The sequence below is a fragment of the Proteus sp. G2675 genome (genome assembly GCF_963886535.1).
Lineage (GTDB): Bacteria > Pseudomonadota > Gammaproteobacteria > Enterobacterales > Enterobacteriaceae > Proteus > Proteus mirabilis.
This window is the reverse complement of sequence record NZ_CAWPCB010000041.1, coordinates 1-57,671: the sequence shown is the minus strand read 5'-3', so window position 1 is coordinate 57,671 and position 57,671 is coordinate 1. Positions and strand designations below refer to the sequence as shown.

Annotated in this window: 42 protein-coding genes and 8 pseudogenes (1 of these 50 running past the window's edge); 22 read left to right on the top strand and 28 right to left on the bottom strand. The window is 39.8% G+C overall.

Going from position 1 to position 57,671, the window contains the following annotated elements; translation table 11 throughout:
- The 13 genes and pseudogenes from AACQ49_RS15710 to AACQ49_RS15650 form a co-directional block, all read left to right on the top strand.
- On the top strand, positions 1-5,371 hold the 3' portion of the coding sequence (locus AACQ49_RS15710; protein ID WP_046334513.1) for a type I polyketide synthase. The gene continues 3,845 nt to the left of window position 1, outside the view; only the last 5,371 of its 9,216 coding nucleotides appear in the window; its start codon lies off the left edge, out of view; the stop codon is at positions 5,369-5,371.
- The gene (locus AACQ49_RS15705; RefSeq protein WP_000801189.1) at positions 5,371-6,459 is read left to right on the top strand and encodes a Gfo/Idh/MocA family oxidoreductase; all 1,089 of its coding nucleotides are present in this window, start codon (positions 5,371-5,373) and stop codon (positions 6,457-6,459) included. The genes AACQ49_RS15710 and AACQ49_RS15705 overlap by 1 nt, the downstream gene beginning before the upstream one ends.
- On the top strand, positions 6,459-7,232 hold the full coding sequence (locus AACQ49_RS15700; protein WP_046334512.1) for a thioesterase II family protein: 774 nt from the start codon (positions 6,459-6,461) through the stop codon (positions 7,230-7,232). The genes AACQ49_RS15705 and AACQ49_RS15700 overlap by 1 nt, the downstream gene beginning before the upstream one ends.
- 18 nt (positions 7,233-7,250) lie before the next feature.
- Positions 7,251-9,017, top strand: coding sequence for an ABC transporter ATP-binding protein (locus AACQ49_RS15695; protein ID WP_001044024.1), 1,767 nt, complete (start codon positions 7,251-7,253; stop codon positions 9,015-9,017).
- The gene (locus tag AACQ49_RS15690; RefSeq protein WP_000588838.1) at positions 9,010-10,737 is read left to right on the top strand and encodes an ABC transporter ATP-binding protein; all 1,728 of its coding nucleotides are present in this window, start codon (positions 9,010-9,012) and stop codon (positions 10,735-10,737) included. The genes AACQ49_RS15695 and AACQ49_RS15690 overlap by 8 nt, the downstream gene beginning before the upstream one ends.
- 12 nt (positions 10,738-10,749) lie before the next feature.
- Positions 10,750-11,499 (top strand): 4'-phosphopantetheinyl transferase family protein, encoded by a 750-nt coding sequence (locus tag AACQ49_RS15685; protein WP_000071884.1) that lies wholly within the window; start codon positions 10,750-10,752, stop codon positions 11,497-11,499.
- A 169-nt stretch (positions 11,500-11,668) separates the two neighbouring features.
- Positions 11,669-11,812, top strand: coding sequence for a hypothetical protein (locus AACQ49_RS15680; RefSeq protein WP_000482925.1), 144 nt, complete (start codon positions 11,669-11,671; stop codon positions 11,810-11,812).
- 907 nt (positions 11,813-12,719) lie between these two features.
- The gene (locus AACQ49_RS15675; protein WP_000200567.1) at positions 12,720-12,908 is read left to right on the top strand and encodes an AlpA family transcriptional regulator; all 189 of its coding nucleotides are present in this window, start codon (positions 12,720-12,722) and stop codon (positions 12,906-12,908) included.
- A gap of 24 nt (positions 12,909-12,932) precedes the next feature.
- Positions 12,933-13,046, top strand: a pseudogene (locus AACQ49_RS15670) (DUF2857 domain-containing protein); the annotation flags it as partial.
- Positions 13,047-13,066: 20 nt separating this feature from the next.
- Positions 13,067-14,007 (top strand): annotated as a pseudogene (locus AACQ49_RS15665) (IS3 family transposase); the annotation flags it as partial.
- Between the two features lie 210 nt (positions 14,008-14,217).
- Positions 14,218-15,282, top strand: coding sequence for an IS110 family transposase (locus tag AACQ49_RS15660; RefSeq protein ID WP_004239726.1), 1,065 nt, complete (start codon positions 14,218-14,220; stop codon positions 15,280-15,282).
- A 12-nt stretch (positions 15,283-15,294) separates the two neighbouring features.
- Positions 15,295-15,510, top strand: a pseudogene (locus AACQ49_RS15655) (integrase core domain-containing protein); the annotation flags it as partial.
- Between the two features lie 12 nt (positions 15,511-15,522).
- Positions 15,523-15,678 (top strand): annotated as a pseudogene (locus AACQ49_RS15650) (ClbS/DfsB family four-helix bundle protein); the annotation flags it as partial.
- Between the two features lie 352 nt (positions 15,679-16,030).
- Here AACQ49_RS15650 and AACQ49_RS15645 read toward each other — a convergent pair.
- From AACQ49_RS15645 to AACQ49_RS15635, 3 genes and pseudogenes are all read right to left on the bottom strand, one after another.
- A pseudogene (locus AACQ49_RS15645) lies at positions 16,031-16,953 on the bottom strand (ArdC family protein).
- 447 nt (positions 16,954-17,400) lie between these two features.
- Positions 17,401-19,770, bottom strand: coding sequence for a TonB-dependent receptor plug domain-containing protein (locus AACQ49_RS15640; RefSeq protein ID WP_161779152.1), 2,370 nt, complete (start codon positions 19,768-19,770; stop codon positions 17,401-17,403).
- A gap of 10 nt (positions 19,771-19,780) precedes the next feature.
- Positions 19,781-21,862 carry a TonB-dependent receptor gene (locus AACQ49_RS15635; protein ID WP_001351060.1) on the bottom strand — a complete coding sequence of 694 codons (2,082 nt, stop codon included), beginning with the start codon at positions 21,860-21,862 and terminating at the stop codon, positions 19,781-19,783.
- 379 nt (positions 21,863-22,241) lie between these two features.
- On the opposite strand from AACQ49_RS15635, the pseudogene AACQ49_RS15630 reads away from it, so the two are divergent.
- Positions 22,242-22,517 (top strand): annotated as a pseudogene (locus AACQ49_RS15630) (DDE-type integrase/transposase/recombinase); the annotation flags it as partial.
- A 664-nt stretch (positions 22,518-23,181) separates the two neighbouring features.
- Here AACQ49_RS15630 and AACQ49_RS15625 read toward each other — a convergent pair.
- The 4 genes and pseudogenes from AACQ49_RS15625 to AACQ49_RS15610 form a co-directional block, all read right to left on the bottom strand.
- Positions 23,182-23,385: pseudogene (locus tag AACQ49_RS15625) on the bottom strand (DUF417 family protein); the annotation flags it as partial.
- Positions 23,324-23,527, bottom strand: a complete 204-nt coding sequence (locus AACQ49_RS15620) for a FimD/PapC N-terminal domain-containing protein (RefSeq protein ID WP_227814059.1) — start codon at positions 23,525-23,527, stop codon at positions 23,324-23,326. The gene AACQ49_RS15620 and the pseudogene AACQ49_RS15625, both read right to left, overlap by 62 nt.
- Before the next feature lie 98 nt (positions 23,528-23,625).
- Positions 23,626-24,195 carry a fimbria/pilus periplasmic chaperone gene (locus AACQ49_RS15615; RefSeq protein WP_230629692.1) on the bottom strand — a complete coding sequence of 190 codons (570 nt, stop codon included), beginning with the start codon at positions 24,193-24,195 and terminating at the stop codon, positions 23,626-23,628.
- Positions 24,196-24,423: 228 nt separating this feature from the next.
- Positions 24,424-24,834 carry a fimbrial protein gene (locus tag AACQ49_RS15610; RefSeq protein WP_046334506.1) on the bottom strand — a complete coding sequence of 137 codons (411 nt, stop codon included), beginning with the start codon at positions 24,832-24,834 and terminating at the stop codon, positions 24,424-24,426.
- A gap of 824 nt (positions 24,835-25,658) precedes the next feature.
- Between AACQ49_RS15610 and speFL (AACQ49_RS18470) the strand changes: the two genes are divergently transcribed.
- Together speFL (AACQ49_RS18470) and AACQ49_RS15605 are read left to right on the top strand one after the other, a co-directional pair.
- Positions 25,659-25,736: a leader peptide SpeFL gene (speFL, locus tag AACQ49_RS18470; RefSeq protein WP_223310125.1), complete on the top strand. Its 78-nt coding sequence runs from the start codon at positions 25,659-25,661 to the stop codon at positions 25,734-25,736.
- A 314-nt stretch (positions 25,737-26,050) separates the two neighbouring features.
- Complete coding sequence (locus tag AACQ49_RS15605) at positions 26,051-26,362, top strand: Orn/Lys/Arg decarboxylase N-terminal domain-containing protein (protein ID WP_046335354.1); 312 nt, start codon at positions 26,051-26,053, stop codon at positions 26,360-26,362.
- A gap of 14 nt (positions 26,363-26,376) precedes the next feature.
- On the opposite strand, the gene AACQ49_RS15600 is transcribed toward AACQ49_RS15605, so the two are convergent.
- From AACQ49_RS15600 to AACQ49_RS15575, 6 genes are all read right to left on the bottom strand, one after another.
- Positions 26,377-26,709 carry a hypothetical protein gene (locus AACQ49_RS15600; RefSeq protein WP_161779151.1) on the bottom strand — a complete coding sequence of 111 codons (333 nt, stop codon included), beginning with the start codon at positions 26,707-26,709 and terminating at the stop codon, positions 26,377-26,379.
- 445 nt (positions 26,710-27,154) lie between these two features.
- Positions 27,155-28,114: an Rpn family recombination-promoting nuclease/putative transposase gene (locus AACQ49_RS15595; protein ID WP_004245766.1), complete on the bottom strand. Its 960-nt coding sequence runs from the start codon at positions 28,112-28,114 to the stop codon at positions 27,155-27,157.
- Between the two features lie 20 nt (positions 28,115-28,134).
- Positions 28,135-28,602, bottom strand: a complete 468-nt coding sequence (locus AACQ49_RS15590) for an STY4534 family ICE replication protein (RefSeq protein ID WP_000202155.1) — start codon at positions 28,600-28,602, stop codon at positions 28,135-28,137.
- Positions 28,603-29,481: 879 nt separating this feature from the next.
- Positions 29,482-31,536 carry a DNA topoisomerase III gene (locus AACQ49_RS15585; RefSeq protein WP_161779150.1) on the bottom strand — a complete coding sequence of 685 codons (2,055 nt, stop codon included), beginning with the start codon at positions 31,534-31,536 and terminating at the stop codon, positions 29,482-29,484.
- Between the two features lie 9 nt (positions 31,537-31,545).
- Complete coding sequence (locus AACQ49_RS15580; RefSeq protein ID WP_161779149.1) at positions 31,546-32,082, bottom strand: hypothetical protein; 537 nt, start codon at positions 32,080-32,082, stop codon at positions 31,546-31,548.
- Between the two features lie 47 nt (positions 32,083-32,129).
- A complete protein-coding gene (locus AACQ49_RS15575) occupies positions 32,130-32,834 on the bottom strand; it encodes a PFL_4669 family integrating conjugative element protein (protein ID WP_000437242.1) in 705 nt (234 codons plus the stop codon).
- 283 nt (positions 32,835-33,117) lie between these two features.
- On the opposite strand from AACQ49_RS15575, the gene AACQ49_RS15570 reads away from it, so the two are divergent.
- Positions 33,118-33,636, top strand: a complete 519-nt coding sequence (locus AACQ49_RS15570) for a ClbS/DfsB family four-helix bundle protein (protein ID WP_000115888.1) — start codon at positions 33,118-33,120, stop codon at positions 33,634-33,636.
- Positions 33,637-33,885: 249 nt separating this feature from the next.
- On the opposite strand, the gene AACQ49_RS15565 is transcribed toward AACQ49_RS15570, so the two are convergent.
- From AACQ49_RS15565 to dnaB-PI, 5 genes are all read right to left on the bottom strand, one after another.
- Positions 33,886-35,181, bottom strand: coding sequence for an STY4528 family pathogenicity island replication protein (locus AACQ49_RS15565; protein WP_004245773.1), 1,296 nt, complete (start codon positions 35,179-35,181; stop codon positions 33,886-33,888).
- Between the two features lie 126 nt (positions 35,182-35,307).
- Positions 35,308-35,592, bottom strand: coding sequence for a ParE family toxin-like protein (locus AACQ49_RS15560; RefSeq protein WP_004239737.1), 285 nt, complete (start codon positions 35,590-35,592; stop codon positions 35,308-35,310).
- Positions 35,582-36,172: a DUF2857 domain-containing protein gene (locus AACQ49_RS15555; protein ID WP_000235333.1), complete on the bottom strand. Its 591-nt coding sequence runs from the start codon at positions 36,170-36,172 to the stop codon at positions 35,582-35,584. Before AACQ49_RS15555 ends, AACQ49_RS15560 begins: the two co-directional genes overlap by 11 nt.
- 524 nt (positions 36,173-36,696) lie before the next feature.
- Positions 36,697-38,346 (bottom strand): ParB family protein, encoded by a 1,650-nt coding sequence (locus tag AACQ49_RS15550; protein ID WP_046335350.1) that lies wholly within the window; start codon positions 38,344-38,346, stop codon positions 36,697-36,699.
- Positions 38,347-38,360: 14 nt separating this feature from the next.
- Positions 38,361-39,713 (bottom strand): SPI-7-type island replicative DNA helicase, encoded by a 1,353-nt coding sequence (dnaB-PI, locus tag AACQ49_RS15545; protein WP_046335349.1) that lies wholly within the window; start codon positions 39,711-39,713, stop codon positions 38,361-38,363.
- Positions 39,714-39,924: 211 nt separating this feature from the next.
- Here dnaB-PI and AACQ49_RS15540 point away from each other — a divergent pair, with 211 nt between their 5' ends.
- On the top strand, positions 39,925-40,356 hold the full coding sequence (locus AACQ49_RS15540) for a hypothetical protein (RefSeq protein ID WP_001095747.1): 432 nt from the start codon (positions 39,925-39,927) through the stop codon (positions 40,354-40,356).
- Positions 40,357-40,433: 77 nt separating this feature from the next.
- Here the strand turns inward: AACQ49_RS15540 and AACQ49_RS15535 are convergent, their stop codons facing one another.
- From AACQ49_RS15535 to AACQ49_RS15510, 6 genes and pseudogenes are all read right to left on the bottom strand, one after another.
- On the bottom strand, positions 40,434-41,306 hold the full coding sequence (locus tag AACQ49_RS15535; protein ID WP_000196965.1) for a ParA family protein: 873 nt from the start codon (positions 41,304-41,306) through the stop codon (positions 40,434-40,436).
- A gap of 468 nt (positions 41,307-41,774) precedes the next feature.
- Positions 41,775-42,023: an IS3 family transposase gene (locus AACQ49_RS15530; RefSeq protein ID WP_004247373.1), complete on the bottom strand. Its 249-nt coding sequence runs from the start codon at positions 42,021-42,023 to the stop codon at positions 41,775-41,777.
- A gap of 219 nt (positions 42,024-42,242) precedes the next feature.
- Complete coding sequence (locus AACQ49_RS15525) at positions 42,243-42,515, bottom strand: transposase (RefSeq protein ID WP_036905867.1); 273 nt, start codon at positions 42,513-42,515, stop codon at positions 42,243-42,245.
- A 226-nt stretch (positions 42,516-42,741) separates the two neighbouring features.
- Positions 42,742-43,011, bottom strand: a complete 270-nt coding sequence (locus tag AACQ49_RS15520) for a hypothetical protein (protein ID WP_004252392.1) — start codon at positions 43,009-43,011, stop codon at positions 42,742-42,744.
- A gap of 3 nt (positions 43,012-43,014) precedes the next feature.
- Positions 43,015-43,581, bottom strand: a complete 567-nt coding sequence (locus tag AACQ49_RS15515) for a hypothetical protein (RefSeq protein ID WP_004247372.1) — start codon at positions 43,579-43,581, stop codon at positions 43,015-43,017.
- 72 nt (positions 43,582-43,653) lie between these two features.
- Positions 43,654-44,383 (bottom strand): annotated as a pseudogene (locus AACQ49_RS15510) (TIGR03747 family integrating conjugative element membrane protein).
- A 358-nt stretch (positions 44,384-44,741) separates the two neighbouring features.
- Here AACQ49_RS15510 and speFL (AACQ49_RS15505) point away from each other — a divergent pair.
- The 4 genes from speFL (AACQ49_RS15505) to AACQ49_RS15490 all read left to right on the top strand — a co-directional run bounded on the left by speFL (AACQ49_RS15505) (position 44,742) and on the right by AACQ49_RS15490 (position 49,585).
- Positions 44,742-44,849, top strand: a complete 108-nt coding sequence (speFL, locus tag AACQ49_RS15505; RefSeq protein ID WP_107034653.1) for a leader peptide SpeFL — start codon at positions 44,742-44,744, stop codon at positions 44,847-44,849.
- A 374-nt stretch (positions 44,850-45,223) separates the two neighbouring features.
- Positions 45,224-47,386, top strand: a complete 2,163-nt coding sequence (speF, locus tag AACQ49_RS15500) for an ornithine decarboxylase SpeF (RefSeq protein ID WP_161779148.1) — start codon at positions 45,224-45,226, stop codon at positions 47,384-47,386.
- A gap of 63 nt (positions 47,387-47,449) precedes the next feature.
- Entirely contained in the window at positions 47,450-48,778 is a 1,329-nt protein-coding gene (gene potE, locus AACQ49_RS15495; protein ID WP_004247370.1) for a putrescine-ornithine antiporter, read from the top strand.
- A 129-nt stretch (positions 48,779-48,907) separates the two neighbouring features.
- Positions 48,908-49,585 carry a TetR/AcrR family transcriptional regulator gene (locus tag AACQ49_RS15490; protein WP_161779147.1) on the top strand — a complete coding sequence of 226 codons (678 nt, stop codon included), beginning with the start codon at positions 48,908-48,910 and terminating at the stop codon, positions 49,583-49,585.
- 267 nt (positions 49,586-49,852) lie between these two features.
- Here AACQ49_RS15490 and AACQ49_RS15485 read toward each other — a convergent pair whose 3' ends face one another.
- The 4 genes from AACQ49_RS15485 to AACQ49_RS15470 form a co-directional block, all read right to left on the bottom strand.
- Entirely contained in the window at positions 49,853-51,112 is a 1,260-nt protein-coding gene (locus tag AACQ49_RS15485) for an HlyD family type I secretion periplasmic adaptor subunit (protein ID WP_001985443.1), read from the bottom strand.
- 19 nt (positions 51,113-51,131) lie between these two features.
- Positions 51,132-53,294 carry a type I secretion system permease/ATPase gene (locus AACQ49_RS15480; protein WP_161779146.1) on the bottom strand — a complete coding sequence of 721 codons (2,163 nt, stop codon included), beginning with the start codon at positions 53,292-53,294 and terminating at the stop codon, positions 51,132-51,134.
- Positions 53,295-53,318: 24 nt separating this feature from the next.
- Complete coding sequence (locus tag AACQ49_RS15475; RefSeq protein WP_001985440.1) at positions 53,319-54,572, bottom strand: TolC family protein; 1,254 nt, start codon at positions 54,570-54,572, stop codon at positions 53,319-53,321.
- Between the two features lie 104 nt (positions 54,573-54,676).
- On the bottom strand, positions 54,677-57,671 hold a 2,995-nt coding region (locus AACQ49_RS15470), incomplete at its 5' end, for a beta strand repeat-containing protein (protein ID WP_237612828.1).

The following is a 57,671-nucleotide window of genomic DNA, read 5'->3' as shown; positions in this document are numbered from 1 at the left end:
GATACAACAAAGTTCACACTACCAATGGCAATTAACACCTTGTGTGGAACAAGATCTTATCAAGCCAACATTAATATTTAACCATCAACAAACATTGCCTTCTGAAATCACAGCTATTTTATCCGCTATTGGATGTCTTTCTGAACAGGGCGAAAATCAATTAATCGTTGCCAACCTTGCAGATCCTTTAATTATCGCCGAGCAGATCCGCCAAATATTACTGTCATCGTCTGATGGGTTTGTTGTTATCACGCAACAAGCCTGGGCATTAACTGCCATAGAAACGGTTAATCCAGCACAACGTAGTATTCGAAGTTTATTAAAAACTATTCAAAAAGAATATAGCTCAAGGTTAATTGCCATTGTTGATTTAGGTATAAATGCCTCATGGTCTGAATTAGTTCCTGCTTTTATACAAATAGAACAAGGTAATAATGAAATTATTGTTCGTAACCATTGCTGCTACTTACCACAATTAACCCCACTGCCCTCATCTTCTACGATCATAGCGCAGAACATCATGGTATCCCCGCGCTGGCATATTATTACTGGTGGTTTTGGAGGCTTAGGTCGAATTACAGCAAGTTGGTTAGTAAGGCAAGGTGCTAAACGTATCGCTATTTTGGCACCACGAGCTGATAGCAGCGCATTAGATTGGATGAATAACTTACAGAAATCTAACCAGCTAGAAATAAAATGGCTAACATGTGATTGTCGTGATAACGCTCAATGTCATGCAGCACTCACTCAGCTTGAAAATGAAGGTGGCATTGAGGGGCTTATACACAGTGCAGGTATTTTGGATGATGCACTTATGACACAACTCACCCCTAAGCGTATGTCTGACGTATTTTCTGTTAAAGCGATATCTGCCAAGCAATTTTGTGATGCTTTAGAAAAAACAGATGCCAGTTACCTTATTTTATACTCCTCTGCCGCTGCAACTATAGGCTCTGAAGGACAAGCAGCTCATTCCCTCGCTTGTGGATATTTAGATGGATTAGCTGAATATGCACGTCGCAATATCAAGGGATTAACCGTCATTTCTATCGCTTGGGGGGCATGGCAAAGTGTTGGCTTTGTGGCAGAAAAACAACTCCATGATAAATTACAACACAAAGGTATGAGTACGCTTACTACTGAGGAAGGACTGGCACATTTAGATGCTTGTCTGCTAGATAATACCTCTTGTCGCCTTGCAATGCGCTTAGCGACTCCACCTTTAATGACACAAAAAACGCCTTTATTTCATCAGACTAATCATAATGATCATTATGATAACCATGAAATTAATCACACTCGCCAGCTTTGTGAAACCCCAACTCAAACGGATCAAACAGAGCCGGTAAGCCCTAACAGGGTTGATTATCGCGTTGGTGATAACTTAGAACAGTGGCTAACAGCATGTATCAAACAACTGTTGCGTCTTGGTGATGAACATATTGATACTCACATTGAACTATTCCAATTAGGACTAGATTCTCTCTCTTTCCTCGATCTCAGTGCGGAAATTAAGAAACAGTTTGCGGTCAATATTGACGCTGAACAATCTTATGATGATATGACTATTGCTGGTTTAGCCTCAGTTATTCGAACCGCAGCACCTGAGAAATTTACTGTGACAGAAGCACTCCATAATCAAGACAACATTTCCCACACAATGGAGTCAGAACGATATGCCCCATTTCCATTAACACCAATTCAACACGCCTATTGGATCGGACGTAAAAACCTCTTTAACTACGGAGGCGTTGCTTGCCATGCAATTTTTGAATGGGATTGTCAACGCCATATATGGGAGCCGGCCTCACTTGAAAAAGCTTGGAATAAAGTTATTCAGCGTCATGATATGTTGAGAATGATCATAGATGATGATGGACAACAACGTATCTTAAAAGAAGTTCCTTATTTTCATTTTATTCAACATGACCTAACAAATTTAACCCAACAAGAGCAACAAGAGAGCCTAACACAGATAAGGGAAGCCCTTTCTTATCGGGTATTACCGACTGAGTCATGGCCATTATTTGAAGTTGAAATTTCTTGGCTAAATAACGATTGTTACAGATTACATATCAATCTAGATTTACTGCAGTTTGATACCATGAGCTTTAAAATTCTGTTTGATGATCTATTTAACGCCTATTCAGGACAAGAATTAATACCACAAACATTTACCTTCCGCGACTACTGCTTAAAAAATCAAACAAATCGTAACAGTGATGAGTGGAAAATGGCATGGTGTTACTGGCAGGATCTATTATCTGATTTACCTTCTGCCCCATATTTACCGATAAAGAATTCATCCATTACTGAACAACCTCGTTTTACGACTTTCCAACATCATGTTTCTATAGCGCAATGGGACAAATTAAAACAGAGGTGGAAAAAGCATGGTATTACACCATCAGCAGGGCTTTTAACACTTTTTGCTTTAGTTTTAGGTCGCTGGACAAAATACCCAGCCTTTACACTAAACTTAACTTTCTTTAATCGTCAACCATGGCACCCAGATGTTACACAACTTATTGGTGATTTTACCTCTGTACTCCCTATAGATATTTATCTAGATAACGACTGTACATTAAATGAGTCAATGGCAAAAATACAGCGCAGACTTTGGCAACATTTAAGTAAGTCCCAAGTAAATGGTGTAGAGATTTTACGTGAATGGGGACGCTATAAAGGGGATAGTAGCCAATCTCTGTTACCTATTGTATTTACTAGCATGTTAGGTATGACACTAGATGGTGACAATATTGATGAAGCATTAAATCAGCTTTTCGGCCAACCCGTATATAGCTTCGCGCAAACACCTCAAGTTTGGTTAGATCACCAAGTAATGGAAGGAAAAGAGGGGCTAACATTAAATTGGTTCTGCATGGATGACATCTTTGCTGACGGTTTATTAACAATGATGTTCTCTGATTATCAAAGCTTGATCACTCAATTATGCCAAGATGAAGATAATAATCAATCAGTTGATAAGATTATTGCGCAACTTCCTTCATATCAACATTTAGCAATAGATAATCACCTCCAATCACGCTATCAACAACTCGAGCAAACATTGGAAAATCATCCGCAAATCAAACGTGCTCATGCTATGGTAATGGTAAAAGACGATACGAAAGTAGAGCCTCCTCTACAATTACTGTTTGAAGCCTCTTCTGATATTCCACTATCCGTTATTAAACAGCCCAATTGGTTACCTAATTTACTTTCGCCATCAGCTTCACTCAGTGACATTATTGAAAAGAGTTGGCAACGATTTGAGGAACGAGCACGGTATGGCATATGTCACACACTGTATCGAAATGCTCTTTTTACCGAGCTAAACACACCAATCACCCTAGCTGAAATAGTGGCTCGTTTAAAAGCAAAGCCTCAGTATGAGAGGCTACTTAGTCAGTGGCTAGATTTATTATGCCTGCATCACTTATTAACCAAAGAGGGTGATCAGTTTTATGCCACAACACAGTTTATTAACTTATGTTTATCTGCCCCAGTATTTCAACAACCTGTTAATGATTGGGAATATGTACTTTGGGATTACCTTGAACAATCACTAACCCAACATGAATTACTCTTTAGTGGTAAGGTTTCTCCTCTTTCACTACTTTTTAATTCAGATGAAATTACCACAGCACTATACGCCAAACACCCTGCACTAAATTATTTAAATCAATGTGCAAAAGATATTGTTAGTGCAATGGTTGGTGCAACATCTTCACTCAATATTTTAGAAATAGGGGCAGGTACAGGAGCTACCACTCAAGGTATAGTCGCAGTACTTAAGAATACGCATTACTCATACACCTTTACTGATATATCACATTACTTCCTTGATAAAGCGCGAAAAAAATTCACTGCTGTAGGAGAAATGCGCTATCAACTCTTTGATATTAATGCACCAATACAATTTTCTCATCATCCAGATAATGGCTATGATCTGATCATTGCATCTAATGTATTACATGATGCATCACATATCGGCCACGCACTAAAACGGATTAGAAGCCTGTTAAAACCTCAAGGCTATTTATTATTTATCGAAGCAACCGAGTGTCAAAGTGCTATGCAAATGGCGACTGTTGGCTTTATTGAGGGATTAAGTGCATATCAAGATAAGCGTATATTGACGAATAAAGCGATGCTTGATAGTGAAAGTTGGCATGATATTTTAATCAATACTGGTTTTGAAACTATTGGTCAATGGCCCCAAACAGATTCCTCATCTTTGCGACAAACACTCTTTTTAGCCTCTCCCACTCGTGGAGGAAAACCTTATTTAGGTAAATTACGTGATTATTTATCTCATTCTCTTGATCAGAATATCGACTCTTTTGAGTTGTTCCAATGTGAAAATATTGAAGCAACCCTTAATGGCATAGCAACATCATCCGCTCAAGAGCTAAATGAACAGATACAACCTGTTGCAATACCTGATGTACCAACCAATATGATTAATGAAATCATTGCATTATGGTCTGAGTTATTAGGTCGTGAGGTCAATAGTACAAATGATTTCTTCCGTTCTGGAGGAGATAGTTTGATTGCAACCAAAATGATCAGCCAATTACATCAACGGGGATATCCAGCAACATTACAACAGATTTTTACCTATCCATGCTTAGCCGATTTTTGTGCTCATTTAGAGCAGGAAAAGCAATCTCAACGAGAGTACTCCTCTTTGATACCTCTAAGCGCTGTATCTGCTCCAAAACCTTACCACTACTTTATGGTACATGCTTCTGATGGTGATCCCGGTGTTTACCTACCTCTTGCTGAGTCGTTAAATAATACAGTGTGGGGATTAACAGTTACAGATGCTTCAAAACTAACTGATTTGGATACATTGTTATCATTACATTTATCTAGCATAAAAACAGCACAACAGACTGGCCCTTATATTCTTATTGGTTGGTCATATGGTGCTTTTATTGCCAGTTACCTTGCAGAACAACTCTCGCAACAAAATCATTCCGTATTATTAGTATTAATAGATCCCGTCTATCGACATGATTTTATTAAATTTTGTCATGATGACTCAGATAGTTCATCAGATGAAAATAAGCAGCTTGCATGCACTAAAAGACTTATGTCATTCCTACCTGAAAGTGACCTACCATTATCTGATGATATCGCCTGTTTATGGCTAGAAGCCACCAACCACCCAACAGAATGGACATCACCTGAAAAAGAGTGGTACCAACGATTACCGCCACATACCCAACATCACTATTTTTCAGGGGAGCACTGGTCAATACTGCAAGATCGCGCTACCAGCACACATCTGGCCGAAATCATTGATCAGTGGGTGCAACAAAAACTTTCTAATAACGGATATCCATCCGAAGGAGGTAATTAATGAAACCGGCAAAAAAAGTGGTGATTGTAGGCAGTAAATTTGGAGAGGTTTATCTCAATGCATTTATACAACCTCAAGACAAATGGCATCTTATTGGCCTTTTTTCCAAAGGTAGCACTCGTTCTCGAGAATTATCTAAAGCATTCGGTATTCCACTTTTTACTCGATTTGATCAACTACCTGAAAAAATAGATCTAGCTTGTATTGTTGTGCGATCAGCCATTGTTGGTGGCGAAGGTAGCCAACTTGCGCAAGCATTTTTACAACGGGGGATCTCGGTTGTACAGGAACATCCTGTACATCCTGATGAAATTACCAGACTACAATCATTAGCAGAAAAAATGCATTGCCACTATATCGTTAACAGCCTCTATCCACATAATAAAGCAGGACGTTTATGGATAGAAAACACACAGAAGATATATCAGCAAATACAACAACGACCAGTGTGGGGACAAATTATCACAAGCAGGCAATTAATTTATTCCGCCTTAGATATATATTGCCAAGCAATGAAATTACACCCTAATGATATTACAGTCACATTAGAAAAAGATAATACCCCGCTACAATTTCTACGACTATCCAACCCTACTGGTGATTTGCTTTTATGCCTACAAAAACATTTGTCATCTAACGATCCTGATCAGCATAGCCTCGTGATGCATCATATGATATTAGGCTGGCCAGCTGGTTATTTAACTCTCGCTGGAAGTTATGGGCCAGTAGAATGGAATAATGCGCTTTATATTCATCATCACCAAGATAGTAAAAAAGCCATGTATCAATCTCCTGCCACGATGGAGCTTGATGAACCACTGTTTCATTCATTTCATACTCCACCAAATAGTTGGCAGGATGTGATGGAATGTGAAGCACCAGAAGCTATTAATTACTTACTGGCAGAGATAGATAAATGCTGGCAATTACCTAATGATAAAAAACCAATGATTTTACAACCCCATTACCAATTAGCTTTATCTCAATTATGGATAAAAACATTGCAAACAGCAGGTAAAGCCATTGATGGCACAATTGCGCCATTTAAGCGAATGAACTTCACCAAAAGTAGTGGACGGAGAAAATAATGATAAAACAATCTCCCGAATATATTACTCCTTTAAATGAGCAAAATGTAAATAAATACAATGCTAACCTATTGGTTTGCCCATTTGCTGGTGCCAGTAATAGTGCATTTAACTCGTGGAGATCTACCGATATTTCAGGGTTAAATTGTCAATTAGTTAATTACTCTGGCCATGGTTGCAGATTTAAAGAACCAGCCTTTAATGATATTGGGTTATTAGCCAATGAATTAATAACAATAATAAAGAAATTTTATCCACCACGGCATAATTCATTATTACTTTGCGGTCACAGTATGGGGGCCCAAGTTGCCTTTGAAACTGCTATTCAATTAGAAAAAAATGGCTGGGAATTATCTGGACTAATATTATCAGGCTGCCAAGCTCCTCATATTCAAGCAAGGAGATTACTGAGTGATTTAAATGATGATGACTTTATTCAACAATTAATTGCCATTGGTGGATGTGATGCTGAATTAATCAAGCAGCCACAGTTGTTAAAACAGTTTATGCCATTATTACGTGCTGATTTCCTTGCTACCGAGCGTTATTTTTTTCAAAAAAGCACTAAACGGCTTTTTCATACCCCTGTTTTATTAATGTATGGTAGTCATGATAGTGAAGCTGATAAAAACGAAGTTGAAGCATGGCAAGATTGGATAGATAAGCATTGCACTATTAATTGCATCGCTGGAGATCACTTTTATCCAATTACACGCCCAAATACTTTTTGTCGTTTTATTATTGATTTTTATCACCAATTTATCAATGATTAAATTGATTAGGTAATATATATGAATAAAACAATAGATACTTTGCCACTTAACTTTCGTATTTTAATAAAATTAGCCCCACTCCCTCTGATTAGTGGCATTATTATGGCAATAATCTCAACAATGCTAAGTTTAGCACCATTATGGATCATCTATAAAATCAGCCAGATTTGTTTTTCAACATCACCTAATATTCAACAAATAAATAATCTAGTTTATATCACTGTGATTATTTTAATTTTACGTTGGGGATTAATGGCAATAAGTCATATTGCCGCACATCGGGGTGCTTTTTATATTCAGCATCAATTACAACTCGCAATAGCTAAAAAAATCAGTAAAGTACCATTATCATTTTTTGCTCAATATGGCAGTGGAAATCTGCGACGTATTATCAATGATGATATAAAAAGCTTAGAAGGTTTTTTCGCACATATGCTACCTGATCTCGTCTCAGCCATAGTGACTCCCTTTATCGCTATTATATTACTTTTTTATGTAAATTGGCCTCTTGCCTTATTATCTCTAACCCCATTACCCATTGCTTTTATGGCTCAACTTCTCATGTTGCGTCGAGCCAATAAACAAACCAATGAGTGGATGAATATTCAGAAAAAAATTGCTAATGAAATAGGAGAATATATTAAAGGAATACGAGAAATAAAAGCGTTTAACTTAACCTCCCATACTTTTGGTAAATTATCTCAATCTATCAATTCCTCTGTTAAATGGATAAAAAATAATGTCAAAGCTAGTACAGGCTCTTGGATGGTATTTAGTGGGATATTAACAGCGAATCTCGTTATTATAGCACCAGTAGGTGGGTGGATGTATTTAAATCAAAATATTGATTTATCTACTTATATTTTATTTTTAATGACATCCCCCCTCGTACTTGCGCCGTTATTACGACTAACATTTGTGCTAGGAGAACAAGCTCAACGAAAACAAACCTTAAAACATATCAGTATGATCCTTGAACTTTCAGAGCATAAACAACATGATAAACATTTTACTCTCCCTAAAAATAGCGATATTACTTTTAAAGATGTCTGTTTGGATCATGGTGATAAACCGATATTAGAGAAAATTAGTTTTAATGCCCAAGCGGGTACAACAACTGCAATTGTAGGCCACAGTGGTGCAGGAAAATCCTCATTATTAAAACTAATTCCCCGTTTTTATGATTGTACTTCTGGCCAAATAAAAATAGGTCAATATGATATCAACTACTGGCCAGAAATTGATTTACTTTCTCAAATAAGTGTTGTTTTTCAAGATGTATATCTATTTCATGGAACTATTTTAGAAAATTTACTCATAGCAAATCCTAATGCCTTATTTGAGGATATTATCAAAGCAACTAAAGCAGCCAATATTCATCATGTTATTGAAAAACTCCCAGCAGGGTATAATACATTAATTGGTGAACAAGGAAATAAACTTTCAGGTGGAGAGAAACAGCGATTATCAATTGCAAGAGCACTATTAAAAAACTCTCCAATCCTACTTCTCGATGAAATTACTGCCAATGTTGATGCTGAAAATGAAATTTTGATCTATCGCGCATTAAAGAGTCTATGCCAGAATCGGACTGTTATTATGATCACTCATAACCTACATACTATTATTAACGCAGATAAAATTATTGTGCTTGATAATGGAAAGATTATTGATACAGGTACACACACCCATTTATTAAACCAATGCCCAACCTATCAAAAATTATGGAATGATTATAGTCACACTATTCATTGGCAATTAATCCAGGAGAATAATAATGATTAAAGAATTAATTAAATCAGGTTATTTGCTTTCTAATAAAAAAGATAAAGATTTAATGGTGGGTCTATGCCTTGCCGTAGTTGAAGGTCTTTTTGCTACTATTCCGTATATTCTACTCTATTTTTTATTAATTGATCTTTTTGCCAATAAAATCACACTAGCTCAGTTATTTTATTACTTTTTATCAATACTCTTATCTATTGTTCTGCGTATTGTCATTGGTACTTATAGTATGCCAATGATTTTTATTGGTGCTTATAAAATGATGGGACAAGCCCGTCTAAGAATAGCCGATCATTTACGAAAAATCCCGATTGGCTGGTTTTCTTCTCAACGCAGTGGTGATCTTGCATCACGGCTTACTGCTGATTTAGAGATCATTGAAAATATCTGGTCACATTTCTTAGGAATGTTTATCAGTACTTTAGCGATGCCTGTTTTTCTCTCACTATTCTTAGTATGGGTAGATTGGCAACTCACTTTAATTATATTATTTTCTATTCCAATCGCTCTGTTCGCATTATCCATAAGCCATAAAATAATGTTAAAAGCTGCACAACAGGCAGCTGATGCTAATGCCAATGTACAATCCGAATTACTCGATTATATCCAAGGAATTATGGTTATTCGTAGTTTTGGGCGACTTGGTCCTGCATGGAAAAAACTAAAAGCAGCCTTAGAAACACAAAATAAAACCCAAATAGTTCTAGATTCCAAGCCTGCCCCTTGGATTGCACTTTATGGTTTTATTCTTGAATCAGGTTTTATTTTATTAATGATAATAGGAACAAGCCGTTTAATTAGTGGCTCACTTTCTCCTTCTCAATTCGTTTTTTTCCTTGTATTAGCACTCCCCATTTATCGACAATTCTTTGATTTAGGATTATCCAGTATGTTGTTAAATTATGCACAAAAATCATTACAACGCATAGAAGAAGTAATGAAAGTGGTTCCACTTTCTGAGCCTAAATATACTCAATTACCAATAAGAACAGATATCTATTTTAACAATGTAAGCTTTATTTATCCTTATAATAGTCAATTAACATTAGATAATATATCTTGCTGTTTTCCTGAAAAAAGCTTTACTGCTATTGTTGGCCCTAGTGGCTCAGGGAAAAGCACTTTACTACAGCTTATTTCTCGTCTATGGGATGTTAACCAAGGTGAAATATTGCTAGATGATATTAATATTAACCAAATAAATTCCGATAAACTCTGTTCATATGTATCTTCTGTTTATCAAGATGTCGTTTTATTTTCAGGAACAATTAAAGATAATATTTTAATGGGAAAAACAGATGCTCACGATGATGAAATAATAACTGCAGCTAAATTAGCTAATGCACATGAGTTTATTATACAAAAACCACAAAATTATGATACTCCTATTGGTTACGGTGGTATGTTACTCTCAGGTGGAGAACGTCAACGTCTTTCTCTTGCTAGAACTTTATTAAAAAATGCACCAATTTTACTGATCGACGAAGCAACATCGAGTATCGATTGTTCATCAGAAGTATTAATTCAACAAGCTTTATCATTGTTATCAAAAGATAAGACAATCATTATGATTGCTCATCGATTAAATAGCATTAAAAATGCCGATAACATTATCGTAATGGAAAATGGAAAAATAGCAGAACAAGGAAAACATGCTGAGTTACTTGCAAAAAATGGCTTATATGCACATTTATGGTTACAACAGAAAGCGTTATGCTAATAGCCAAATGCAATGAGTAATAGCAACTTGTTTATAGATAATGAGGTGCATATCTGGATTGGTAATCTACAAACGATACCATGTTTAAGTAAAGCTAAATCCAGAATGCACATCTTAAATAACGATGAAATTTCATCGTTATTCGACTACCCTTTTATAAAACAACGAAATATTTTTTTGCTATCAAGAGTCATGTTACGCGATATTTTATCATTTTATTTAAAAATTTCACCAGAAGATGTAAGATTTTCAAAAAATGAGTACGGGAAACCATTTATTTTAAACGAATCAAAGGAAAGCATTTACTTCAATTTATCACATTCAAATAATTGTGTTGCTCTCGCTATTTCAAATACATCATCCGTTGGTATTGATATTGAATATTTCAACCGTGATATAGAAATAAATAGCATTATAGATTATTATTTCTCAAAAAAAGAAAAAAAATACCTATCTTATTTTGACGAGACTCAAAAAAAACATAATTTCTATAAGATGTGGACATTAAAAGAAGCCTATATTAAATCAAGAGGCATTGGATTATCAGAAGAAATCATTAAGAATTTAGATTTTTATATAAAGAGAGATCAATTTGATAAATTATATTTTATAGAACAGCATTACTCTGCTCATCTTTCATATATTACCAAATCAATATTAGATAGCTATAAAATATCCATAATCACATATCACCATCCATTTAACTATAAATTCTTAACATGGGGTGATATAAAAAGCAACCTGCCACATCATTTATTATAGTTATACGACCACAATGAAATTATATATTAACAGTTAGTTTTAAGTATTATTTGACTGACTATAGGTCATATAAAAGATATGACAATTCAATTCATATATTCACACCAAAACACGAATAAATTATAAAAAACCATCAATATATTAGCACTCATATAAATAAGGAAAAATTATGTTTAACAATAAAACAAAAAATACTATTATTAAAAATAAATCCGATTGGTTAACCATACCTGAAGCTGTATACCTAGCCAACCAGAAAAAAACAGAGAAACAATTAACCGACAGCGACGTTTATCGCCATGCGCTATCTTGAAACATTTATTTATCTATATACTTTCAATCTACAATTATATTAAGGAAAGTCACAAAAATTAAGAATAAAATTAAATTGAAAAAAATAGGAAACTCTCTCACAGATCGTTTATGCTATCTTGATACACATTGTTTCATTAAACATATAAATTATACCACACTCACTCAAGATAAATATATTCATTCTAAAAAATGGGTCATTGATACCACTCTGATCGGGTATGAATTCGTAACAATTCAACACTTACTGGCGCACTCAATCAATATATCACCACCAATCACAGGCAATCAATGTATTAATTATGGCATTTCAGTTTTATTATCAAGAACTCTATTTCAAGCGTTTGAGAAAATAACATGAAAAGAACGAATTAGCCAACAACTAATGTAATTACCTGAAGAACTAAAATCTGAGATTTATAACAACATTAATCGAATGAAACTCATAAATCCAGTGACAAAGAATATTTCCCTATTTATAAATTACCACAAGATTCCTGTTTTGTAATTCGCCTGACTGAACTACAAAAGCTGATGAATGCCTATGTAAATATTAAACACACTCCAACATCGACACGCATATCCAGCCCTTTATCTCGTCTTTTCTGGCTTTCATGTAAACATAATGAAGTCATCAGTCCATTACTAGGAAAACCTTACAAGCTTTTATCCATTTTCGAACAATGGGCATCTACCGAAGGTATTACTGACAAATTCAGCGGCGATACACTGAAAACAGCACTTGAACGCGGTTCTCCCACTTCAGTGCCTTATTGATTTAACTCACCATTATACTGAAATACGTATTAAGAACTCAAAAACTCTTAATACGGGCTTACGTGCTTTCTTCTTCACCTTCGCTTATGCTTTTTTATCTTCTCCAACCCCACTCTACACTGGAGAAAATCATGACATCACATCAGTTATTACGCCTGAAACAGGTCGAAGAAAAAACCGGTCTGAAACGCTCGCAAATCTATCTGTATATGAAAGGGGGCTCTTTTCCTCGTTCAATAATAAAGGTTGGCCCTGCCAGCGTAGCCTGGCTCGAATCTGAAATTGATGAATGGATCAACCTCAAATTAGCCAACCGCTGAAGTGTTTAAGGAAGGTCCGAAATCATGATTCCGTCTCTGAATTACGCCGTATTAACAGATGCCCTGCGTGCGCTGAAAGAAGACAATATTCACCATCGTGAATCTCTGGGACTCACCTTCGACGAAATGAATACCCTCAGGACAACACTGGTGCTTTAATGAAAAAACGAAATTTCAGTGCAGAATTCAGACGTGAATCCGCTCAGTTAGTGGTGGATCAACACTATACGGTTGCAGATGCCGCAAATGCCATGGATGTCGGACTTTCCACTATGACCCGGTGGGTAAATGAACGTGCCGGCAAAACACCTAAAGCCTCCCCTATCACGCCGGAGCAAATTGAGATACGTGAGCTGAAGAAAAAACTTCAACGTATTGAAATGGAAAATGAAATATTAAAAAAGGCTACTGCGCTCTTGATGTCAGATTCCCTGAACAACTCTCGATAATCGGGAAACTCAGAGCGCATTATCCTGTGGCCACGCTTTGCCACGTGTTTGGGGTTCACCGCAGCAGCTATAAATACCGGAAAAACCGTCCTGACAAGCCGGATAGCAGGCTAGCTGTATTACGCAGTCAGGTTCAGGAACTACACGGCCTCAGTCATGGCTCCGAGGATGCAAGAAGTATCGCCACAATGGCCACACACAGGGGCTTCCGGATGGAACGATGGCTTGCCGGCCATCTTATGAGGAAGCTGGGGCTGGTGAGTTGTCAGCAGCCTGTTCACCGATATAGACGTGGGGGACACGAACATATTGCTATCCCGAATCACCTCGGACGTCAGTTTGCAGTGACAGTGCCTGACCAGGTATGGTGCGGCGATGTGACGTATATCTGGACAGGTAAACGCCGGACTTACCTTGCTGTGGTACTCGATCTATTTGCGCGGAAACCCGTGGGGTGGGCAATGTCGTTCTCTCCGGACAGCAGGCTGACCACCAAAGCACTGAAAATGGCATGGGAAAGACGCGGTAAGCCATCCGGGGTTATGTTCCACAGTGATTAGGGTAGTCACTATACAAGCAGGTAGTCCAGGCAGTTACTGTGGCGATACCGGATCAGGCAAAGTATGAGCAGGCGCGGAAACTGCTGGGATACTCATTCTAATATACTTTCAAATACCGGATCGGACTGACCCGTGCTGGGATTGGCTCAAATGCCTTTGTGTTGACCTGTCGTCCGATTCTGGTATTTCCCGGGCATAACCGGGCCCAGAGTTTGTGACCTGATAGGAGCTTTGTGCTGCATCCCGAGTGTCCTGTCCTGCGATGGGGATGATTGTGCTACCAATATCTGGAGGCAAACCATGCAAAACGACCGCCAATCTTCTGAAACCGTGATTCTGGGTGTCGATACCCATCTTGATATTCATGTCGGCGCTGTTATCAGTCAGGCAGGTAAACTGCTTGGAACTCACATTATTCAAACAAATCAAGCGGGCTATCTGGAACTACTTGATTGGGCACGTTCTTTCGGTAGCCTCGAACGAGCAGGCATCGAAGGAACAGGAACATATGGTGCCGCATTAACACGCTATCTCATCAAGAATAGCATTTATGTTGTTGAAGTTAACCGGCCAGATCGCTCAAAACGCCGCCTTGAAGGGAAGTCAGATCCACTAGATGCAGAAAATGCAGCCCGGACAGTGCTTTCAGGGAGCAGCAAGGCCATACCAAAAATGCAGTCAGGTGCATGTGAGGCTCTCCGGATTATTAGTGTTGCCCGACGTAGTGCAGTAAAAGCCTGTACGCAGGCGATTAATCAGCTTCGTGCACTGCTGGTTAGTGCCCCGCAAGATGTTCGCGACAAACTCTGGAAATCGAAACCACACGAATGCGTAACCGCCTGCATTAACAGCGAAGTGTCAGAGCACTCACCGTTACGTATAGCCTTGTGCAGTACGCTTCGAAGCCTTGCGAAACGATGGATGGCCCTGACTGAAGAGTTGAATGAACTAGACGAATCACTAGATAAACTGACCCGCAAGTATGCCAGTAACCTTCGTAGCCAGTTTGGCGTTGGGCCACAGACGGCTGCAACACTGCTGGCAGTTGCGGGTGATAACCCCGAACGTTTAAAAAATGAAGCGGCCCTGGCATCGCTCTGTGGCGTAAATCCACTGCCAGCATCATCAGGGAAAACAGTAAGGCACAGATTAAACCGTGGTGGCTCACGTGAAGCAAACAATGCCCTGTGGACAATAGCCCTTGTACGTATGCGTAGCGATCCGCGCACGAGAATCTATGTCGACAGACGAACTGGTGAAGGGCTATCGACTAAAGAGATCCTGAGATGCCTAAAACGCTACATCGTCCGTGAGCTCTATCCATTGATTTTATCGGACCTCGCATATGCCAATCGCCGCTCTTGACATAGGAGCGTCAACAGTCCGATGGAGCGCTTTTTCAGGAGTCTGAAAAACGAGTGGATGCCGGTGACAGGCTACACCAGCTTCAGTGAAGCTGCTCAAGCGATAACGGGTTATATCGTCGGGTATTACAGCGAACTCAGGCCGCACGAATATAACGGTGGATTACCACCAAATGAATCGGAAAACCGATACCGAAAAAACTCTAAAACCGTGGCCAGTTTTAGTTGACCACTACAAAAGCTTATTGATGAACGAACTGATGATGTTTTGTATGGTGAACCATGATACAAAAAATGGACGATGGGCCGAATGATCTCATTTAATACATCTTCGCCTTATACCAACGCGAATGGAAGATTAAAAAAGTGGGCAAAAAATAATAACAATTTAAAGTAAGCATCAGCGTCAAATTAATGGCCGAAAAATCGCTCTATGCCCACATCCTTAATCTGACCACGCCGTGGCAGGTTAAATCCCTTGCTCTCAATAAAAATGCAGATTCTGTAACCGGAACAAAGAATTCTTCAAGGTGGCGATAATATTCCATTATGGAAAGCTAAATATGGCTTTCTGAGCCTTATTACCATGACTAAGGAATACCCTATTATCAACAGTATAAAAATGTAGTTTGCAGGATGAGCGGGCTCTTTACCGTCCGCATTCGCAGGGAAATTAAAATCTATGTCACTCTGCCAGATCCAAAAATAAGGTTAAGGCCGCATTCCTTTGCGGCGTCTTATTCCTCTGTTCAGACCTTATCCATCATATAACGATGCGCTTTCGATGCTGCCTGGCGGCTTTAAAAATATAGCGCTTATCGTTTTTCAGTGCTTTCAGCCAAGAAGCAATATAACTTTCGTGCTGAACCTATCCGACAATCCCCAGATCCGCCATCAGGAACACGCTTCCCAGCTCGGCGATCAACTCTTCAAATGCATAATTTTCACTGCTAAATCTTCCTTTCATTTCGCGGTTCAGGCGACTTTTGCCATCGCTCCAGTGAACAATCTCATGCAGATCCGTGGCATAAAAGCTAGCGGCATCGGAAAAAAAACGACGTTCAGGTAACAAAACCTCATCTGTTGATGGCATGAAAAAGGCGTTTTGTCCTTTCTCAATGATGTTAGCACCGCTGTTACAGAACAGATTTTCAGCCTGTGGCAACGCGTCAAACGTCGCTTGTGGGGCAACGGTATCTGCCGTCAGTGAGAGGCCATCAATTTGTTCGACATTAAACACGACAAAGGTTTTCAGCATCGGGATATGGTCAATTTCTCCGGTGTCGTTTTCCTTCTCCAGGATGGTATAAAAAATGGCGGTTATGCCGTGCTAGTCCTTACGAACTTGCGCACCTTCTGCCCTAGCCTGTTTGTATGTCATCCAGCAGGAATCACTGAATCCCCATTCTGATTCACTGCACCCGCTGTAGGCTGTGCCAGTAGCGTAGTTGGAAGGCATGCCGGACATACCCGGTACGCGCTGCCACGGACACACTCAGGGTTTAACGCCTACTTCCAGTGTGGTAATGATGAGGTCGGTAACGATCTGATAAATATCGGTTCTGGTTTTGGAAAATTTCGTTTTTGAGGAGCCTGACGGGTCCAGCGGGGATACGCTGGTCGCCGTTGCGGTGTTAGAGGCACTTGTCTGAGTATGCAAGGAAGTGATCATAGTTTTTTCTCCATCAGTAATGTGATTTTCATCTTCGTATCGCCTGACAGTTCGCTTTCTCGGCATCGTTCTGGCCCACAAGGGTGCAGCATGCGTGCACTTCACCCTTACGGGACCGGTTGTGCCGTGAAATGATTAACCGGAAGCTGATACGGGAACAAAAAGCACACAGGAGGAAAAATCGGTCCCTGCATAGCCGAACTTAGCGCCCTTTACTCCGTATTGGTGAAAAGTAGATTTGTGGTAATGAATTGGGGATTGGTACTGATAGAAACATCTTGTTGGCACCGAGATCTCAAAAAATGTCTAGAATTAAAACAGGTGTGCTTACCTTAATGTGATAGAGCCCTAAAACATGCATCTTCAAGTTAATTGTGCATGATTATAAAAAAAAGAGGCACCCATAGAGTACCTCACTTACTTTATATCTTATTAAATCAGAATATATTAAAAATCAATTTTGACATTTATCCCATAATTTCGACCCGGTAATGGGACTAAGTATTTCAATTGAGAAGATGCAGGTCTTGCTTCAGTATCGGTGAGATTATTAATAATAAAATCAACCGAAACATCTACCTTATCAAGGTGGTATTTTTTGCCAATCCCCGCATCAACTAACGTATAGGAAGGAAAGGCCATATCTCCACCATACATTAACCCACCGCTTTCTTTTTGTTTTTTATAGTAAGTTGCACTACTAAATGCAGTTAATTCATCATGTTGGTAATAAATACTGATACCATGCTTTTCATTAGGTAAATTTGGCAAATAGTGACCTGCAATAAACAGTTTTCTTTTGCTTTTATTTTCGACAAAATCACCAAATAGTGTAAATGTTAGATTGTGATCATGAGGCATTTCATATAAATATTTAAATTCATATTCTAATCCTTTTGTTTCAAGATCGGTGTCATCCCATTCCATAACAGGACCAGCACCACGACTGATACCCGTTAATCGTCTAAATTTAAAACCACTGTAGTCTGTTTTATACAAATTAAGTTTATTAGAGAAATTGCCAATCTCAATAACAGATGATAATTCAATACTTTTGCTTTTTTCGGTATTAAATTCACTGTTTCCTTGTTCTTCAATTAAATAAGCATAATGAGGGCCATGTGTATAAAGTTCATTAATTTCTGGTGCTCGATAAGAAATATTTTGTTGTAGTTTTAATGTCCATTCATCAATTGGTGTAAAAGATAGAGCGAGTGTATTTGCACTTGTATCAAAATGACGGTTTTGTAAATTAGAACCTTGCCCTCTACCACGATTATAATTCGCTGGAATATTGAGATTATGTTGAGTGTAACCTTTACGATATCCAGCAGTGAGCTCAAAAGGAGATAAATTTAGCGATTCAACCCAATATATTCCGTACTCTTTGGTTAATACACTGGGTAAATAAGCATCATAACCAGACGTTTTCAGATCACGATAATTACCGTTGATCCCAAACGCACCATTAAGTCGATTAAATAGCGGAGTATGTGCAGTTTCTAAAGCTAACTGATGGCTTTTTGTATTAAATACCGATGAAGCAATTTGGCCGACTAACTCTTCATCTTTAGATTCAGAATAAGAGTAATAAAAAGCACTGTCTCTTAAAAATGGTGCTAAATGATCATGTTTTCCTTGTATATCTATTCTTCGATTACTATTTGAAACCGAAACAGGTTTATACCTTTCTCGAGTTGTTTTAGTTGTGAGATAAGCATAGCCTGGCACTCCATACGATGTTTGAAAATCAGTGACAGAAAAACCTAAGTAACCGTCATCTCCGATATAAGAGAGTGATGCGTTACCACTTTGGCTTTTTAAAAAGCTATTGGGAATTTCGTTATTATTATTTTCAACATAATGCTTTGGAGGTGTGACATGTTCAATAGATGTGGGGCTACCAGGTTTATATCGTAAGTTAGGTTCATTATCTACATAACCAATACCTGAAAAATAGTCCTTATCTTTAAAGGTATATTTATCATCCTCGCTTAACTCATATTCAACCTGATATTTTTTCCAAAACTCACTAATGTAAGGATACGCTTCAGGGTTACGGCTAGTAAACACTTTCATATCCACTTGGCATTGATCACGTAATGCAAAGTGGTCTTTTAGCTGTTGATAGCTATAGCAAGCACCAACTTTAGAGCGTGTTGGAATTTTATATTTTGAGACTCGTTTAGTAGCACCGGAAAGATTAAAAATCCAGTTTTCTTTATTACTGAATTTAATATTTACTGATCCACCGTTACCATTATTAGAGCTACCATTAAATGTCACGGCACCTGAAATTGCTTTTTCAGGAAACTGTGTCATTATTCGATCATCCCACAAATGAATTGCACCACCACTGCTGCTACCACCATAAAGTAGTGCTTCGGAGCTTTTACTAATTGATATTTCGTTAATTCTATTCATATCAACAGGAATAGGCATATTCCCACTAATAAATGAAACATCATTAATCGGAAGATTATTAACTAAAATCCCGACTCTATTGCCAGAGAGACTTCGAATAACAGGCCTTGCCGCATTTGGGCCAAAACCTTCCGCTTGTACACCAGCAACTTTTGAAACGGTATTACCAATCGTATTTGTTTTTATTTGTTCAAGTTGTTTTCCTTTTATCTCTTCTCGATTATTGAGTAATAAAGAGGAGAATGTCTCTTTGTTTTTTATTGATGTTGCTTTAACAGTAATAACATCGTTTGATGTTTCTTTTTCTTGGCTTTTATCTTGATTATTCTCTTTTCCATATAAAGGAGACGACAAAAGTATAAGTAAAATAATAGAGAGTTTACTTTTTTTCATGATATTCATATTAGAATGTAAGAGTAGCGCCTAAGATAATATTACGACCAGGTAAATACATTTCATCTTTAATATAAGAGGTGCTGTCTTTCCCTTTTACATCAAAGATATTATTAATCTTGGCGTATAAGGTATAATCTGTGTTATCTAAATAACCAATATATTCACTACCTAAACTAACTGTGTTATAAGCCTCTGTGGATGTTTCATAGTCTGCTGTTTTATTCTGTTTTCCAAAATGATCAATGCGAATTTGTCCAATTACGTTTTCTGTAAAACTATGTTTAATATAAGTACTTAAACGATAAGCCGGTATTCTTGGTATATTTCCCTTATTGTGTAGTAAATTTGCTCTAACATAATCACCAGAAATACCAATTAAGCTATCTTGGTTATAGTAATAATCAATATTTCCTTCTATACCTTTAAACTGTGCATCATTTTGAACATATTGTAATGAACGATAGCCATTATTTAATTCAGTCCCCGTAAATTGACCGTAAATATAATTATTAATACGGTTATAATAGGCACTCATATTGAATTGAATATCACCTGTTACTTTAGTTATTCCAATATCAATATTATTTGCAGCCTCTGCGGTTAAATTAGGATCGCCTTTTTCAATAGTTCGACTTGCAGCATGAACACCATTCGCGTAAAGCTCTTCTGCAACAGGTAATCTTTTCGTGTGTGAAAGTGATAAATTTAAAAAATAGTCTTGTGTAAAATTCCATGCTAATCCAGCAGAAATAGAAGATGCACTCTGCTTATTATTTTTTTGAGTTTCTCTATTTAACAGTGATTGCCACTCTTGGCGAAATCCTAATTCATAGCGAAAATCACCTAATTGGTATTCTTCTAATAAAAAGAGTGAGTGATTTTTTGTTTTTGTTGACGGTACATAAGCTTCTTCTCCTTGAGCACTAAAATCACGCTGGTTAAATTGCCCGCCAATAACACCATGCCAACCCCAAATAGGTTGATGTGTAAATGTCAGTCTTAATTCATCGCCTTTGTTTTTAAATGAGGTACTGACTTCATTTCCTTCTTTTTCATCATGATGATAATCGGTTCTGACCGCACTGAAACGTATTGATTCAATACCAGTAAATGGATTGTTTTTTTCACCACGAAGATCCCATCGTTTGCTATCCATAACAATATAAGGAATACCATGTTGATGTTGTTCATCAGGGTATTCATGATTGTGATTATGATGATGATGGCCGATTAAAGGAGGGCGAATTGGGGCGTGATGATGGTGATCATCTTCATGATCATGAAAATGCGTATGACCAGGCAGCCCATATCGACGATGTTGTTCACCATAACCAATCCCTATATAACCGTCATCAAAAAGCCAGGATACACCAATATTTGCCGATTGGTTATCTTGATAAGATCCTGCTAAACGGCTAGTTTCTCCTTGATGTAAAGGTTCTGGTTGTTTGTAATCACTTTGATAACGTTTAGTACCCTCAAGGCGAAGCGCCAAATTATTTTCTCCTAACGTTAATCCTACTGATCCTGTATTTCCTTTAGAAACAGAATCGTATTGATAATGCAATTCACCCTCATAGCCTTTTTCAGGCACTGACATAGGAATCTTGCTATCAATAACATTAATTGCACCGCCTATTGTGCCTCCTCCATAAAGTAATGTTGAAGGGCCTTTTAATACTTCAATGCGTTGACTTAAAAAGGGTTCACTGGTGATTGTATGATCTGCACCAATAGAGGATACGTCCATAAGATCACTACCACTGTGTAATACCTTGACTCGATTGCCTGACATTCCTCGAATAACTGGATGAACTGAGCCTCCACCAAAAAAGCTGGCATGAAAACCTGGTAAGGATGTTAAGGTTTCAGCAATCGAGGCACTACGATTAGCGCGTAGATCTTCTTGTGTCAGAACAGAAACGGGGATCGCCATTTTCTCTTGCGGAGTATGCAAAGGTGTTGAATAGACCTCTAATACCTCATTGTTCCGATTTTCAGTTGATTTTATTGCAGGGCTTGCATTTGCAAATAAGGAATAACTCATTGAAATAAAAAATGTTGTATAATTAAAAATAGATTTTTTCATACTATCCGCCACTTTTTGTTATGTTATAACATATCACATTGTATGTATATATAATTATCATTAGCAAGTGATTATTTAAAAAATAATAAAAATTTGGGGCTGTCCTAGATAAGGTTTAAGTTTTAACTATCTGTTTTAGAATACTTAATTGCTTCTTTGCAGCTTGGCGTATTAAACGGGTTATTGTTAAATCTGGTGTATGGCACCATCAGACAATGCTCCGATCTGATGCTTCATCCTCTGCATACTGGGGTTGACGGTGTAAGTATCCCGCATAATTAATTTGCCAACGAAGGAGATCGCTATGCGTAAAGCCTGTTTTACTGAGCATCAGATCATCGCCGTAATTAAGTCGGTTGAAACCGGGCGGACTGTTAAAGTTGATGACTTTAACCGTGAGACATTGTCGATTAAAATCATTCTGAATCTGCCAGATCTGCGAATGATCCGTGTACTCGACAGGATCGCGGCAAACTGCGGCTACCCGATCATGCTGCACATGAATAATGGTCCAGAATTTATCTCACTGATACTGGCTGAATGGGCAGAAAAACATGCAGTAAAACGGGATTTTATCCAGCCAGGTAAGCCGACGCAGGACACTTTCATTGAATACTTTAACCGGACATACCGTACATACGCGATTTTTATATATTCATGATCAGACGTGAGATAAATAACGAATTGGAGTGGGTTTAAACAGGTTATAACGAATAGGTTACTGTAATTAATTTTCAGTATATGTAAGAGAATTTCGAGTCCGTTTACCATGCTGTGTAAACGCCTTTTTCAAAAGTGACCATCCTGGCGGTCGCGGTCACCGAACTCGACAATAAAGCGACTCTATTACTATACGCCAGTTCCTCAGCGGCATTGTCCATTTTTGCGAGGCAATCCGTCAGACAGTGCGGGGTTAGGATTGAAGCCACAGAGCACCGTTATCACTGGATACAATGGTACGTTGGCTCAATCTCAGGCTACGTGGGTATTGTACTATGGACGCTTTTGTCAATCAGTAATGGATTATATAGCCAGACATATCGATCTGTACCTTGCTAAATGGGTTACCCGTAAATACAAGAGGGGACACGGTAGTCTGGTTCAAGCGTATGAATGATTAGACAGGATCCGGAATGTTAAACTCAGTTTGTTTGCACACTGGACTATTTGTACGCGATGTTACCAGTCAACTACAAGAGCCAGATGACGGGATACTGCCACGTCCGGCTCCGTGGGAGTGGAGGGGGAAAGTTCCCCTCCACGACGCGATAACCTCATATAATACTAGAAAATAAAAATCAGATAAATGATAGTGTTCACTACTTTTTAGTGATACACCTTGCAGAATGTACCATTGCAACAAATCCTGCTGCTATCATCATAGTATCTTTCAGAACTAACCTTCCCGCACCGGAAAGATAAGGAAACTCAGTATGAGCATCTGCTCCATGTACCCAGGTTTCAGGTGTAAACACCAAAAATGTTAATGTGACAAATGGCGTAAGAAACACTAAGGCAGTGCCCTTTCCATTTATTATTAAGATAAACATCAGCATAGTACTTTCCTGCTGGAGTTGGATTTCCTTGATTGAAACGATGAATATCTAACGTCGTCTTCCCTTGAGTATGCTGTAAAAAACTGGGATCAAATTCAGCATATTCCATAGCCACTGTGTCCATGGAAAAAACTCCCAGTGAAATAAATATGGCAGGCAGGAATGAATGATGTTCAGTTTAAGTGCAATATTTCATAAATATTATCCTTATTTCAGAGCTGACTCACTTAATTCATGCCCACCATAATCGTTAACAACTGTCCACTTCACTTTTCCATATCCCGACATATTTCCATGTATAGGAAGGCGTATTGAAGAATAAGGAGCAACCATATCTACTGGATTAATTGATTGTGAGTAGTTGCTCTGAATCAAAGTAATATGATTATAAGTAATAAAATAAGGACTTTGATTATCTGCACAAAGAAAGGCCTTTGCTCCTTGTTTTTCAATATGCCATATAACAGAATTATAGGCCTCACTGAGAGAACGTGTGAGTTTTTCTGGACGATAGAATAGCTTTATGCGACTATGGATCGGGAGTTGAAGATAATTTGAGTTTACATTTAAATTATTTTTATTTTCAAATTTAGGTTTAGCTGAAATATCCAGTACATTTAGCCAAAAAATTGATTCACGATCATTAGGCAGTGCTTCACCCGTATACATAATTCGTAATGTTTGCCCTGTGTGAGGTTCTATACGAAATATAAGCGGAGTAATAATAAAGGGAACATTGACTGAGTCTGGAGCAACACTGGCATCACCAGTATCAATCCAGGACTGAATTAAAGATGGAGTAGATTCATCATTATTAATTTTAATATTAATACCTTCCTAGTTTTCAGGATAAATAACTCAGGTACCCAACATTAGCATAACTTGACACAGAAAATAAGCCGGCCATCATGAAAAAGAAAAGTTTTTTCATGGAAACTCCGAACAAAGCAGTGCAGATGAGCTGCCTTGTAAATAATGATAATAAAAACGCACGATTATTATTTATTACTCATAGGCAATAGTGTAATTAACACTAGAAATGACATCCCCTACAATTGCTTTTCCTGTAGCATAATATTGGGCCATATAGCGTAGTGTCGCTTCATCGTCACTATTAATAGCTTCTGAATGGACATCCTGTCCGACAAAGTCTTTCCCTAATTGAATAGCAGTAGTACCATCGTTATTTAATAACTGAATTTGAACATTTTGTGCTCCGTCAGAGCTTGCATTTTTTAGTTTGTTCGTATTAAAGTCAGTATTAGCTCCGGGTTCAAAAAAAGCTTTCACATTACTAGATCCATTTTGTCCAATAGTGCATCCAGTAAGACTAATTGTACCGTCATATGCCATTGCTGAGTTAAAAATAGCAACAGACAGTACCGTACTTAAAGCAATATTATTTTTAAATTTCATTATTTGGTTACTAACATAAAAATCAATCTATAAACTTCATTGAGGGTATTTATATCCTTAATTTATATATTAAAACTATAAAAAACAGGTGCTACTCTATTAAAATTATTAAATATAAACGCCATTATTTAATAAAAAATTACTAACATTCACCAACATAAAAAATACGGAAGCTTTATTTGAAATTACAAACTTATTATTTATTAAAATGTAACCTCATGTAATTAAAATATAATTAATGGATATAATTTTCTTTCTAAAAATAAATTATGTTAATATGTTATTATTGATCGATAATGTATTTTTTTGATAGATTAAAACCATCAATATAAACATAACAATCGTTTTTAACGATCATTTTTAACAATTTATACTGATTGTAAAACTCATTTATATTGATATAGAAGGGAATAGGTAATGCAGAATATATTTCAAAGTATATTTTATTAATCTTAATGACTATATAAGCAAATTTAAAAAACTTTAAAATAATTATTTAGAAAATAAATATATATTAATGCAACCATTAATGATAATAATTTATAATCTTTAATTATAGGAAAGGCACCATAAATACATTGTATTAATATTTATAACATAGACTTGGCGACTATATTAATCACCTATTCTTTTGTTAAAAAGAAAACAACAAATAACAAAAAATAAATATATGAATTAAAGAAAAATCATTCTTTAAATGATATACCTTGATCTGCATCACAGTATAATTCGGATATTTAATTACATATAACTTATAGTTGTTATATATACCTTAACAATTAATGAATGCAAAAATAGAAAATAATAACCGATTTTGACCACATATAAAACTTATTACACATATAATGATGCTTTCACATTTCTCATGTTTTAGTTTTAATCTTTTCAGCGCTCAAAGATAATCTCTCTATTGGCTTCTATCACGTGGTTTGCATATTTTCATCAAATGGATAGTCAATCTCTTTATCATTATATATCACATTTAATGTGGTTATAACGAGCTCTTATTGAACATTCATATCCTTGGTTTTTATGCACAGTAATGTGCAGCTAAACAGCTTTTATTCCTAGTCATTTTGCTAAAAAAAAGATTACTAAAATTATAAAAGCCACCAACCTATAACATTATTTTATATCCGTGATGACATAAATATAAATAAATGAAATATTTTCACTTAATATTTCAGCAAGATTTTTTACCAAAAAGGAATTAAAAATGAAAAATTATAAAGTCGCAGTCAGCTATGATATGTCTGACTCTATTTCAACTCATCGTAAATATGTTAATATTCTACATACTGACTTCTCTTATATTGCCGCAATTATTATTTCACTTGATAATATTCAAGATGGAAGGCTCGATTTTATTGAACAAAATAGCTTTGGACAGCCTGTATTCGCTATTATTAATAAAGATGAAGTTATTCCGACTAATATTATTAATCGATTAACAGGTGTAATTGATTTAAATAAAAAGAATACAGACCGGATTCAGCCGGCTGTTCCCAGACTGACCGGTAATATCTGACCATAAAGCCGTTTCTAGGCTGCATCCACTTCCCGCTGAAACGCCAGCTCTTTTTCTGCCCAGGCAAATTCCTGCTGTACCCACTTTTCAGCCAGCCGACAGCGCTCCTCATCTGACCGGGCCTCAATGCCCAGTGTCGTCAGAGGATCCAGGCCGAGAGACTGAATACCGCGCCACCCTTTCATCAGCGCTTCAAAACGGGCATACTCCTCCGCACTCAGTCCCCATTCCTGCGCCTCATACTGCAATGACTGAGTCTGACTCTTAGCCGATTTCCTCGCCTCAATCTGCCAATCTGCCCCCCGGAAACAGACTGTGCGGCTGTCAGCGGCGCTGTCATCAGACACCCGCTCAGTAAAACCACAAATCTTATGTTTTTCATCACGGCATCTCTTTTATGGTAGGCGCAACGTCACCGTACGCCCCTGATAACGTCCGCCCACCGGCAGTAACTGTACCAGCCCCAGCTGATGGATAAAGGTCCGGAAGTACCGGCTGGGCATGACCGGTGTTGACCAGAATCGCGGTATCTATCAGCCACCGGTTCGGCAGGCCGGGAGGGTTTATCTGCACAGCCCCCCAACAGCAGTGAGGTCAGGGCAAGACATATCGGGAGAATTTTCATACGCATTTTCTGTCCTGTGTTAATAAAATAAAGTCACAGGCACACTGTGCGCAGAAAAGCAAGTGCTCTCAATGAGAAATTAGTTTTCCGAAAAAAAAAAAAAGAAAACGGCGGGCATAAAAAATGCCGGCAGTCATGCCGGCATTTGAGAGTAAAAACAGAAAAGATTAATGTTTTAATGACTCAATCTTTTCCCGGGTCAGTCCGGTACATTGCATAATAATGTTCAGATCAACCCCCTGTTGTAATAATGAGCGGGCGACTTTTTCAACACCCAGGCCAATACCTTTTTCGATACCTTTTTCGATACCTTTTTCGATACCTTTTTCGATACCTTTTTCGATACCTTTTTCGATACCTTTTTGCTCAAGTTGTTCTGCAATCGTTGTCAGCATCGTTTTATACTCCGGTGACAGTGCAATCAATTGGCTGAAAAAGCGGGATTCATCCAGAATATACCCCTGATAGGCAATATATTCTATCACACTCCTCACCTGGTCAACCGTATTGTGTTGCGAGTTAATTATCTGCGCGATTATCGGCAATACCGCCATTAAACCGTCGCGGGTCCGAATATGTTTCTGAACCAGCTCCAGCAGGGCAATACCCTTGTGTGTCAGGATTTCCTCATCACTGAGCACACTCAAATCCACTAACGGAAACGACCGGGTATACAGCTGCTGAGCCAGCGCCGGATCGGCGAACCCGTCCAGCCAGTTCATGCTGTACGGATAAGGACAAACACTGCCCTGATAAAACAGAAACGGCACCACCAACGGCAGGGTCTTATCCGCCGGCGATTTTTTCAGATGATGCGCTATCGCTGACATCGCATAATGCATCAGACGAAAACCCATTAACCGATCCGGTTTTGACTGGTGCTCGATCAGGCAGTAGATATACCCTTCCCCTTCCGTCATCTGCACGGAATACAGCACATCCGAATGCAGCTGACGTAAACGGCGCTCCACAAAACTGGCCGGCTCCAGGCGCAGTGTACTTAAATCGCACAAAGGCAGGATGTTGGCCGGCAAATGCACCGAGAAAAAATCCCGGGCATTCTCAGGATGCGTTAAAAACTGCTTGAATAACGCATCATGTACCGGTTGTTGTGTATTTTTAGTCACAGCAAACTCCTTATTAATGACTAAAAAGAATCAGCCACATACTCTCTGGATACCGGCTGTTCAGTCTCTGGTGGTGTTGACTGGTGTTTCTCGGCTTTATATACCACTTCTTTACCGATTTTAATCCAGTCAATATTCAGCAGCCTGGCTTTCAGGCTGACCCGCTGTTCTCCGGCATGCTCACCTTTTGTCAGGGTGAAAATATCGGAAGCCAGGTTACTTAATGTAAACCCGGTCAGGACTTTTTTGTCCTCATCCACCGCTTTGATACACCGTCTGACCAGTGAGACCGTATTCTCCCCGACAACGGTCGTATCAAAACGAACATACACAGGGTTATCAGCCGGTCCACTGAGTGCATTAATCACTGCGGTTAAAAACTGCCCTTTAGGGCCGTTAACCTGACGGATATTCGATAAATACCCAATCCCGTTCACATGCAGATTAAAGTATTTATTTTCAGATGTTGTATTATTTTTGCTGGTCATGATGTTTCTCCATCGGATAAAAAAGGTAAAAAAATGAGAAACATCGTCTCGGCAGGAACGTGTTTCCCACCGGGGTCAGTAACAGGAACGCTCCCGAACTGACGACTTGCGTTGTATAAGATGATCCTGATGATAACGCTATTCTGTTATCACCCTCCGTCAATTTCAAGGACGAACGGAGTTCTGTCATCGCCCGTAGGCTCCCGTCTCAGATGACCCGAGGATTGGCAGTGGCAATCACCCGTAGGCGTTCCTCTCAGATTGCCGGAACATTGGCATCGTTGTCACCCGTAGGCGCTTCTCTCAGACAACTGAAGCATTGGCAATGTTGCATTAAGCAACGGTATAAGCAGAATAAGGATTAATCTGCTTTTTTTATTTGTCAAGTAAAAAAGCAGTTCAGAAAAGGATAAACACAGAAGAATAAAATGGATAACAGAAACAAACTGAAAGTCTGGTTACAGCAACATCATCTGACACAAAAAGACCTGGCTCAACTCATTCAGCAGACAACAGGCAGGCCCTGTTCTGTCAGGGCGGTAAAATCCTGGTTATGCCCACCGGAAAAAAACAGCGCCCGGCCCTGCCCGGACTGGGTGATTCAGGTACTCAGTCACATGGATGAATAACTTTTTTGTCAAATAAAAAAGGCGTTACGGTTAATAACGCCTGACAGTGCCGCCCACTCTGTGATGTTAAAAAGAACCTCAGGAGTTCAACCAGCTCCGGCGCGGTTTTCATGAGGTTGATGCGCCTTAAAGTCTGTCCTGCTGACAGACAGACTTTCTCATTGTCGCCACCGCAGTTGTTCCGCTACGGCTTTGCCGCAATGACGGGGGGCTTTTCCCTAGCGTCAGCTATGCTAACGGTAATTATCACTCAGGTAAAGAGTCCTGTTATGCTCTTCTTCACGGCCTTCTTTCTTTTATTCATCCCCCGGGTAACCCCCTGCATTTTTTCCGGTAATGGTACACTCCCTTTACAATCCGGATAACGCTGACAACTCCAGAAACGGCCTTTACTGCTCTCCCGTAAGACCATCTTTCCATGACACGACGGGCAGGATGGCATCGGTGGCAGATCCAGCGCCAGCGGCATTTCCCCGCCTTTTTTAATGAGATGTGCCAACCAGCTGATTTGCTTTTGCATAAACACATCCAGAGACAGATTTCCCTGTGCAACCTGCTCGAGTGATTGTTCCCATAACGCCGTCATTCCCGGATCTGTACAGGCTGCCGGCAGGGCATCAATCAGCTGACAACCGGTGTCTGTCGCCCGGAGTGTTTTTTTCTGCCTGACAATCAATTTCCTGTTTTCCAGCGTGGTGATGATCCCTGCCCGGGTTGCCTCTGTCCCCAGCCCCGCATTCTCTTTCAGGACTTTTTTTAATGTCGGATCGGTAATAAAGGAGGACGCATTCTTCATGGCCGCAATCAATGTACCATCCGTATACGGTTTCGGTGGTGAGGTCGCCAGTTGTACAACCTTTGCCTCCTGTACCACACAGAATTCACCTTCGTGAAGGGACGGCAATGTTTCCGTTCCGGCTTCCAGCCCGGTTTCTGCCTCTTCTTTTACTGACGGATCGTCTTCATGTTTCACAAATAATACAGACCAGCCCTTCACCCTTTCGACTTTCCCTTTGGCAACAAATTGTTGTCCGCCTATATCTAAAAACACCTCTGTTGCATCCCATTCCTGATCCGGCAAAAACTGCGCCAGATAATGGGCACGGATAAGTTTATAGACATTCAGTTCAGCCTCATTCATGGCGTTCAAATCAGGTGTCTGCCGGGTCGGTATAATCGCATGGTGAGCCGTAATTTTTGCATCATTCCAGACCCGGGAAATTCGCGCCGGCTGCAATTGTGCCAGCACATTCTGTAAGGCCGGATCGCTTTGTGATAATGCATCTAAAACAACCGGTATGTCGGCACGCATGGACACCGGCAGATACCCGCAGTCCGTCCGGGGATACGTGGTGGCCTTATGTTTTTCATACAGACTTTGCGCGATTTCAAGCACTTTATCCGCAGAATACCCCCAACGCCTTGAGGCCGCCTGCTGAAGTGTCCCGAGATCAAACGGCAACGGCGGCAAGGCTTTTCCTTTCGTTTCATTCACTGTACACACCGTCGCTTTCCCTGCCTGCCGGCACAGTTGCTCTACGGCCTGAGCGGCCTGAACGTGAATACAACGATGTTCATCATCACAATACTGCGAGGCAGGTCGCCAGTGAGCCTGAAAAATGATCCCCTGATGCTGCAACGAGGCGGTCACCCGCCAGAAGGGTTTGGAAACAAAGTGCGTAATTTCTCTTTCCCGCCGGACAATCAGGGCCAGTGTCGGCGTCTGGACACGTCCGACCGACAATATCCCACCAAACCCCAGTTCCCGGGCTTTGAGGGTAAACAGACGCGTCATGTTCATACCGATAAGCCAGTCTGCTCTGGCCCGCCCTAATCCCGCTGAATATAAAGAGGCCGTTTTCTCGCCGGGTAACAGGTTATTTAATGCCTGCCTGATACTCGCCTCATCCAGTGCAGACAACCATAAACGTTGTACCTTTTTCCGGTAATGACAGGCCTCCAGTAATTCACGGGCAATCACTTCCCCTTCCCTGTCCGCATCCGTGGCAATCACCACTTCCGCCGCCTGACTGAGCAACTGTTTTATGGTCCGAAACAACGAAACCGCGTCTTTTTTAACCACCATTTTCCACTGTTCAGGAATAACGGGTAAGGCACTCTGCCGCCAGGGGGCCGCAAACTGTGCGCCATAAGCCTCCGGTTCAGCCTGCTCCAGCAGATGACCTCTTGCCCAGGCGACCTGAACGCCATTTCCCTGAAAAAAATTATCCCGCCGCTGATGAGCGCCGATCACCCGGGCAATATCTTTGGCCTGAGACGGCTTTTCGCACAGAAATAATTTCATTACCCTGTTCTACCTCCTTTTTCCGGCTGCAACGTCATTCGCGGTTTTAAATATTTCCTGAACAAACTCCGGAGTCAGGGTATCACTGTACGAAGCGCTGTAAGTGATATACATGTGTGTTCCCGAACCATTTTTTTCCAGTTCGATGACGATATGTGCCGGCGGGTTACGTTTTCCCATATCCGCCCCCATTTTATAATAACTTCCCGGCGTCACTTCCCATTCCCAGCCTCGGCTTTCTTCTGCAATAGCCGTGGCGGCCCATTGATCACTTTCTTTACCTGACTGACGCAGAGCACGGATTTTGGCATTCACATCCTCAAAACCATAATAACGGCGCAGACGGGCTGCGGCTGTATCAATATCAACAGGGATAACCACGTCATACTCCCGTTGTTCCCGTTTCTGCATACCACCATTCATGGTATGACTGACCTGATGCCCCAGTTCACTGATTTTCTGATTCCATTCTGCGATTTCCTGTGCAGAGCATCCGGTCAAAAGCCATAAAGAAAAGCATAAGGTAAGCAATCCGCTTTTTTTCATTGCAGCTCCTTATTATTAAATAATTAACCCAATATAAATAACATTCGTTATTTTTTTAAAGACGGTAAAAATGACGCACGTTTTCTTCCTGAAATGATATCCGGATCAATTTCACCTAAATAACGGGAAGCCTGTTGATAAGTTTCACTGTTTAAATCAAGGTTATGACGGGTGAGCTCATATTTCCGGTAGTTTACGGCCATCCCTGTCACATGACGAACCTGATAGCCCGCTAATTTAAGGACCTTGTCACGTTGCTGACGGGAAATAAAACCATAATGCTCTCCCTGCAATACACGCAAAGCAAGTTGATCAACCCCGACGAGTAACCAGACACATTTATAACCAACAGGAGATTTACTGAATATCGCCAGGTCAACAGGAGATGTTGATGAGATATCCGAAATAACCGCAACCGCAGGTAACTGAACTAATTGTTGTTCAACCTCTGAAAGTAATTTCTGAATAGTCCGAGTCCCTTGCTCCAGTGCCTGCTCAAGCTGATACAGCCACATTTCTGCATATAAGTATCCCTTCTTTGCATCATCAGTAATATGACCCGCCCGGGAAATAAACATCGGAAGACTGGGGATCATCCATTTACGCTTTTTTTCGTCACCGTCATTCTGAGAGTTGGGTACAACCCGCCCTTCCCATAGCCGGATTGCATAACTGGTATGGAGTTTCAGTGTTAATGTTGACTTTAAAGGGCCAGCCTGAAGTAACTGTTGAGAATGTTTATTTTGTTCCATAACAATACCCTTGCTTTGAGAAATTGACATACCGTACAAATGTCAACCCCCTATGCCAACGATAAATTCAAATTGAAAAAAAATAATTTATTATAAAAACGTAGCGTTACTCGTCATCCTACTGAAATGCAGGTTAACCTTTGAGCATTGTTTCCACCGGAAACATCAGTAAATAGTTAAGGGTCTTCCTCTGTTGTAAGGGGAGTAGTACAGTACCTAATTGATTTATAAACACCATACAATGCATTTATGGTGTCTTATTTTAAATAAGAGGAAATTCTTCATGAGTGTGCCACAAACAAAAGCTGAGCTGCTTTTAGCTATTGATAAAAGTTTTAGTAAATTAATTAGTTACCTCAACGCAATCCCGCCAGAAATGACTTCAGATAACTCAATGGATGGACACGCCAAAGGAACGAAGATAAGTGTTCATGACCTTGTTTCATATCTGCTTGGATGGAATGCTCTTGTTGTAAAGTGGATCACTTTTGATGCTAAAGGTCTGCCTGTCGATTTTCCGGAAACTGGCTATAAATGGAATCAACTTAGTCTTCTTGCTCAAAAATTTTACTCAGATTACAGTGAGTTAAGTTATGAATTGTTAGTAGCTGAACTTCAGGCTGTAAAAAATGAAGTTGTGAAACTTATTGATGAGCGTACCGATGATATTTTGTATGGAAGACTATGGTACACAAAATGGACGATGGGGAGAATGATCTCATTTAACACATCTTCGCCTTACGCCAACGCTAATGGAAGATTAAGAAAGTGGGCAAAAAACAATAAGATCAGTTTAAAGTAAATATCAGAGTGAAATTATATGTACGAAAATATCTCTATGCCCATATCGTTAACCAGACTGCTCCATAGCTTGTTAAATTCTTTACTCTCGATGATGCAGATTTCGTTACGGAAAGCGAAATATCGCGTTCCGGACCTTCCTACCCGGATAAGAAAAACCCAATTTTTAAACACTGTTTCCAGTGGAAACACCGGTTAAGTTTTGAGCACTGTTTCCAGTGGAAACACGGGTGATTTATTGAATACGCCTTCATTGCTCATTGGATATCCCTATGAGCGTACGGCGAAAACGCTGAAGGTACTGACGTGCAATATCAGGGGCACCCATCCCCCCCTGAGACGCCTTACTTCTCTCCGTTCTCTCCGGTTTGGTTTGCGTGTGCTGTGATACATCCGGAGTACCTGACATTTTCTGTAAAGACGCACTTTTCATCCCCGTTTCTGCTGGGGAAACGGAGTGATATCGCCCTTCACGGGCTGCCTTTAATAGCTGCAAGGCATACCCCACCGGATTACGTACACTTCCTGTCCTCACCCCCTGTGTCAGTTGCTGCACAATCGATATTGCGGCTTCTTCCGGCAACGCCTGTAACTGTTTTTCCAGCATCTGCCGATCATTCTCATCAATCCACTGATGCAGCCCCTGCACCTGAGTACCCGATAAATATTGCTCTCCCTGATCTACGTACGTATTTTTTACACTCTGTGTAAAAGTATTACGTACGTAACAGTTCGATTTTCGTACCCCTGAATCAGACTGGGTTTGTGTACTCAGTTCGATTTTCGTACCCGGTTTTTTTTCATCATTTTTTTCCCTGAGTTCGATTTTCGAATCCGGTGTTTTACACTGGGCTCGATTTTTTTTATGTTTACCCGGATGAAGTTGTGCCGTCTGCCCATTGAGTATCCGGCGTTGCCTGTCTGCCAGCGCTTCCGGTGTCTGAAGACTTTCAAGCCGCTGCTCAATGAGTTGCATTCTGGTATGCTGATGTCGCATTGACGGCTCGGTTTTCAGGGCAGTCAGCGCAGCGCGGGCCACGCACCGCACACTCTTATTTTTGTGATAACAACTTTTTTCCAGTACATCCATCCAGCGTGGATCTAATGTCTCTGCATCAAATGCATTCACCGGCTCATCATGTAACATATAGATATTTCCTCTGATACGCCCCCGTTTATCCCTGACCCGATGGCATAAACTGAGCCAGCCCGTCAGCCTCAGCATTAACAGTGCCCTGCTGACCGTTTCCCGCGAGGCTTTATCGCTGTGGGGTGTGGCTAACTGGAGTTGTAAGTCATCATAGGTCGGAAATACGGCCCCCTCATTTTGCTGAGCATGAAGGCGGATCATCATCCAGGTCAGTTTATCAACCGGGGAAAGTCGGGATTCCAGCAATAATTGCCGGGGGATTGCATCATGAACATTGCCGGCGTAAATCAATCCACTGCGCAGTGCCGTGCCGGGCTGGCTGTGTTGCCGGTGATGCAGTTGCTGCCGCATTTTTTCTAATGAAAACTGAATAATACTGTCCGGAGGAAATTGCATCTTATGCCCCACACAAAAATAATTTCATGCCTGAATACACTTATAGCTGCCTCCTCCGGTGAAAATACCGCACCGTAAAGAGGCAGTCTCAATATACTGAGGATCATGATGTTGAATATTCTGCCCTTACCGGCTAATCATCTTGTTATAACGTTCATGGCTCATCAGCTTCCAGCTTTGCCCCTGGTCCATACTGAGCAGACGCCAGAATGCACCAATATCAATTTTCAATACCGGGTAAACACCGCCCTTTTTTCCACCGCATTTCACTTTTTTACAAAGTCGTTCTCCCGAAAAATAACGTAGCAATAACCCGTTTGCCTTCCGCTGAATATGCTCCGGAACAGGCGTGACACATTCCGGAAATATCCGGGCGGATTGATGATGACTGATATTCCTGTTATCCGGCATGATATTTCCCCCTGTCAGCTGAATTCAGTATGCCGTCCCGGTGCCATTCCTGAACCGAATTCCATACCGTGGTCAGAGAGACATTCATTTTTTCGGCACAGGACACCATGATCTGAAGACAATCCGGATCATCCGGCTCCGGCATGCCCTCCTCTTTCCAGCGATACCATAATTCCGTTTGCTGCACATCTGACAGCCGCTGTGAACGGCCAGCATTTCCCCGGATCCCGGACAAACGCCGACGGGCTGACACCTCCAGTGACGTCATGCCAAAATACTGATTCAGCAAATCGATGGATGCCCCCAGTCTCAGACAGCGTTCAATCATCTGATTTTGACGGTGAACTTCTTTTGCCCGGGTCAGTAATAACCGTAAATTCTCCCGGTGGATCTGGCAGGTAATAATGGAGACCGGACTTTGAGAAAGATAATGCAGATCTTCAATGGTTAAACTGTTCAGTAACCGGATCTCATTGTCCGTCAGTCCCAGCGCCTCACAACGCCGCAGATTTCCGCTTTTTATTTCCATCACCAGTTCTGTCAGCAGATGATTCCCTGCCTGTGCTAATTGAGTCGCCATTACAGCCTCCTGTATTATTGAAAGCCTGCCAGAGTGTAAGTATCCACTGTAACACGTAATTCCGGTGCCATAACTCACGGGCTTTATTTGAAAGCAATACTTCTGCCCCTGCTTTTTGTCTCATGGTGCGCATATATTTTCGCCACGCCCGGCGCCGGCTCTGATAATACCGGGACCATATAAAACCCAGTAATTCCGCAGACAATTCAGCCTGCCGGCCTTTACCGGTAAAACACACCTCAATATAAGGTTCTCCGGCGGTCCCGGTTTTCCGCAGTGCATAACGGCAACGGCAAATTTCCGCACTGAACAACACCAACCGCCACCAGTCCGCATCCTGATTTTCCGGTGGACGGACAGAAAACCGGAAAACCTTATCATGCTCATATTTCCGGCTCCCGGCCCGGAATAACCGGCAGATATCCATCAGGCGCTGTATCACTTCCTGCTCATAACCGGTCTTTGCCCGCCCCCGGTTCAGGGGCAGATAACACGCCAGCGCCTCCGGCGATAAGGCGGTGCTTTTATTCCCATTCCTCTTCATCATTCACATCCAGATCAACATCTCTTTGTTTGGCATACAAACAACGCAACAAGTACATCAGTTTCATCCATGTCATAAACTGGGTATCATTCAATACCGGCGACATACCGGGCTGATATCCCCCCGTCAGCAGGGCTCTGAGGGCATCCGGAATATCATCATGGGACTCATCAGGTTCTGAGAAAACCGTCATCACACGCCCCAGCACCGAATGTGCTGACAACGTAATAAATCCCGGAGAATGCACCCCGGAAGCCGCCATAAAGGCGGAAGATAAATCCAGCTCATTCCCTAATTCAAACAAAGTACGGTAAATTTGCGTCTGAAGATGTTCAATATCATCCAGATGTGATGCCACCGGCCAGAGATCCTGACACGTCAGTGCCGTCACCGCATGACCGGAGACGGGCGCCTCCACCGGTGTGACATGCTCCGGGTTATTCGTGACAAACAGACTTCCGCCATCGACAGGCTCAATATCCGCCTCGTCGGTATCCCCGCTCAGCACAGGTGCCCCGCCGTATAAATCCGTCTGGATCTCCACAACCGGACGGGATTTTTTCTTTTCAACGACAGGAGATACTGAAGCCTCCTGACCTGAACCAGAAGATAGGGGCTCCGTTAACAAATCCTCTGCCGAAAAACCGGAGGTCATACCGGTAGGTACGGTTTCTGAATGCGCGGTTGTTGTATCACCCTCACTCTCCACCGGCGCAGTCAATTCCGGCTTTGTGCTGCGTCTGCCTTTATTGACCTTCAATTCAAATACCCAACGTTCATAATCCACACCGGCAACAGAACACTCCCTCAGTAGCCGGCCAATCAGTTCATCCAGAAACACGTCATAATCAAAAACATCATGGTTATCTATTTCTGTGCATGTCCTTTCAAAACATCCCAGAAAATCACAGGCTGGATCCGGCCCGTCATACTGAAAAAGAAACGAATCCGCTACCCGTTTTAATGTCGAACGCACGGACAATAATTGCTCAATTTGGGGTCTTCCCAGCCCGTTTTCCAGTAAACGGGGCATATAAGGTAATAAAACAGAAACAGTATCTTCCATCTTACTGATGTGTGAAATGCTGACAGGTAATCCGTCCGCCGTCATGCGCTGAGCGAATGCCCGGAGTGATAATTTTTTCCCCAGCGTTTCCTCATACAGAGAACGCGCCACACAAATCCCTTGTGCTTTTTCCAGAAACGTTAACTCCCCTCTGACTTCATTCTCCGCCAGATGGCCAATCAAACACTGCAAACGCCCCGGCCAGGGTTTAAATAACACATGAAGGCGGAAGAAACGCTCATCCTGTGTCTCCTGCCACAACTCAGAGAGGATCTGATAGCGCGTATTTCCGCCGTCACTGAAGATATAAAACTCACTCCCCGGTGCTTTGGTGACTTTAGGGACACTGTCCAGTCCGCGTGCCCGAATGGAACTCTTGATTTCCTCATAACGCGGGTTTCTGCCCTGACGTGGGTTATCCGGATTTGGCTGAAGTTGCTCAAGTGTTAATATCATCGGCATTTCAGACACCGGATTGACGTGGGCATTATCGGATAACGGGGAACTGACAGGATTTCCTCTGAGAAGCGCCTGACCGAGTTTATGCTGTAAATCTGTTTTCATTCTTCGCCTCTCCCTTAAAAATAATATCCCTGAGGAAAATCACTGAACTGGGTATACATCCCGTTAAACTGCACTTTCACCGTCCCCAGCGGTCCCTGTCGTTGCTTACCGATGATAATTTCTGCCACACCTTTGTCCGGTGAGTGTTCGTGATACACCTCATCGCGGTACAAAAATAAAATCAAATCCGCATCCTGTTCCAGCGAGCCGGAATCCCGTAAATCCCCGTTTGTCGGGCGCTTATCTGCACGTTGCTCCAGTTGCCGGTTTAGCTGGGAAAGGGCCACCACCGGACACCCGAGTTCTTTCGCCAGTGCTTTCAGACTACGGGAAATTTCACTGATTTCCTGCGTCCGGTTTTCCTGTTCAGGACTGCGCATCAGTTGAAGGTAATCCACAATAATCAGTCCCGGCGTACCCACTTTACGGCGGTAACGCCGTGCCCGGGCACGTAACAGGGAAGGTGTCATATTACTGGTATCATCAATCACCAGACGCTCCCCCCATTCGGCAATCTGTGACATGGCACCACCAAGACACTCCCAGTCATTTTCTTCCAGAGACGCACTGCGGATAGCCGTCAGTGAGACATTGCCCAAATCACTGAGTAAGCGCTGCATGATTTGTTCCGCCGGCATTTCCAGACTGAAAAAAAAGACCGGTTTTTCTGCCAGACGCAGGGCATTCTGTGCAACGGTCAGCGCCAGTGCCGTTTTCCCCATCGACGGCCGTGCGCCCAGTAACACCAAATCGCCTGCCTGCAAACCACAGGTTTTTTCATCCAGCTCACTGAACCCCGTTGGCGTACCGGTTATCCCTTTTGCACTTAATGCCTCCTCCAGATGCTGAACAACATTATTTAAAATATCGAGCAACGACGGGGAATAAGCGGGCAGCCCTTTTTCTGACAGCTGAAACAGCCGCTGTTCAGCCTGCTCACATAACGCCGGTATATTTGCCTGAGCCGCCACACTCTGGGTGGCCAGCAGATTCCCGAGCATCATCAGACCACGGGCACGGCTGCGATCCACGACAATCTCCGCATAGCGGACAATATTGGCCGCACTGGGGGTGTTTTTGGATAATTCCGCCAGATAAGCAAAGCCCCCCACCCGCTCAAGCACGCCGTCTTTTTCCAGTACATCACTGAGGGTGATTAAATCTATCGGGCTGTTTATCTGACACAGGGCGGCCATTTTCTTCCAGATTTCCTGATGCGCTCTGGAACAAAAATCCTCCGCCTGTAATAACGGCGCCACTTCATCCCAGCGGTCATTATCCAGCATCAGCCCGCCCAGCACGCTCTGCTCCGCCTCCGGTGAGTACAGAGTTTCAGGTAATACAGCAGAAGAAGACTTTTTATGCATTGAAAAGCCCTCCGTTAATCCGAAATGCCCTGTTCCCACCGTGTAAATAAATTATTTTTTTTGGAATATGAATTGTTGGTGTCGGACGAACAGTCGTCAGAGATAAGCTCCCTGTGACTGCCCGACTATTTTCGGACCGGTAAGTTTGGCGACCCCGGTCTGAACGTACAGGCAGCCTATTTTTATCCATAACACACCTAAAGGAACATTTATGAATACAAACTATCAACTGCCGTCCGACATTGATTACATTGGCATTTTTGACAACAACACCGATACGGGCGAAGCCCGTTTTGACTTGTATGTCAAAACCTTCCGGAGTATGACCATGAAAATGACTGAAGAAAGCAATTCCCGCCAGAGTCTGTTCCGCCTGCAATGGCTGGGTGACTGGCTGGCTGAAATGTATGGCTGGAAAATGCTGAATCCCGATATCACTCCCCTGAATGCTATTCACAGCTATCTTATTCTTCGCGATAACCTGCCGGCAGCTCAGGTGGCAGGCATGACAACAGAACAGATACATCTGGCGCTGACTGAAGAGTGGGGCACATTCAAAGCTCGTAGAGGGGCAAAAGACTTTTTGCGCAGAGTCGAAAAACGCCCGGACTCTCTTGACGATCCTTTCCGGGAAATACATTAATTCTGATCGGGCTGGCAGTATCTGCTGCCAGTCCACGGTTAGACTGAACGGGAAAAAACAGGAGAATACCTTGATATTCATGGACGCACCTCCCGTTTCAGCACATCATCAAAACGGGTTTTCCATTCCGGAAACAGCTCTGAAACAAGATGATGCATAATGACTGCGGCTGCCGGTGTTTTACGCTGAGTCCGGTATTCCAGACGATGCACCGGTTGTCCCTGTGCATGACCATTTTTAAATATTTCCAGTTTGGGAACAGCGGTTTTCAGTAACGAAAGAGAAATCGACTCCGCAAAGGGGTACGCTTTTTGGTCAATAATCTGAGTTAATTCAGTCAGTGTTGCACGATCTAACACCGTATCTTCAACACAATTAGCAAGAATACGTATTGCCGGCAGGGGAATTCCGTAAGCCGTCAGCGGCACCAGCCCGCCGATTAATCCCAGTGTTCCCCGTAAAAATTCACGCGTATCCGGCAAAATAGGTTTGATTATCCCGACAGCATAATCGGTGGCAGCTAACAAAATGGTTTCCAGCATCACCGAAGCCGCGCCTTTTGAATCAATGATAATAACATCGTAAGAAGCGAATAACGGATGTTGCAGAATATTACGCAGACGCATTCTGCCGTCAGGTGCATGCAATATAGCCGCAGGGAGACGATCATGCGGATCGTTAGAAATGATGATATCCAGATTAGGGATAACGGAGCGTGATATGATGGTATCCGGCCGGGAAAGATCGGTCAGTTGCATTAACAACTCAAACAAGCCGTTTGGTGCTTCATATTCAAGTTTAAACAGACTGCTGGCTGTCGGCTGGGAATGATCGCCGTCGATCAACAGGGTTTTTAACCCTGCATCAGCACAAAAACCCGCAATATTGCTGGCTTTGGTTGACTTTCCGGCTCCGCCTTTTGTTGATATAATTGGAACAATTCTGGTCATTTTCTCACTCAGCATACTCTGGGTGAGAAGTCAAAAAAAATAATTACATTAGTGAATTACATCAAGCTTTTTAACTAGGGGATTGAAAATCCCCGTGTCCTTGGTTCGATTCCGAGTCCGGGCACCATATTTCTTTTGTTCGTCAGTGAGTTAAATCACTGAGAGGGCAAACAAGAGTTGAAAAATAATATAATTTGGCACAGTCACTTTATGTTGAAACTCTTAAACTAAACAGTCTTGCTCATACCAAGGCTGTTTTTTTTTATTTGTCACTTTTACTTTCTTTCCTAATCACTATCACTGTCAAATCTAGATACTCCTCCTGTTATTCTTATCAGATCAATTCCGCTTCAAGTATATCTCGCAAGTTATCAACACTTTCATCAATGTATTCTAATGTCGATGTAATACTGGCATGCCCTAATTGTTCTGCACAACTAAATCTGCCGTCATTCGTTTATCGATGTGTCAACCCGCAATACGGCGTGAGTATAAGTCCATCACGATGACTAAATACACCCAGCCCTCCCCTGTTTTTAAATAGGTCACATCACCCGCCCGCACTTCGTTAGGTGCGTGAGGATTAACATTTTGATTTAACAAATTATCGACTACCGCATCACTGTGTTTGCGTTTTGTGGTGACTTTGTAAGCAACACGCTGAGTGACGACTAGGCCAAGCTGAGCCATTAGCTTTTGAACGCCATAAGCACTCACGCTAAAGCCCTCTTTGCATAACCGTTTATGTCACGTTATGTAACCTAAGCTATTTCGACTCTGTTCAAAGATAGCTTTGGTTCTGCGGTGATCAATTTTGCTGGGCGTTTAAGCCAAGCGTAGTAGGCAGAACGACTTATTTTCATTAACTTACAGAGCTTCTGCACGGGAAACTGAGAAGATAATTGCTTAATCGTTTTAAACGTTACTTGGTTTCCTTTAGCTGGAGGGCGCTGCTTTTTTTAGGATTTCTTTCTCCATCCTAAGTTCTTTATTTTCTTTTCGAAACCTTAATAGTTCAGCTCTCTCATCGGAATTCAAGCTACTACCGGATTGCTCAGCGTCGAATTTTGCTTTCCAGTTATAAAGTAATTTATCGGTGATCCCTAAAGAAGCTGCCGCTTTTGGGACGCTATAACCTTGTTTTGAGACTAATGCGACCGCTTCTTGCTTAAACTCAAGAGTATAAACTCGGTTTGTTCGTTTTTTCATTCAACACTTCAATAGTTAAATTATATTCCATTATTAAAGTGTCTTGTTTGATTAAAGCAGATCAATTAGGCAGTCGCTAATCCTTCAACACACATTGTTGCCGTAAGAAAATATCAAGAGCTTGAGTAATCAGAAATTAATTTTGTAATTAAAACCACTAGCTACACCATAGATATGCAAAAAGAGAGTCTAAACTCTCTTTTTCTGTATCCAATAACTATTTATTTTATGAATGATTTACTGATTTTATAGATTTCAATAAAGCATTAAAAACTTCATTCTGTGATGCTCTGATCCTTTTTCCTTTTGGAGTAACAAAGGTCACTTCTTTTCCACTACGACTACAAACAGTACTAACAGTACTTCCATCTTCTCTAGTCTGAATAATGTGTGGCGTTTGGAAAAACGAAGACTCAGGCGTAACAGATTTTCCTTTTCTGGTTACCATACCCAACTCCTTAGTTTGCCATGTTGATTGCATTATAGTATCGCTCATAAATCACTCACTATCAACTGAGCGGTTATTTTGCTCAAACCAATTTAATAAATCTTCTGCTGAGCGGTAAAGTATTTCTTTTGAACCATCACCAGTTAAATCCTGAAAACCATGTTTTTCAACATAGTATGTTGCAACACTTTCATTTATAGGAAACATGAGCCGTACACCCGTCCCTTGTGTCAGTAACAGAAAAAACACTATGGTATAAAGCATAAACTTAAGCGTATTTCCATCAAGAATAGATGGTTTAATTTGAAAGTTCTGAATCATTTCAATATTCAATACATTATCAGAGCAATATTCACAAATGCAGGCTCCAGCAGGCCTATTTTGCATATCTAAAAACTTAAAACAAAAGCTAAATCCATTATCATTTTGAAATGTTTGTCCTGCGTGATCCCAAGGAAGTTGCCTCTCTGGCGGAAAATTTCTAGTACTTGCAATACACCATGCTAAGTCTGATTCATTTAATAAATATGCCATAAAAGATTGCTCAGACTGTTGAAATAACTCATTAGTTAATCTAATTGCCTCCTCACCACACTCTCGTATTGTTAACTCAGGCATCAGCAACTCCATCGCATCTTAATCTTAATCTTAATCTTAATCTTAATCTTAATTAATAAAAAGGAATAATCCCTACAAATACTTTTTAAAACACCCTATTGTCACAGAAATAGCTATCCCTATCAAAAAGATAGAAGGCAACAACAAGAAATTCGGATAAACTGCAAATGGCAATGATAAATACAATACACAGAGGATATAAATTGCGGGCTTGATTATTCGCTTAGCATGATGATAAACAAAACTAGATTCATAAGCTGCACCATATCGACGTAAATCACGTCTGACCAAACCATCAACAACGGCGACTATTATCACTAAGATAAATAATGGAATTGATAGCACGAGAATAGTGACTCGCATTATCACTATTTGTAAAACAAAGAATGTTGCCAGTAAATATTGTTCTCCTATTTGGAACGCTTTTATTGCTCCTACATTAATCCCATCAGTAACACCATTACCCGTTTTTATAGCGAATAATGGCATCTTCAGCAAATTATCCTGTATCCCTTGTGAAAAATCAGTGATCCAATAAATTGTTGTTATCACTGGTGAGAATACAAATATACTTTGTGTAAAACTCTCAGCAAAATAAGTTCGTTCAATCAGCATAATTTGGTAACTATGTTGCGCTCCCTCTTTCTCCCAAAAGAAGAAAATACCGATATATTCCAATACCAAACTAAACAAAAGTGAAACCAATAATCTGCCAAGGTATATCCCACAATAATATGGTAAAAAAGCCACGCTTTTTTAGTGATGCAGGCAATGGTGTTGATGATGTATTTAACTGTGACATATAATTTTTTAAATTCACTGATTAGCAAGAACGCTATCAGACCACCAATTATCACTAGTTTTATAAGCAAAATAAAAAACATTTATTATATTTATACAAACAACCAACCCTATACATTCATAATGAAAATATTTTATATTTATTATATTGCTATTTATAATATAGACTTAGCGACTATATTAATTATAAGTTCTCTTATTAAAAACAAAACAACAAATAATTAACAAGCAACATATTAATTAAAGGCAAAACTATTCTTAAAATGATATATTTTGATCTATATCACAGTATAATTCGGGTGTTTAATTATATTAATTTATAGTTGTTATATAGGTCTTAATAATTAACGGATGCGAAAATGGAAAATAATAATCGATTTTGGCCACATATAAGACGTATTACACATATAATGATGTTTTCACATCGTTCATGTTTTGATTTTAATCTTTTCAACGCTCAAAGATAATCTCTCTATTGGCATCCATCACGTGGTTTGCATATTACCAGCGTATGGATAGTCAACCTCTTTACCATTATAAATCACATTTTATGTGACTATAATGAATTCTTATTGATCATTCATATTCCTGGTTTTTATGCATAGTAATGTGCAGTTAATTAGTTCTTATTATTGGTAATTTTGCTAAAAACATATTACTAAAATTATAAAAACCATCATTCTATACATTATTTTTATACGTGATGACATAAATATAAACGTGATTTTTATAACTCGACACTCTATCGAGGGAAAAAACTCGCATTTATAAAAATAAAAAAACTGAAATATTTTTACTTAATATTTCAGCGGGAATTTTTTACCAAAAAAAGGTATTAAAAATGAAAAGTTATAAAATAGCGGTCAGCTACGATATGTCTGACTATATTTCAACCCACCGTGAATGTGTCGATATTCTACATACTGATTTTTCTGATGTTGCCGTGATTGTTATTTCACTTAATGACATTCAGAATGGAAAGCTTAATTTAATTGAACAAAATAGCTTTGAACAGCCTATTTTTGCCATTATTAATAAAGATGAAGTTATCCCTGCTAATATTATTAATCGATTAACTGGTGTAATTGATTTAAATAAAAAAAATAGTGAGTTATATAATAAACAACTAGAAACTGCAGCGTTAAAATATGAAGAGAGTCTATTACCTCCTTTTTTCGGCAGCTTAAAAAAATACGTTGAACAAGGAAATTCAGCTTTTGATTGTCCTGGGCATCAAGGAGGTGAATTTTTCCGCCGTCACCCTCTAGGTAACCAATTTGTCGAGTATTTTGGTGAAAACTTATTCCGCTCTGATTTATGTAATGCCGATGTTTCTATGGGTGATCTGCTGATCCACGAAGGTGCCCCATGTGCCGCACAACAACATGCAGCAAAAGTCTTTAATGCCGATAAAACTTATTTCGTTCTTAATGGTACATCTTCCTCCAATAAAGTCGTTCTTAATGCCTTATTGGCACCAGATGACCTAGTATTATTTGATCGTAATAATCATAAATCAAACCATCACGGAGCATTAATTCAAGCAGGAGCAACGCCTGTTTATCTTGAAGCTGCACGTAACCCATTTGGGTTTATCGGTGGCATTGATGCTCACTGTTTTGAAGAAAAATATCTTCGTGAACTCATCAAAGAAGTCGCCCCTACACGCGCAAATGAAAAGCGCCCTTTCCGCCTAGCCGTTATCCAATTAGGTACCTATGACGGAACAATATATAACGCACGTCAGGTAGTCGATAAAATCGGACATTTATGTGACTACATTTTATTTGACTCCGCGTGGGTGGGCTATGAACAGTTTATCCCAATGATGAAAGATTGTTCTCCACTTCTACTTGAACTGAATGAAAACGATCCGGGGATCTTAGTCACACAATCTGTACATAAACAACAAGCGGGATTCTCTCAAACCTCACAGATCCACAAAAAAGATCGCCATATTAAAGGTCAAAAACGCTATGTAAATCATAAACGTCTCAATAACGCCTTTATGATGCATGCCTCAACTAGTCCATTCTACCCATTATTTGCAGCTTTGGATGTGAATGCAAAAATGCATGAAGGTGAGTCAGGTAAACGTTTATGGATGAATTGCGTAAAAACAGGGATTGAAACCCGTAAATTACTCCTGAAATCCTGTAAACATATTCGCCCGTTTATTCCAGAAACTATCGATGGCCGTGCATGGGAAGATTTTGATACTGATGAAATTGCCAATGATCTCCGATTCTTTAATTTTGTTCCGGGAGAGCGCTGGCACTCATTTGAGGGATATGAAGAAAATCAATACTTTGTTGATCCATGTAAATTACTACTAACCACCCCAGGTATTAATGCCAAAACAGGAAAATATGAATCATTTGGTGTTCCTGCCACCATTTTGGCGAACTATCTACGTGAAAATAACATTATTCCTGAAAAATGCGATCTTAACTCCATATTATTCCTGCTAACGCCTGCAGAAAGCATGGCGAAAATGCAGCATCTGGTCGCACAAATTGCTCGCTTTGAACAATTACTGGAACAAGATGCCCCACTGAAAGAGGTACTTCCATCAGTATATCATGCCAACCAAACACGTTATCAAGGATACACCATCCGTCAATTGTGCCAAGAAATGCATGATATGTATGTGAAATTTAATGTAAAACAACTGCAAAAAGAGATGTTCCGTAAATCACATTTCCCACAAGTCAGTATGTTACCTCAAGAAGCCAATATCGCTTTTGTGCGTGGCGAGGTGGAGTTAGTTGCCGTGGAAAAAATTGAAGGCCGTATCGCCGCCGAAGGTGCTCTACCTTATCCACCAGGAGTACTGTGTGTAGTGCCAGGGGAAATTTGGGGTGGCTCTGTACAGCAATATTTTCTAGCGCTAGAAGAAGGAATTAATCTATTCCCGGGATTCTCACCGGAATTACAAGGTGTATATATCCGCAATGATGAGGACGGTCGTCTGCGGGCATATGGCTATGTAATTAAGCACTGAGTTAATTAATTTATGCGTGACGGAGTGTGAATAAGCATGCTCCGTCAGCCGGAGAGTAAAACGATGAGTACTTCAAAAAATAAAATGAGTGTATTGCAACTCACTATATTAACTGCGGTGAATATGATGGGTTCCGGTATTATTATGCTACCGACCAAACTAGCCGAAGTAGGAACCATTTCTATTTTATCTTGGATTGTCACTGCAGTCGGCTCTATGGCTCTGGCCTATGCATTTGCTAAATGCGGTATGTTTAGCCGTCGTAGCGGAGGAATGGGAGGGTATGCCGAGTATGCCTTTGGCAAATCGGGGAATTTTATGGCCAATTATACCTATGGTATTTCCCTGTTAATTGCCAATGTCGCTATCGCAATTTCTGCTGTGGGTTATGGTGCCGAACTGATGGATGCGACAATGACTCCGTTAGGTATTTGTATTGCAACGATTGTTGTATTGTGGATCTGCACAATAGCAAATTTTGGTGGTGCGCGGATCACCGGACAAATAAGCAGCATCACTGTCTGGGGGGTGATCATCCCTGTTGTGGGTATTTCAATTATTGGCTGGTGGTGGTTCAATCCTGAACAATACATTAACTCTTGGAATCCACATAATTTTCCATTCTTTGAAGCCGTAGGCTCTTCTATTGCCATGACCTTATGGGCATTTTTAGGTATGGAATCAGCTTGTGCCAATAGTGAAGCAGTTGAAAATCCTGAAAAGAATGTTCCTATTGCTGTATTAGGTGGCACATTAGGTGCAGCCGTTATTTATATCGTATCAACAAATGTTATCGCAGGTATTGTGCCAAATATGGATCTGGCAAACTCTACCGCGCCATTTGGCTTAGCCTTCTCCCAAATGTTTACCCCAGGTGTTGGGAAAATCATTATGGCGCTAATGATTATGTCTTGTTGTGGATCTTTACTTGGCTGGCAGTTCACCATCGCACAAGTATTTAAGGCGTCATCGGATTCTGGTTATTTTCCAAAAATATTTTCTGCAGTTAGCAAAGCTGACGCCCCAGTAAAAGGAATGTTAGTTATTGTTGTTATTCAATCTGCACTGTCACTGATGACCATCAGCCCATCATTAAATAAACAGTTTAATGTACTCGTCAATCTAGCAGTTGTGACTAATATTATTCCTTACATCCTTTCTATGGCGGCAATGATTATTTTACAAAAAGTCGCCAAAGTGGAACCTCATAAAGCGAGAACCAGTAATATCATCGCATTCATTGGGGCCATTTATAGTTTCTATGCTCTGTATTCATCTGGTGAAGACGCCGTAATGTGGGGGGCATTAGCCACATTCTTGGGATGGACACTATATGGTTTTGTCTCCCCACGATTTGAAATGAAACAAAACCAAGACCTAATGACAAAATAACACACGCTATTCGTTATATTCCTCCCGCATAAAATTTCAGCGGGAGGGACTTTTCTCACAACAAAATAATCAGCATTGACAGGTACTTAATAAGCTACCTGTATGCTCCCCTGTCGTGGAGATAGCAAAATGATGATATCAGAAATCACCAAACCGAAACGAGGACGTCCCCCCAAAAATCATAGTCCTAATACAGATGTAAAAAATATAGTTATTCAAAGTGGTATAGAAATGTTTGCTGAAAAAGGCTATATCAGTTCAGACATTTGTAAGATATTAGAAAAAGTTGGTATCCCGAAAGGATCATTTTATTATTACTTTGGTAGTAAAGAAAAATTTGGTTTAGTCGTCATCCAACATTATGACAACTTTATTTCTAAGCAACTAGATAACTATTTGTCTTATACTGCATTACCTTTCCCCAAAAGACTATTAGCATTTTGTCACATGATAAAATCAGAAATGGAAAAGTATCATTGGCAACGAGGATGCTTAGTAAGTAATCTCATACAAGATATTGTTAATTTACCCATTAGCTATTATAAAATACTGAATAATGTGATTTCTGGATGGCAGAAAAAGGTAGAAAATTATCTTCTAGAAGCACAAAAATATAAGTTTATAGCTGAAAATATTGATTGTAGACAAATGGCTATTTTTTTCTGGATGGGTTGGCAAGGAGCAATAATGCAAGCAAAACTAACCCGCTCTAATCAGCCACTAGATATATTTATCTCTATTTTTATGGCGCAGGTGTTTGGTATTCCTCAACATGAACTAGAAATTACTAAAAATAGAATAATTTAATATCTCTATACTTAATATACTGAGTTTATAATTAACTAATAGTTAACTATTATTTATAACAGAAAATTAGATTAATATATTCAAATGATAAATATATCATCATCTAAATAATATATTGAATTAAAAACTGTTTCGTGAGAGAAAATATATACTAAAACTCAACTTTAAACATCCATGTAAAAATCTTCTTATTTAATAAATAGTATATAGGTAATAGCTTGATAACAGGTCATAACTGCTTCTATGATAGTTATGACCTCAAAATTATTACCGCTCTTGTAATGCCTGCTTCATTCTTGTTATAGGTTTGATCAAATATTGGAAAACCGTTTTCTCACCTGTTTTAATATCAACACTGGCGATCATACCCGGAATAACAGGAAGCTCTTTTCCATTTTTATCCGTAAGATGACTACTTTGAGTTGTGACCAATACGCGATAAAAAGCTTCATCTTGATTAAGTTTTAAATCACTAGGTCTTTTTTGATCATGCAATGTATCTGGGCTTACCAAAGTCACGACGCCTTCTAACCCACCATAAATCGCATAATCATAAGCAGTCAATTTTACTAATGCAGGCATACCTGCACGTACATAGGCCACATCTCGAGGACTAATATAAGCTTCAACTAATAACTGATCTTCTAAAGGAACAATTTCCATTATATCCTGCCCTGCTGAAATTACTCCACCAACTGTATTAATACGGATATTTTTCACAATACCTCTTAATGGTGCACGTATTAAAGCACGTTCAACAGGATCAGCTCGCCCAGCCATATTTTCCCTTGCTTGAGCTAATTCCGCTTCTGTTTTAACTAATTCAGCCCCAGCTTCAGTTAAATATTTATTTTTCTTTTCATCTATTTGTAATTGAATATCGGCTGATTGCCTCTCCATTCTTAATAATTCCACAGCAGACATTGCACCTTGTGCAACTATTGGCTTAGTGATAGAAATTTCTCGGTCTAACAATGCTTTACTTTGTTGTAAATTGTCTATTCCTGATTTCAATGCGTCTTTACGTATCTTGTATACTGTTGTTTCACGAGTTACTAATTCTGTTGATAAACCTTCTGGAAAGCTAAGCTCAGTAGAATAAGCCTCCGCTTTAAGTCGTGCTCGTATTGCTTCTAGATTAGCAACTTTTGCTTCACTTTCTCTTAAGATAGCCGATGTTCGAGTATCATCTAGCGTTAATAATACTTGACCTTTTTCAACTATATCCCCTTCTTTAACTTGCATACTTTTTAATATGCCAGCATCCAATGTTTGGATTATCTGCTCGCGACTGCTAGGAATAATACTGCCTTGACCACGAGTTACCTCTTCAAGATTACTATTCCATGCCCAAATAACGAAAATAACCATAAAGATCAGCAATATTGTGATCATCATAAAACTTTTATGATGTTTTTCATTCTGAAGTGCTGCATGCAAGTCATTTAGAAGTGCTAAGTCCTTATTAGAAAGAACCTCTTTAGTATGACTTGAAGGCATCAGGTGTTTTTTATTTAGTTCATTCATTTCACATTCCCAATCTTACTTATCTATTTTGGTTTTTTGAGTGAGCAGTTATTTGTTTTTCTGTTTCATTTTTAGCTAACTGCTGTAAAACCGCATCTCTGGGACCATCCATCACAACTTTGCCGTTATCAACAACAATTATTCGATTGACAATACTCAGTACCTGAGGTCGATGAGTAACAACCAATAATGTCTTTGAGCGACACCATGCTGAAATGGCATTTAATGCCTGAATTTCTGAATATTGATCAAGCCCCGTTGTTGGTTCATCAAGTAAAACAATTTTGGGATTTCTCAACGTCATTCTAGCCAAAGCAACAATTTGTTTTTGTCCACCAGAAAGACCTAACCCATTTTCTCCCAAGGACATATCTAATCCCCTAGGATGCTTTTTAATAACTTTATCCAAACCAAACCGCTTCAGTGCCACAATCAAATCTTGATCACTAGAGAAGCCATCCATACGGTCTAAATCAAGATTTTCTCTTAAACTACCTAAAAATAACCTTGGCTCTTGTTCTAATAACAAAACCTGATTACGCAAATAATGAGGATCTATTTGGCGAATATCGACATCATCTAGTGTGATACTCCCTTGCTCTGCAGGATATAATCCAGCTGCTAATTTTAAAGTCGTTGATTTACCACTGCCAATACGCCCAAGTATTCCAACTTTTTCACCTGACTTTATTTCAAATGATAAATTTTTCACTACACTGCTACTATCTTGGTTATAAGCAAATGAAACATTTTGGAATTTTATATTTCCATTTATTTGTTTTAACGTAATATATTTCCTAGCTGGTTCACGTTCTGATGGTCGCTCAACAATGCCATTAACACCTTTTAATGCGACCCAAGCCTGTTGAAAGCGCACAGCTAAACCCGCAATCTGTCCTAATGGTGATAACGCTCTACCAGATAAAATAACCGTTGCGATTAACGCCCCCATTGTAATTTTACTTGCAGGATCATCGCTATGAATCAAATAAGTACCAATAATAACTAAAAATATCGTATTTAACTGTTGCATCATTACTGCAAAATAAATAACAAAATTACTGATGTTTTTAACTTTCATTGATGAAGATGCTGTTTTTGCTGTGTAATAATCCCAACGCTTTTGCGCCCAATTCATGGCATTATTCGTTTTTAATGTTTCTATGCCTTCAATCGCTTCTACAGCTAATCCTTGCCTTTGAGATGATTCCTTCATCGATTCATTAATATATTTGGATAAAGGGATCTGAGCTAAAAGTCCGACAATAATAACCAATGGAATTATAGTAAGTGGCACAAAAGCTAAATAGCCTCCAACAAGCGCAATTACAGATACAAATAAAATTAAAAAAGGCATATCAACTAATGTTAATAAACTCGCGCTCGTCATAAAATCACGGACAGATTCAAAATCTCGTAAATTATTAACATAGGAGCCAGATGATATAGGTTTTTCCTGTAACTTAAGATTTGTGACCTTTCTAAATAAAGCAGAACTGATAATTAAATCAGCTTTCTTACCAGCAATATCAGTTAACCGGCCTCGGAGCATTTTAGCTGTAAATTCAAATAATATTGCAATAATTACCCCGATACTTAAAACCCAGAGTGTTTGATATGACTTATTAGGTATTACTCTGTCATAAACATTCATGACATATAATGAACTAACAAGTGCCAAAAAATTAATAACAAAAGTAGCAAGAATGATTTGATAGTAATACTTTTTAAAGCGCCATATAACTTTAAAAAACCATGCTTTAGGCATCGTATATTCAGGCAATTCTGAACGAACATCTTCTGTAATACGTGGCTTAATGAACCAGCAATAACCTAAATATTTTTCACTTAATTCAGATTGTGTTAACCATATAGATAAACCATCTACTTGCTGAATTTTATATTTACGTTGTCCAGTTTCATCAAATGAAACTTCGGTTAAAACAGCACTCTCTTCATTTTTTAATAATAATAATACTGGCATAGCTAGAGAGGGAATATCATCTAATAATCGTTGTGATAATGTATTTTCAAATCCTTCACTTTTCAGATATTCAACCAGTGATGAAAAATCAATTCCCATCTTTGTAGTACGGATTGTATGTGCAGTCAGTGTAGCCACAGATAAATGTGTGCCTAATAACTGGGTTGTAAGAGAAAGACCTTCTATGATCAATTTCATAACTACAATATTTACCTTAATTTATTAGTGAGTGTGTGAATTAAGTGCCCAGTGCGAAAGTTTTCCTTGTGCATACAAATAATCAAGCATCCCGTACCTAAGATCACTCAATGTCGTGGCATAAGATAATTCAACATCAGATAACTCTTTTTCTGCATTCAAAACATCTAACAAAGAACGGCGTGCAACATTAAATTGCAATTGATAAAAATCGACTACTTTTGTCGATGATAAAATTTGTGCATCTAATATCTTCAATTTTTGAGTACTTTTTTGGATATTAATTACTGATAAACGTCTTGCTTCTTCAATATCTCTAATCACTCTCTCCATTCTCTGTTGTGCCGCGTTTAATTGACTTACTTTTTCATCAATAGAATATAATGATGAAAAATTAATAATGTCCCATGTCACATCAATGCCTATCTGACGATCATCTTTAGTTATATTTCCAGTTAAATTAATTCTTGGTAATTGTTTTTTATTTTCTACTTTAACGCCCATTTTTTTAGCATCGATATCAGCCTGACTCACGAGATAAGCTGGATTTTGATTATTATTTTCCGCAGTGAATTCGCTATACATATCACTGACCGTCATTCCATCAAAAGGATTGACAAGATCGCTTTCACCAACGGGGAAACCCGTATATTTTGATAACGTACTTAACGTTGTCATTAATTCTTTTTCATAATAGTTAATATCTTGTTCTACTAATATTTTTCTTGCTTCTGCCTGAACATATTCAGAAACACGCCCTTCATCATTACGGGCTATCACATTTAATTCAGATATAATCTTATTATGTCTATCTAAACTTTTTTTCTTTACCGCAATAGATTCTTTAGCTAACAATGCTTTTAAATAGAGATCTGATATGGTGTAAGCGACATTTTCTTTCGTTTCGCTATATTTAAATTGATAATAGAGTTGTTCTTTTTCATTACGTTCAACATCATTTTCTATTCCACCGAAAGAATAGATATTTAATTCACCTCGTAATCCTGGAATAAAACTATTATTGTCATAGTCGCTTTTATCTCTATGATATTGTCCTAATAATTTATTTCCAGTTACGCTTATTACGGGAAAATGTTGAGCTCTAGTCTGATTAACTTTTGCAACGGCTATATCTATATCAGCTTTAGCTTCTAATAACTCAGGCGCATTATTTAATGAATTATTTAATATATACTTTAAAGAGTTTGCATGTGAATTAAATAATACACCTCCTAAAATAACAAACGTTATTATTTTGAGTTTATTTATAGAAAACACAGATATTACCTCTAATAAGAAAATATAATCTAAATATAAAAGTTTTATGATTAGATAATAAGGCTGCCCGAAAGAGCAGCCTTAGATTTAATTACAACAGATAATTAAATAACACCTCCATTATCGATAATATTATTATCAATATAGACATTAGCACCACTTGCACTGCTATAAAGAGTGTAAGTATGCTCAGTACCATCTAATGCGGTTGCTTTTGTTGTAGTGGCAGTAGCTGTAAATGTACCTAAACCTCCAGCACCATCGGCACCTAAATCCACCTTATCATTAGCATCACCGGAAATATAAATCGTTGAATTTGCATTCATTCCCAACACATCAGATGCGGTTAACTTAATAGTCTGAGAGCTATTGTCCACTTTCAACTCACTGTTAACCGTCATATCGACTTTTTCGAAATTAGCAATACCTTCATCAGTCTTAGTGGCCATATTTACCGTAATCGTACCTGATAAGACTAAAGTATCAGTTCCCTCTCCCCCATTAATATATCCCTGATTACCTATAGGTGAAGGATCATAATCTTTTGTCAAAATCACAGTATCATCGCCAGCACCCGCATCAACTGTCAGATTTTTACCAATTGTGCCTAATTTTATGGTGTCATTGCCATCTTCACCATTCACTAATGTCGCGCTAACAGAATCCCCCATAACACCAGCTGTAGCATCAAACACATCATCTCCTGCCCCTAGTGAAATAGTTGTGTTATACGCACCTTCAGTGACAGTAACCGTATCATTGCCATCCCCCATAGAAACAGTGGCACCACCATAAATCCACCCAGCAGTTAGAGTGTCTGTATTATCACCAACAGAAACATTACCAGTCAGATTTTTAGTGATAGTGATATTATCACTACCATATCCACCTAAAATTTCACCGGAGACAGAACCATAAATAGTGACAGTATTAACATCTGTGACCGCATCAATGTTATTGTCATTACCTAAACTTAAATTACTGCCATCCTGATAAACAGAAAGATACTCATTTGGCATATTTGACTTATCTTGAGTACCACTACCCAGATCTAATAAACCGGACAATTCGGTATTATTTTGATCATTGGCATCACCTTGAGTAAAGGTATCACTACCTGAGCCAAGATAGATTTGACCAGCATTGGTTACCCCTGTACGTTTAATCGTAACGGTATCATTACCAGATTCCATAAAGAGATAACTACCAGCATACATAGAACGTAACGCTGTATTCATGCCGTCCATAGTAAAGGTATCATTACCTTCACCAGCATAGACTCGTGTATTGGTTAACATATTACCGCGGATCACCATCAGGTCATCACCAGCACCTAAATCAACAGTTGTAATACTTTGATTACCATCTGTTTTTGTACCATCAGGCCCATTATCCTGCGAGTTAGCAAGATTGCTGTATGATGAAGTTTCGCTACCATCCTGATAATAACCAACATAAATCGTATCATTGTAATCTGTCGTTAGCTTAGGATCCTTTTTACCGCTATCAACTCCGATGGTATATCCAAAGTCCCCATTTTCAGCCACTGATGAGGATAATGAATACTTCAGTGTAAAATCGCCGTCCAGATTACGTAATGAAATAGGGTTGCCATCATAAATAACCCCTGTAGCAGAAGCACCTGCATTATTTACTGTATCAGTTACAGCGGTAGCGTTATTAGATGTTCCAGTAATGGTTGCAACAACTTTCTCCATACCTTCAGCATTAAATGCATTTTGGTTAGCTTCCATTGTTGGATCAACTATAAATGAAACACTCTTAGATCCAGCAGGAATAACAACCGTTACTGTTGAAGCTCCATCATAGGTTACTTTACCTGTGTCCCCATGTAGGGCGATTTTCCCATCATGCTGAGAGCCTGCAAGCGTTGAATAATCCGGCGCACTTGCATGACCAGCATCATTTGTTAAGGTTATGGTTACGGTCACATCCTGTGCTGCAACATAATCTAGAGCAACGGTATATACTAATCCGGTAGTATCATCCTTGTCCTCTATTGTTGCAGGAACTTCTGTTATTTCACCCGAAACAGAAGCATCAGCACTAATCTTATCTCCATTGTCATTTACTGATGTTGTATCAACACTAATACTCACTGTCGGTAACACATCTGTTTTGGACGTTGCTGTTGCTGGAGCACTTTCATTACCGCTTGGATCTTTAGCTATTGCGGTTACTTCACTGTTATCTTTTACATTATCAGATGGAATAGCGGTGTTATTGCCCTGACTGTCTGGGATCAAATTAGGATCACTAGATGTCCAACCATTATCCCCTTTCTCCATTGTTACAGTCTGTTTATCCCCTTTTTCATCTTCAAAGGTAATTTCTACCGTATCGCCTTTGTTGGCATCCCCTGGCAGTTCAACAGAAACAGAGCCATTATCCTCAGCATTTAATACAGGGGTAGATGGGGCAACGGTATCTACAGTGAAGTCCGTTGCTTTACCTTCACCACTCGTGTTACCTGCGGGATCTGTAATTTCTGCTTTAACAGAATAATTACCATCCGGAGTTGCTTTATCTGCAGGGATAGTCACATCGGCTTTACCTGCCGTCACTTCATCTGCAGTCAGTGTGTGTTCAACGGTGTCGGTTGAGCCGTCTGGTTTAGTAATAGTGAGCGTCAGTGTGTCACCTGCCGCACTACCTCCCGGTACAGTCACTTCGGTCTGTACGCCATCTTTTAGCTCGTCAGCATTTACCCCGTCCGTAGCTTCTGGAATGGTCACTACCGGTGTGGTATCCACCGTACCATCACCGTCAGTATCGCCTGGGATTTGCGTATCAACCATAAAGTCCGTAGGTTTACCCTGACCACTAGTATTACCTGCCGGATCAGTAATTTCTGCGGTAACAGAATAATTACCGTCTGCTGTCACTTTATCTGCGGGGATAGTCACATCGGCTTTACCTGCCGTCACTTCATCTGCAGTCAGTGTGTGTTCAACAGTATCGGTTGATCCATCTGGTTTAGTAATAGTGAGTGTCAGTGTGTCACCTGCCGCACTACCTCCCGGTACAGTCACTTGTGTCTGTACGCCGTCTTTTAGCTCGTCAGCATTTACACCGTCC

Bases quoted from the DNA above. Each gene is read 5' to 3' on its own strand.
- AACQ49_RS15705 (WP_000801189.1), top strand. From the start codon at position 5,371: ATGAAACCGGCAAAAAAAGTGGTGATTGTAGGCAGTAAATTTGGAGAG.
- AACQ49_RS15700 (WP_046334512.1), top strand. From the start codon at position 6,459: ATGATAAAACAATCTCCCGAATATATTACTCCTTTAAATGAGCAAAAT.
- AACQ49_RS15695 (WP_001044024.1), top strand. From the start codon at position 7,251: ATGAATAAAACAATAGATACTTTGCCACTTAACTTTCGTATTTTAATA.
- AACQ49_RS15690 (WP_000588838.1), top strand. From the start codon at position 9,010: ATGATTAAAGAATTAATTAAATCAGGTTATTTGCTTTCTAATAAAAAA.
- AACQ49_RS15685 (WP_000071884.1), top strand. From the start codon at position 10,750: ATGAGTAATAGCAACTTGTTTATAGATAATGAGGTGCATATCTGGATT.
- AACQ49_RS15680 (WP_000482925.1), top strand. From the start codon at position 11,669: ATGTTTAACAATAAAACAAAAAATACTATTATTAAAAATAAATCCGAT.
- AACQ49_RS15675 (WP_000200567.1), top strand. From the start codon at position 12,720: ATGACATCACATCAGTTATTACGCCTGAAACAGGTCGAAGAAAAAACC.
- AACQ49_RS15660 (WP_004239726.1), top strand. From the start codon at position 14,218: ATGCAAAACGACCGCCAATCTTCTGAAACCGTGATTCTGGGTGTCGAT.
- AACQ49_RS15640 (WP_161779152.1), bottom strand. From the start codon at position 19,770: ATGAAAAAAAGTAAACTCTCTATTATTTTACTTATACTTTTGTCGTCT.
- AACQ49_RS15635 (WP_001351060.1), bottom strand. From the start codon at position 21,862: ATGAAAAAATCTATTTTTAATTATACAACATTTTTTATTTCAATGAGT.
- AACQ49_RS15620 (WP_227814059.1), bottom strand. From the start codon at position 23,527: ATGGAATATGCTGAATTTGATCCCAGTTTTTTACAGCATACTCAAGGG.
- AACQ49_RS15610 (WP_046334506.1), bottom strand. From the start codon at position 24,834: ATGAAATTTAAAAATAATATTGCTTTAAGTACGGTACTGTCTGTTGCT.
- AACQ49_RS15605 (WP_046335354.1), top strand. From the start codon at position 26,051: ATGAAAAATTATAAAGTCGCAGTCAGCTATGATATGTCTGACTCTATT.
- AACQ49_RS15590 (WP_000202155.1), bottom strand. From the start codon at position 28,602: ATGACCAGCAAAAATAATACAACATCTGAAAATAAATACTTTAATCTG.
- AACQ49_RS15585 (WP_161779150.1), bottom strand. From the start codon at position 31,536: ATGAAATTATTTCTGTGCGAAAAGCCGTCTCAGGCCAAAGATATTGCC.
- AACQ49_RS15580 (WP_161779149.1), bottom strand. From the start codon at position 32,082: ATGAAAAAAAGCGGATTGCTTACCTTATGCTTTTCTTTATGGCTTTTG.
- AACQ49_RS15575 (WP_000437242.1), bottom strand. From the start codon at position 32,834: ATGGAACAAAATAAACATTCTCAACAGTTACTTCAGGCTGGCCCTTTA.
- AACQ49_RS15570 (WP_000115888.1), top strand. From the start codon at position 33,118: ATGAGTGTGCCACAAACAAAAGCTGAGCTGCTTTTAGCTATTGATAAA.
- AACQ49_RS15565 (WP_004245773.1), bottom strand. From the start codon at position 35,181: ATGCAATTTCCTCCGGACAGTATTATTCAGTTTTCATTAGAAAAAATG.
- AACQ49_RS15560 (WP_004239737.1), bottom strand. From the start codon at position 35,592: ATGCCGGATAACAGGAATATCAGTCATCATCAATCCGCCCGGATATTT.
- AACQ49_RS15555 (WP_000235333.1), bottom strand. From the start codon at position 36,172: ATGGCGACTCAATTAGCACAGGCAGGGAATCATCTGCTGACAGAACTG.
- AACQ49_RS15550 (WP_046335350.1), bottom strand. From the start codon at position 38,346: ATGAAAACAGATTTACAGCATAAACTCGGTCAGGCGCTTCTCAGAGGA.
- dnaB-PI (WP_046335349.1), bottom strand. From the start codon at position 39,713: ATGCATAAAAAGTCTTCTTCTGCTGTATTACCTGAAACTCTGTACTCA.
- AACQ49_RS15540 (WP_001095747.1), top strand. From the start codon at position 39,925: ATGAATACAAACTATCAACTGCCGTCCGACATTGATTACATTGGCATT.
- AACQ49_RS15535 (WP_000196965.1), bottom strand. From the start codon at position 41,306: ATGACCAGAATTGTTCCAATTATATCAACAAAAGGCGGAGCCGGAAAG.
- AACQ49_RS15525 (WP_036905867.1), bottom strand. From the start codon at position 42,515: ATGAAAAAACGAACAAACCGAGTTTATACTCTTGAGTTTAAGCAAGAA.
- AACQ49_RS15520 (WP_004252392.1), bottom strand. From the start codon at position 43,011: ATGAGCGATACTATAATGCAATCAACATGGCAAACTAAGGAGTTGGGT.
- AACQ49_RS15515 (WP_004247372.1), bottom strand. From the start codon at position 43,581: ATGCCTGAGTTAACAATACGAGAGTGTGGTGAGGAGGCAATTAGATTA.
- speFL (WP_107034653.1), top strand. From the start codon at position 44,742: ATGGAAAATAATAATCGATTTTGGCCACATATAAGACGTATTACACAT.
- speF (WP_161779148.1), top strand. From the start codon at position 45,224: ATGAAAAGTTATAAAATAGCGGTCAGCTACGATATGTCTGACTATATT.
- potE (WP_004247370.1), top strand. From the start codon at position 47,450: ATGAGTACTTCAAAAAATAAAATGAGTGTATTGCAACTCACTATATTA.
- AACQ49_RS15490 (WP_161779147.1), top strand. From the start codon at position 48,908: ATGATGATATCAGAAATCACCAAACCGAAACGAGGACGTCCCCCCAAA.
- AACQ49_RS15485 (WP_001985443.1), bottom strand. From the start codon at position 51,112: ATGAATGAACTAAATAAAAAACACCTGATGCCTTCAAGTCATACTAAA.
- AACQ49_RS15480 (WP_161779146.1), bottom strand. From the start codon at position 53,294: ATGAAATTGATCATAGAAGGTCTTTCTCTTACAACCCAGTTATTAGGC.